General features: G+C 36.2%; 55 protein-coding genes (2 of these 55 cut by a window edge). 12 read left to right on the top strand and 43 right to left on the bottom strand.

Annotated features, from left to right (window positions below):
- The 18 genes from DYE60_RS00515 to artP form a co-directional block, all read right to left on the bottom strand.
- Nucleotides 1-654, bottom strand: partial view of a type I restriction endonuclease subunit R gene (locus DYE60_RS00515; RefSeq protein ID WP_115314666.1) — the beginning only. 2,511 nt of this gene lie to the left of the window's left edge; 654 of the gene's 3,165 nt are visible here — the first part of the coding sequence; it begins with the start codon at nt 652-654; its stop codon lies beyond the left edge, outside the window.
- Between the two features lie 90 nt (nt 655-744).
- The gene (locus DYE60_RS00510; protein ID WP_115314664.1) at nt 745-1,782 is read right to left on the bottom strand and encodes an SIR2 family protein; all 1,038 of its coding nucleotides are present in this window, start codon (nt 1,780-1,782) and stop codon (nt 745-747) included.
- Nucleotides 1,783-3,147 (bottom strand): restriction endonuclease subunit S, encoded by a 1,365-nt coding sequence (locus DYE60_RS00505; protein ID WP_115314662.1) that lies wholly within the window; start codon nt 3,145-3,147, stop codon nt 1,783-1,785.
- Between the two features lie 140 nt (nt 3,148-3,287).
- Complete coding sequence (locus DYE60_RS00500) at nt 3,288-5,096, bottom strand: class I SAM-dependent DNA methyltransferase (protein WP_115314660.1); 1,809 nt, start codon at nt 5,094-5,096, stop codon at nt 3,288-3,290.
- A gap of 167 nt (nt 5,097-5,263) precedes the next feature.
- Nucleotides 5,264-6,322 (bottom strand): ferric ABC transporter ATP-binding protein, encoded by a 1,059-nt coding sequence (gene fbpC / locus DYE60_RS00495; RefSeq protein WP_115314658.1) that lies wholly within the window; start codon nt 6,320-6,322, stop codon nt 5,264-5,266.
- A 16-nt stretch (nt 6,323-6,338) separates the two neighbouring features.
- Nucleotides 6,339-8,420, bottom strand: coding sequence for an ABC transporter permease (locus DYE60_RS00490; protein ID WP_115314656.1), 2,082 nt, complete (start codon nt 8,418-8,420; stop codon nt 6,339-6,341).
- 85 nt (nt 8,421-8,505) lie between these two features.
- Nucleotides 8,506-9,543 (bottom strand): ABC transporter substrate-binding protein, encoded by a 1,038-nt coding sequence (locus DYE60_RS00485; protein ID WP_115314655.1) that lies wholly within the window; start codon nt 9,541-9,543, stop codon nt 8,506-8,508.
- 21 nt (nt 9,544-9,564) lie between these two features.
- Nucleotides 9,565-10,605, bottom strand: coding sequence for an ABC transporter substrate-binding protein (locus DYE60_RS00480; protein WP_115314654.1), 1,041 nt, complete (start codon nt 10,603-10,605; stop codon nt 9,565-9,567).
- A 278-nt stretch (nt 10,606-10,883) separates the two neighbouring features.
- Nucleotides 10,884-12,287 carry a cytochrome c peroxidase gene (locus DYE60_RS00475; RefSeq protein ID WP_115314653.1) on the bottom strand — a complete coding sequence of 468 codons (1,404 nt, stop codon included), beginning with the start codon at nt 12,285-12,287 and terminating at the stop codon, nt 10,884-10,886.
- Nucleotides 12,288-12,487: 200 nt separating this feature from the next.
- Nucleotides 12,488-14,887 carry a glycogen/starch/alpha-glucan family phosphorylase gene (glgP, locus tag DYE60_RS00470; RefSeq protein ID WP_115314652.1) on the bottom strand — a complete coding sequence of 800 codons (2,400 nt, stop codon included), beginning with the start codon at nt 14,885-14,887 and terminating at the stop codon, nt 12,488-12,490.
- Between the two features lie 138 nt (nt 14,888-15,025).
- Entirely contained in the window at nt 15,026-15,742 is a 717-nt protein-coding gene (locus DYE60_RS00465) for a ribonuclease T2 family protein (RefSeq protein WP_115314650.1), read from the bottom strand.
- A 21-nt stretch (nt 15,743-15,763) separates the two neighbouring features.
- Entirely contained in the window at nt 15,764-16,024 is a 261-nt protein-coding gene (locus DYE60_RS00460; RefSeq protein ID WP_115314648.1) for a YfhL family 4Fe-4S dicluster ferredoxin, read from the bottom strand.
- A 28-nt stretch (nt 16,025-16,052) separates the two neighbouring features.
- Nucleotides 16,053-17,420, bottom strand: coding sequence for a CDP-diacylglycerol--serine O-phosphatidyltransferase (gene pssA, locus DYE60_RS00455; protein WP_115314646.1), 1,368 nt, complete (start codon nt 17,418-17,420; stop codon nt 16,053-16,055).
- Between the two features lie 122 nt (nt 17,421-17,542).
- Nucleotides 17,543-20,350: an isoleucine--tRNA ligase gene (gene ileS / locus DYE60_RS00450; RefSeq protein WP_115314644.1), complete on the bottom strand. Its 2,808-nt coding sequence runs from the start codon at nt 20,348-20,350 to the stop codon at nt 17,543-17,545.
- 160 nt (nt 20,351-20,510) lie between these two features.
- Entirely contained in the window at nt 20,511-21,194 is a 684-nt protein-coding gene (gene artM, locus DYE60_RS00445; RefSeq protein WP_115314642.1) for an arginine ABC transporter permease ArtM, read from the bottom strand.
- A complete protein-coding gene (artQ, locus tag DYE60_RS00440; protein ID WP_115314640.1) occupies nt 21,194-21,865 on the bottom strand; it encodes an arginine ABC transporter permease ArtQ in 672 nt (223 codons plus the stop codon). Before artQ ends, artM begins: the two co-directional genes overlap by 1 nt.
- A complete protein-coding gene (locus DYE60_RS00435; RefSeq protein WP_115314638.1) occupies nt 21,865-22,590 on the bottom strand; it encodes a lysine/arginine/ornithine ABC transporter substrate-binding protein in 726 nt (241 codons plus the stop codon). Before DYE60_RS00435 ends, artQ begins: the two co-directional genes overlap by 1 nt.
- A 22-nt stretch (nt 22,591-22,612) precedes the next feature.
- Nucleotides 22,613-23,341, bottom strand: coding sequence for an arginine ABC transporter ATP-binding protein ArtP (gene artP / locus DYE60_RS00430; RefSeq protein ID WP_115314636.1), 729 nt, complete (start codon nt 23,339-23,341; stop codon nt 22,613-22,615).
- Between the two features lie 278 nt (nt 23,342-23,619).
- On the opposite strand from artP, the gene serB reads away from it, so the two are divergent.
- The 9 genes from serB to DYE60_RS00385 all read left to right on the top strand — a co-directional run bounded on the left by serB (nt 23,620) and on the right by DYE60_RS00385 (nt 32,647).
- Nucleotides 23,620-24,492: a phosphoserine phosphatase SerB gene (gene serB, locus DYE60_RS00425; protein WP_115314634.1), complete on the top strand. Its 873-nt coding sequence runs from the start codon at nt 23,620-23,622 to the stop codon at nt 24,490-24,492.
- 88 nt (nt 24,493-24,580) lie between these two features.
- Entirely contained in the window at nt 24,581-25,171 is a 591-nt protein-coding gene (locus tag DYE60_RS00420; RefSeq protein WP_115314632.1) for a hypothetical protein, read from the top strand.
- Nucleotides 25,172-25,645: a transcription elongation factor GreB gene (gene greB, locus DYE60_RS00415; protein ID WP_115314630.1), complete on the top strand. Its 474-nt coding sequence runs from the start codon at nt 25,172-25,174 to the stop codon at nt 25,643-25,645.
- Between the two features lie 44 nt (nt 25,646-25,689).
- Nucleotides 25,690-26,364, top strand: coding sequence for a ribulose-phosphate 3-epimerase (gene rpe, locus DYE60_RS00410; RefSeq protein ID WP_115314628.1), 675 nt, complete (start codon nt 25,690-25,692; stop codon nt 26,362-26,364).
- Nucleotides 26,365-26,502: 138 nt separating this feature from the next.
- Nucleotides 26,503-28,785, top strand: coding sequence for an NADP-dependent malic enzyme (locus tag DYE60_RS00405; RefSeq protein ID WP_115314626.1), 2,283 nt, complete (start codon nt 26,503-26,505; stop codon nt 28,783-28,785).
- Nucleotides 28,786-28,852: 67 nt separating this feature from the next.
- Entirely contained in the window at nt 28,853-29,218 is a 366-nt protein-coding gene (locus DYE60_RS00400; RefSeq protein WP_115314624.1) for a fluoride efflux transporter FluC, read from the top strand.
- A 125-nt stretch (nt 29,219-29,343) separates the two neighbouring features.
- On the top strand, nt 29,344-30,507 hold the full coding sequence (gene pgk, locus DYE60_RS00395; RefSeq protein WP_115314622.1) for a phosphoglycerate kinase: 1,164 nt from the start codon (nt 29,344-29,346) through the stop codon (nt 30,505-30,507).
- Between the two features lie 79 nt (nt 30,508-30,586).
- A complete protein-coding gene (fbaA, locus tag DYE60_RS00390; protein WP_115314620.1) occupies nt 30,587-31,666 on the top strand; it encodes a class II fructose-bisphosphate aldolase in 1,080 nt (359 codons plus the stop codon).
- A 177-nt stretch (nt 31,667-31,843) separates the two neighbouring features.
- A complete protein-coding gene (locus DYE60_RS00385) occupies nt 31,844-32,647 on the top strand; it encodes a peptide ABC transporter ATP-binding protein (RefSeq protein ID WP_115314618.1) in 804 nt (267 codons plus the stop codon).
- Between the two features lie 3 nt (nt 32,648-32,650).
- On the opposite strand, the gene DYE60_RS00380 is transcribed toward DYE60_RS00385, so the two are convergent.
- From DYE60_RS00380 to DYE60_RS00350, 7 genes are all read right to left on the bottom strand, one after another.
- The gene (locus DYE60_RS00380) at nt 32,651-33,142 is read right to left on the bottom strand and encodes a phosphatidylglycerophosphatase A family protein (RefSeq protein ID WP_115314616.1); all 492 of its coding nucleotides are present in this window, start codon (nt 33,140-33,142) and stop codon (nt 32,651-32,653) included.
- A 14-nt stretch (nt 33,143-33,156) separates the two neighbouring features.
- On the bottom strand, nt 33,157-34,113 hold the full coding sequence (gene thiL / locus DYE60_RS00375; protein WP_115314614.1) for a thiamine-phosphate kinase: 957 nt from the start codon (nt 34,111-34,113) through the stop codon (nt 33,157-33,159).
- Nucleotides 34,114-34,122: 9 nt separating this feature from the next.
- A complete protein-coding gene (gene nusB, locus DYE60_RS00370) occupies nt 34,123-34,536 on the bottom strand; it encodes a transcription antitermination factor NusB (RefSeq protein WP_115314612.1) in 414 nt (137 codons plus the stop codon).
- 107 nt (nt 34,537-34,643) lie between these two features.
- A complete protein-coding gene (gene pilQ, locus DYE60_RS00365) occupies nt 34,644-35,711 on the bottom strand; it encodes a type IV pilus secretin PilQ (RefSeq protein ID WP_115314610.1) in 1,068 nt (355 codons plus the stop codon).
- Nucleotides 35,708-36,220, bottom strand: a complete 513-nt coding sequence (locus tag DYE60_RS00360) for a hypothetical protein (protein ID WP_115314608.1) — start codon at nt 36,218-36,220, stop codon at nt 35,708-35,710. Before DYE60_RS00360 ends, pilQ begins: the two co-directional genes overlap by 4 nt.
- Nucleotides 36,213-36,728, bottom strand: a complete 516-nt coding sequence (locus tag DYE60_RS00355) for a hypothetical protein (protein ID WP_115314605.1) — start codon at nt 36,726-36,728, stop codon at nt 36,213-36,215. Before DYE60_RS00355 ends, DYE60_RS00360 begins: the two co-directional genes overlap by 8 nt.
- The gene (locus DYE60_RS00350; protein ID WP_147285442.1) at nt 36,710-37,456 is read right to left on the bottom strand and encodes a type IV pilus biogenesis protein PilM; all 747 of its coding nucleotides are present in this window, start codon (nt 37,454-37,456) and stop codon (nt 36,710-36,712) included. Before DYE60_RS00350 ends, DYE60_RS00355 begins: the two co-directional genes overlap by 19 nt.
- 103 nt (nt 37,457-37,559) lie before the next feature.
- Between DYE60_RS00350 and DYE60_RS00345 the strand changes: the two genes are divergently transcribed.
- A complete protein-coding gene (locus tag DYE60_RS00345; RefSeq protein ID WP_115314601.1) occupies nt 37,560-40,127 on the top strand; it encodes a penicillin-binding protein 1A in 2,568 nt (855 codons plus the stop codon).
- Between the two features lie 61 nt (nt 40,128-40,188).
- Here DYE60_RS00345 and DYE60_RS00340 read toward each other — a convergent pair whose 3' ends face one another.
- Nucleotides 40,189-41,709, bottom strand: coding sequence for a DHA2 family efflux MFS transporter permease subunit (locus DYE60_RS00340; protein ID WP_115314599.1), 1,521 nt, complete (start codon nt 41,707-41,709; stop codon nt 40,189-40,191).
- Nucleotides 41,690-42,859, bottom strand: a complete 1,170-nt coding sequence (locus DYE60_RS00335; RefSeq protein ID WP_425451636.1) for an EmrA/EmrK family multidrug efflux transporter periplasmic adaptor subunit — start codon at nt 42,857-42,859, stop codon at nt 41,690-41,692. The genes DYE60_RS00340 and DYE60_RS00335 overlap by 20 nt, the downstream gene beginning before the upstream one ends.
- Before the next feature lie 392 nt (nt 42,860-43,251).
- Here DYE60_RS00335 and ftnA (DYE60_RS00330) point away from each other — a divergent pair, with 392 nt between their 5' ends.
- Nucleotides 43,252-43,749, top strand: a complete 498-nt coding sequence (gene ftnA, locus DYE60_RS00330; RefSeq protein WP_115314595.1) for a non-heme ferritin — start codon at nt 43,252-43,254, stop codon at nt 43,747-43,749.
- Between the two features lie 23 nt (nt 43,750-43,772).
- Entirely contained in the window at nt 43,773-44,270 is a 498-nt protein-coding gene (gene ftnA / locus DYE60_RS00325) for a non-heme ferritin (protein ID WP_115314593.1), read from the top strand.
- A gap of 55 nt (nt 44,271-44,325) precedes the next feature.
- On the opposite strand, the gene DYE60_RS00320 is transcribed toward ftnA (DYE60_RS00325), so the two are convergent.
- The 16 genes from DYE60_RS00320 to DYE60_RS00245 form a co-directional block, all read right to left on the bottom strand.
- The gene (locus tag DYE60_RS00320; protein WP_115314591.1) at nt 44,326-45,261 is read right to left on the bottom strand and encodes a KpsF/GutQ family sugar-phosphate isomerase; all 936 of its coding nucleotides are present in this window, start codon (nt 45,259-45,261) and stop codon (nt 44,326-44,328) included.
- Between the two features lie 63 nt (nt 45,262-45,324).
- Complete coding sequence (gene pal / locus DYE60_RS00315) at nt 45,325-45,777, bottom strand: peptidoglycan-associated lipoprotein Pal (RefSeq protein WP_115314589.1); 453 nt, start codon at nt 45,775-45,777, stop codon at nt 45,325-45,327.
- A gap of 21 nt (nt 45,778-45,798) precedes the next feature.
- Nucleotides 45,799-47,088, bottom strand: a complete 1,290-nt coding sequence (tolB, locus tag DYE60_RS00310) for a Tol-Pal system beta propeller repeat protein TolB (RefSeq protein ID WP_115314587.1) — start codon at nt 47,086-47,088, stop codon at nt 45,799-45,801.
- 15 nt (nt 47,089-47,103) lie between these two features.
- Nucleotides 47,104-48,420, bottom strand: a complete 1,317-nt coding sequence (gene tolA, locus DYE60_RS00305; protein WP_172460341.1) for a cell envelope integrity protein TolA — start codon at nt 48,418-48,420, stop codon at nt 47,104-47,106.
- A gap of 12 nt (nt 48,421-48,432) precedes the next feature.
- Entirely contained in the window at nt 48,433-48,873 is a 441-nt protein-coding gene (gene tolR / locus DYE60_RS00300; protein ID WP_115314583.1) for a colicin uptake protein TolR, read from the bottom strand.
- Nucleotides 48,874-48,969: 96 nt separating this feature from the next.
- Complete coding sequence (gene tolQ / locus DYE60_RS00295) at nt 48,970-49,650, bottom strand: protein TolQ (RefSeq protein ID WP_115314581.1); 681 nt, start codon at nt 49,648-49,650, stop codon at nt 48,970-48,972.
- A gap of 17 nt (nt 49,651-49,667) precedes the next feature.
- On the bottom strand, nt 49,668-50,054 hold the full coding sequence (gene ybgC / locus DYE60_RS00290) for a tol-pal system-associated acyl-CoA thioesterase (protein WP_115316396.1): 387 nt from the start codon (nt 50,052-50,054) through the stop codon (nt 49,668-49,670).
- Between the two features lie 111 nt (nt 50,055-50,165).
- Nucleotides 50,166-50,453, bottom strand: a complete 288-nt coding sequence (gene ybgE / locus DYE60_RS00285) for a cyd operon protein YbgE (RefSeq protein ID WP_115314579.1) — start codon at nt 50,451-50,453, stop codon at nt 50,166-50,168.
- 1 nt (nt 50,454) lies between these two features.
- Nucleotides 50,455-50,553: a cytochrome bd oxidase small subunit, CydX/CbdX family gene (locus DYE60_RS00280; RefSeq protein ID WP_115314577.1), complete on the bottom strand. Its 99-nt coding sequence runs from the start codon at nt 50,551-50,553 to the stop codon at nt 50,455-50,457.
- A 12-nt stretch (nt 50,554-50,565) separates the two neighbouring features.
- Nucleotides 50,566-51,699, bottom strand: a complete 1,134-nt coding sequence (cydB, locus tag DYE60_RS00275; protein ID WP_115314575.1) for a cytochrome d ubiquinol oxidase subunit II — start codon at nt 51,697-51,699, stop codon at nt 50,566-50,568.
- Nucleotides 51,700-51,713: 14 nt separating this feature from the next.
- On the bottom strand, nt 51,714-53,267 hold the full coding sequence (locus DYE60_RS00270) for a cytochrome ubiquinol oxidase subunit I (protein WP_115314574.1): 1,554 nt from the start codon (nt 53,265-53,267) through the stop codon (nt 51,714-51,716).
- A gap of 396 nt (nt 53,268-53,663) precedes the next feature.
- Nucleotides 53,664-54,467, bottom strand: a complete 804-nt coding sequence (gene xthA / locus DYE60_RS00265) for an exodeoxyribonuclease III (protein WP_115314572.1) — start codon at nt 54,465-54,467, stop codon at nt 53,664-53,666.
- 81 nt (nt 54,468-54,548) lie between these two features.
- Complete coding sequence (gene sppA, locus DYE60_RS00260; protein ID WP_115314570.1) at nt 54,549-56,417, bottom strand: signal peptide peptidase SppA; 1,869 nt, start codon at nt 56,415-56,417, stop codon at nt 54,549-54,551.
- Between the two features lie 17 nt (nt 56,418-56,434).
- Nucleotides 56,435-57,040, bottom strand: coding sequence for a recombination mediator RecR (gene recR, locus DYE60_RS00255; RefSeq protein ID WP_115314569.1), 606 nt, complete (start codon nt 57,038-57,040; stop codon nt 56,435-56,437).
- A 90-nt stretch (nt 57,041-57,130) separates the two neighbouring features.
- A complete protein-coding gene (locus tag DYE60_RS00250; RefSeq protein ID WP_115314567.1) occupies nt 57,131-57,460 on the bottom strand; it encodes a YbaB/EbfC family nucleoid-associated protein in 330 nt (109 codons plus the stop codon).
- Nucleotides 57,461-57,528: 68 nt separating this feature from the next.
- A protein-coding gene (locus tag DYE60_RS00245; RefSeq protein ID WP_245942664.1) for an energy transducer TonB crosses the window boundary here: on the bottom strand, nt 57,529-57,671 show its end. Its footprint extends 667 nt past the window's final position; the window shows 143 of its 810 coding nt (coding positions 668-810); its start codon lies beyond the right edge, outside the window — the gene reads right to left on this strand; the stop codon is at nt 57,529-57,531.

Below are 57,671 nucleotides of genomic sequence, written 5' to 3'. Positions count from 1 at the left end.
ACGCTCAAAATCTGCTGTAACCGATCCTACACGTGCTTGGGTGCTATCAGAGATTACCAGCACTTGATTAAAAATAAACAGATCCGTAATTTCATCTTTATAGGTTTGTAACTGAGAATATGCCTTGCTAATATCCGCTTCTTCGATAAGAGGATTTTTCAACTCAAACACCACAATCGGCAAGCCGTTAATATAAGCGATGACATCAGGACGGCGATTGCCTTTTCGCCCTGCAATAGTTAATTGATTGACCACTAAAAAATCATTATTCGCCACATTTTGAAAATCAATCAAACGCACCAGATCACTGATTTGCTCACCCTCTTTTTGATAACTGACCGCCACGCCATTACGCAACCAGCCATAAGCTGTCTGATTTTGTAATGCCAAATCGCTACTATCGGAAAAGCAAATTTTCTGCACCACTTCGTCAATCACAGACTCAGGAATATCCGAATTTAAACGCACCAACGCTTGCTTCAACAACGGCTTAAACACCACCTGAGAGCCACGAGAACGCCACGCACCGTCAATGGATAACTGCTCATCAATCGGAATATCCTTGCCATATTGATACCCCCAACCGAGCATTTTTAATTGTTTAATTGCTAGTTGCTCAATAAGATCTTCATTTATCGGTGTGTTTAGTTTCATAATCTGTCCTGTTTTTGTAAATTTTTGTTGGGAATTGACCGCTTGTTTGAGCGAGTAGGGAAAATTTTATCGCTCATTATATCGCTCACTTTATCGCTCATTTAATTTTTCTAATAATGCTTCAATACATTCATCGTGATCTCCGTCATACCAAATCGGAAATATATTAGCTTTTGATAATTCTTCCATTCTTTGCTTTCTTTCTTCATCAGTCATATTTTCACACGATAAAAACGCATAATGTTTTGTTAAATTATCAGCTCCTTCTTGTTCAACAAATTTGCTCATTTCTTTGACCATTCTATCGACATTTAAGCTACACCCTATAAATAAGATTGAACGTGAAAACAATGATTTTATGCAATTAGATATAGTATTATTATCGTTATAATGTCGATCATAATCTCTTTTAGTTAAAATTCTCTTACTACTTGTTATATGTGAGCCGTGCAATTTTAAAAGCACTCGTTGGTTTTGAGAAAGTAATTGATTAAATTCAACAGCATATATACCATCTAAATATTCAGCAAAATGCATTTGATTTTCTTCATAAATAGTTTTAATTAAATTATCGTAATTTGTGGTAATAATTGTAGAATTTGGGAAAAAATCAGGTAAACGGCAAATTACACCACAAATCTCATCAATCCTATATGTCTTACCAAATGAGCTGTTTAAGTGATCTTGAAGTAATGCTCTATTACTATCTTCTAAGCACTGAGCTACATTCTCATATTCATAATTAGCTATATACTGATTAAAAATATCAATATCTACGTTAATATCTGTTATAGCATTCTCTAAAAAATCCTTCCATAATGGTAAACCTGTTGGATTAGAAAGACCTGCACCAATAAAAGGAATAACAACCTGTTTCTCTATTAACCCTTTTAATATTTGAAATCTGTTTTTATTATTATGTAATTTTAATAAATCATCAGCTTTTGATAGATTTTCTCTTTGGCGATTGACTTTCCATTCATCAAAAGCAAAATTATAAATAGTGCGATCAAGCTCATATAATATTCGATCTCTTTCAAAAACATAGCCACAAATAATTATTTCATCACCACTATTATTTAATTCTTCAATAAATAATCGCTCTAAATAGCTTACTTTTCTTTCCATTTAAAGCTCTCCATTTAATAATTTGGGTAATAATGTATCTCTTATTTCAATTAAAGAATTGATTTCTATTTGATTATTTTTGATTTGTTCAAATATCGATAATATTTTGTTTTGAAATTCTAATAAAACACCTTGTGGAACATTTAAAATAGGCATTGATTTAATAGTTTTTGAATTAACCGCAGTTGCAATAGATGAAGTGCTTCCTAAATTATTAAAATCAAAACTTTTTAAATAACAATATAAAAACTCACTTGTTAAAATAGATTTTTTATTATTTAGTTTAAAATGTGCTATTGCTTCATTTGTAGTTGTTTCACAAGTAGTAATAACTACTCTACCAACAGTTAATTTAAAGCTTAAAAGAACAGTATTAGTTGGTATTCTTCTAACATTAAATTTATCAACTGCTGTATGTGTTAAATACTCACTACTATTAAAAATAAAAGTTCCTGAATTTCCCATATCTTTAATTGAAATCCATTGAACGTCATTTTTGTTATTACTAAACCATTCTTGTTCTTTTCTTGGTGGTGTTTTTCCAATAGCTATATCAAATAAACTATCCGAAGGCTTCATTTCCCACCCCAACGGCAATCCATTTTCACCAAATTCACTTGGGAAGGCTTGGGCGGTTTGGTGTAGTTGGGCGTATTCGGTGGGGGATTGTTGTGCCATTTCGGTAAGTTCGGTGTCTGTTTTGCCTGATAGGGTCATCATCGCTTTACGGTTGGCGGTTTGGATATCGTCGCCGTTTGCGAGTGCGTTTGCTTTGGTATGTACAGGGTCAAAATCAATAAACCAGCTTTTGAATATCGCTTGTGCGATATTTTCTAGGGTTTGGTTGGTTTTGGTGTTGAGTTGGATTTTTTTGTCTAAAAATCCTAATTTATTTGCAATATCAATTTGAGTTCTTAGAGATGGATAAGTAATTTTTATATTTTTAAATGTTTCTCTTGTAATTGTATCAAACACAGCTCCGTGAGTTTTTTGTTTTAACTCTGCAATACTATTTTTTAAAGAATAATATAAAAATCCATTATCAATTATTCCGTCTTTACCATTCAAACCATAGCAAGATTGATTAAATGCCATTTCCTTTGATAGCTGTGCAATGCAGCCAACAGTCCCACGAGCTGAAATTATAAGTTGCCCTTTTTTTAATAATTTTGTACTACTTTTTACTAATCCTAATTCAGTAATTGTTTCAGCAGATGATGATATAAATCTAGAATTATTATTAAAATCAGCGACAGACAACCAATTTATATTCCCATTCCAATATTCACTATTGCTTCTTTTGGGTGTTCCCCCTCCAATAATATCAATAACATCAAATAAATTTTTTGTTTCCCAATTACTCATAATTTAATTCTCTTATTTTTTGTAAAAATCTAAATATTTTTAACCGCTTATCGTCCTGTTTATTATTCGATAACGGGCGGATATTCCGTTCGCTTTGCTCACTCAATCCGCCCCTACATTTCGATAATATTTCAAAATATTTAAAACCCTAAACTTTTTAAGTTTTGTTCGATTTGTTGTTCTAATTCTTGTCCTTGGGAAAATTGTTTACGCAAGCAAGCGGTCAGATTTTGCATTTTTTCTGCAAAAGGTATGCCGTCATCTTCGATTTCTTCTGCTCCGACATAGCGTCCTGCGGTGAGTACAAAATCATTGTCGGCAATGTCGTTTAATGTGGCAGATTTGCAAAAGCCTGCGATATCTTCATAGTCGGTAGATTGCTGCCATTTGTGATAGGTATCGGCGATTTTTTGGATATCGTCATCAGAAAAATCTCGTAGTACACGGTCTTTCATATAACCGATATTGCGGGCGTCAATAAATAGCACTTCGCCTTTGCGGGTTTTGTTTTTGTTTAAAACCCAGATACAGGCGGGGATCTGGGTATTAGTAAAGAGTTGTCCCGGTAAGGCGACCATACAATCAATCAGATCGGCATTGATGATATTTTTGCGGATTTCCCCTTCGTTGTTGGTTTGGCTACTCATTGAGCCGTTGGCGAGTAGCAGTGCCATTTTGCCTTTTTCGGATAGGTGGTAAATCATATGTTGCAACCACGCAAAGTTAGCGTTGCTTTCTGGCGGTGTGCCAAATTTCCAGCGTGGGTCGTCCGCTAAACTTTCGCTCCACCATTCTTTGATATTAAAAGGTGGATTTGCCATTATGAAATCCATTTTTTTATCAATATGTAACGGATTTTTTAGGGTGTCTTCGTTGCGAGTGCCGAAGTCAAAATCAATGCCACGAATTGCCATATTCATTACCGCTAATTTGCGTGTGGTTGGGTTGGATTCTTGCCCATAAATGGAAATAGCATTGCGGTTGCCCGAGTGGGATTGAATAAATTTATCGGTTGATACAAAAAATCCGCCACTGCCCATTGCTGGGTCGTAAATGCGTCCTTGATAAGGTTCGAGCATTTCAACAATTAAGGTTACGATAGATTTTGGGGTGAAATATTGTCCGCCTTTTTTACCTTCCGCAAGGGCAAATTGTCCTAAAAAATATTCATAAACGTGTCCGAGAATATCTTTGGCGTGTAGGTGGATCGGTTCGCCATTGTGGGTTGGCGTGGTAAAGTTGGTATCTGAAAAGGTATTAACTAAGCCGATCAGCGTGTTCTCTGCCACCCCAAAACTGGCGATACGTTGCAATACCCCTTTGAGTTTGGGATTTTCTTGTTCAATGGCTTCAAAAGCGTCATCAATCAGTAACGCTACCCCTTTAAATTTGCTTCCCCACGGTAATTCATCACCAATATTTGTGTTACACAGGGATTTTATGGTCTCCCAACGGGCTTTTTCAGGCACCCAGAAAATATTATCTTTGGTGTAATATTCACGCTGATTGAGTTCGCTTTGTTGCATTGATTCATCAAAGAATTCAGGATCTAAGTAAAGCTCGTCATCAGGAGCTTGAAATTGCGTTAAAAGTTTGGTTTGGTGGGCGGTAAAGGTGTCGGAGACGTATTTTAAAAAGATAAAACCGAGAACGATATGTTTGTAGTTGGCGGCGTCTAAATTATTGCGAAGTTTATCGGCAGCGTTCCAAAGTGTGCTATCAAGGTTGCTAAGAAAGGCTTGTACAGCTATGCTGTTCTGGTTGCTGGTTGCTGGTTGCTGGTTGCTGGTTGCTGGTTGCTGGTTGCTGGTTGCTGGTTGCTGGTTGCTGGTTGCTGGTTGCTGGTTGCTGGTTGCTGGTTGCTGGTTGCTGGTTGCTGGTTGCTGGTTGCTGGTTGCTGGTTGCTGGTTGCTGGTTGCTGGTTGCTGGTTGCTGGTTGCTGGTTGCATTATAATGTCCTCAAAATAAATGTATAGCAAAATTTTAATCTTTTTAGGGGTAAAAATAAAGCGGTTATTTTTTATTGAAAATTTGCAAAAAAATTCTTTTATATAAAAAAAATCAGCACCTTATAAAGCATTATTAAGGTGCTGATTATAAAACTGAATAGAAAAAACTACTCTCTTGGCAATAAGCATAAACCTGTTTGCGAGAAATGTAGATAAGTTTCAGAAATACTTTCTTCAAAGTCTTCTGGGCTTAAATTGATTAACAATTCTTCGCCGTGCCATAAAGCAACGACTTCCCAGTGATTTCCCATATAAATCGCTGTTTTTATTTGGCATTTTTGTGCTTCTGTGCCTTCTGCTTTTAAAGATACTGCTTCTGGACGTACGCAAACTAAACATTCGCCATCAGGTAGGTTAAATTGAGTAGTGTCATCTAAGGTAATATCATAACCATTTACAGAGACCACATTGCCGTTTAAATAGGCTTTAAACATACTTGATTCGCCCATAAAGTTAGCAAGGAATAATGAATTAGGGCGTAAATATAGCTCTTTGGCTGTGCCTTTTTGCATTATTTTTCCTTTGTGCATTACGATAACTTGATCCGATACCGCAAAAGCTTCCGTTTGGTCGTGGGTAACATATAGTGACGTTATGCCTAAACGTTGTTGTAATTCTCGGATACTTTCACGCATACTACGGCGTAAGTTTGCGTCAAGGTTACTTAATGGTTCATCAAAAAGTAGTACTTTTGGTTTTAATACTAACGCACGAGCCAGTGCAACACGCTGTTGTTGTCCACCTGAAATTTGATCCACATAACGAGGTCCAAATCCTGCAAGATCAACCAGTTCTAATGCTTCTTCAACACGTTGCTGGCGTTCTTCTTTTGGTACGTTTAGCATTTTTAAACCATAGCCCACGTTATCAGCAATAGACATATGTGGGAAAAGTGCGTAAGACTGAAACACGATACAAATATCACGGGTTTGAATTGAGCTTTTTGTTACGTCTTCGCCATCAATAAAAATTTGTCCAGATGTTGGGGTTTCTAGCCCTGCAACTAAACGTAAAATCGTTGTTTTACCACAGCCAGAAGGTCCAAGTAAGGTGGTCATTGTGCCACGTTCAATTTCTAAATTTAGATCATCAATAACGACAGCTTTACCAAAGGCTTTGGTCACATTTTTTAATACTAAAAATTGTTTATCATTTGTTTTATTCATAATTTATTCCTAAATATTATTGTTTTTTCGCCTTAGATTTGGCAATTCGAGTATCGCCCACAATCCAGTCAAAGAATAAGATAATTGACATCATTACTACAATTAACACCGAGCCATACGCAATTGCAACACCGTATTCACCGTCTTCAACACGGTTTAAAATATAAGATGTTGCTACGCGGGTATCTGCCGTTACTAAGAAGATAATTGCGGATACGGTGGTCATTGCACGCACAAAACTGGTTACTAATGAAGAGAGTAACGCAGGTTTTAACAGCGGTAAAACCACATAAAGTAATGTTTTAAATGAGCTACCTTTCAAGGAAAGTGAGGCTTCATCTAAGGATTGATCGAGCTGTCCTAATCCTGCAATTGCGGCACGCATACCGATTGGCATATTACGGGTTACCATTGATAAAATAATGATGATACCCGTTCCCGTAATGTAAATCGGTGCATTGTTAAAGGCGAGGATATATGCCACCCCAGCAACTGTTCCTGGTACAGCAAAACAGAGTAAGGTTAAAAATTCTAAGGTTTTCTTACCTTTAAATTCTCGCCGTACCGTAATGTATGCAAGCAATAAGCCTAAAACAGAGGTAATAGGTGCCGCCACTAATGCAAAGAGTACTGTCTGAATCAATGATGGCCACGCACCACTGTCAAAGCCACTCGCAAATAATAGGACATAGTTTTTCAATGTTAAGGAATAATCCACACCCCAGTTTACAGTGAAACTTCCGTAGAAAATACTACCGTATAACACGGCGTTGAAGAGTGTCCAGAAACCTAAGAAAAAGGTGATCATTGATTTCATTGTTGGTGGTAAATCTTGTACTTCACCACGATAAGATTTTCCTGAAACTGTGACATAAGAGCGGTTACCGATCCACATATATTGAATAATGAAAATCCCTAATGAGAAGATTAACAATAATGTTCCTAAGGTACTTGCTGACGCATAATCTAATTGCGAACCTGCAATATAGAAATAAATTTGTGATGAAATTACATCGAAACTTCCCCCTAACACTAATGGAGTACTAAAATCCGCTAAGGATTGAATAGCAACCACTAAGAATGAGTTAGCGAGTGCAGGTTTTAATAGTGGGAAGATAATATTGAAGAAGGTTTTATAGCGATTTGCTCGCATTGTGTAAGAGGCTTCTTCAATTGAAGGGTGAATTGATTTTAATGCCCCTTCTAAAATCATAAAGGATAATGGGGTTAATGCGAGAGTGTGAGCGATTACGATCCCTGCAAAACCATATAACCAGTTACTGCTAAAACCAAAATATTTAACTAAAAATTCAGTCACATAACCTGAACGTCCGAGCATTAAGGTGATCCCTAATGCCACTACAAAAGGTGGGGTCACGATAGGTAAAATCGAGAATAATTTACCGATAAATGCGGTACGTCTTGCGATACGTGTCGTGTATAACGCAAAGAGTAAACCGAAGAAAGTAGCTAATACCCCAATTGTCGCAGCAACACTCAATGAGTTTGTGATGATGCGTAAAATATATGGCTGTTTTATGGTATCAATCACTTGGCTTGGCACAAATTCCGAGCCGTCATAAAACATTGAAATAAAAATGGAGATGATTGGATAAACGATAAAGAAAAAGATCGTTAAAACAATACAAATCAGAGAGGCTATAATAAATTTATCGCCTTGTAAGACCGATAATTTCGCCAGTGCATTTGTCGCTAATGCAATAAGTGCTAACATTAAAACCAAAATAGAAAAACCTAAGTTGATTTTTGCAACAGTAGCGGAAATAAAGACAAAAGCAAATACACCAAGAACAGCAAATAATTCGCCCCAACCTTGTTTTATCTTTCCTTGTGGTTTCAAATAATATGAAATTAAAGGAACAGAAAAAATGGAAGCAAACCAAAGCCAGCTAATATTAAATCCTATGTCACCTGTTCTGTTCGTCCAGCCCATTGCTTGTAAAACTTCTTCTTGGGTAGAATCCGCAAAGCCATAATCTAAAGCAAAGGTTGGTAAACAAACAAAGGCAACCAAAGTAAGCGCAATCCAAAAAAAGTGATTACTTGTGATTGATGATAAAGTTGATTGTTTTTTCATAATATTATTTTTTTAATTATAAATGGGTTATTTTCACCACCTTATTTAAGGCTTAAATAGGGTGGTGAAATGTTTAAGCGGTCAATTATTTAGCTAATTTTACTTCATTTAACCATTTTTCAATTAAGCGAGCACGTAATTTTTCTGAACCATATTTACTGAAATCATAATCAATTAAATTCAGTTCAGCTGGCGTAAGTGCAAATGGAGAGGCTTTTGCTTTCACATTGGTTAAAATATGATGATCTGCCGTATCTTTCCATAATGACTCTTGCGACTCTTGTGACATCACCCAATCAATAAATAACTTCGCATTGTCTTCATTGCGAGCATTTTTGATTAAACTCACACCACCTAGCTCATATCCAGTTCCTTCACAAGGCACAATCACTTCGATCGGCGCGCCTTTTTCACGTTCAAAAGAATAGTTTTGTAAGAAACCGATACCAATAGTAGTTTCATTACGTGCGATATTTTTTGAAGGTGCGGTACCTGATTTGGTGTATTGCGAGATATTTTTGTGTAACGCTTTCATATAATCAAAGGCTTTATCTTCACCCCAAAGTTGAACGAAAGTTGCCAAAGCCGTATATGCTGTTCCTGAACTTTGTGCGTCCGCCACTTGAATTTCACCTTTTAAACGAGGATCTGTTAAGTCTTTCCAACATTTTGGCATTTCTTTAATACCAAGCTGTTTTAAACGCTCGGTGTTTACGCCAAAACCTAACACGCCCATATAAACCACAGAACTATAATTGCCTTTTAATTTACCGGGATCTTTAAATTTCGGCATTACATCATCTAAATATTTAGATTTATACTGTTTTAATAAGCCTTTCTCCGCTGCTTGTGAATGGGTATCAAATGTGCCGCCATACCAAACATCACCTTGTGGATTTGCTTTTTCTGCTTCTAATTTTGCGAGGGTTGTTCCCGAACTATTACGAATAAAAGCAGTTTTAACGCCAAATTTTTCTTGGAAAGTTTTAACTTGTTGCTCACAGACTGTATTTCTTGCACTGCAATAAACCGTTAAACGCCCAGATGCCATTGCCATATCCGTTACTAATAAACCTGAAATAAGCAATCCAGCTGCCGTCAATTTTGTTTGAAATTTTTTCATCATATTATCCTCTAAGAAAAATTATTTAGCTAATTTTACGTCATTGATCCATTTATCAATTAAACGTTTTCTTTCATCAGAAGAACCATATTTTTCAAAATCATAATTGATCAATTTTAACTCATTAGGATTCGGCGCAGTTGGGTGTTGTTGAGCTGTAGTATTGGTTAAAATCTGTAAAGATTGCCCTTTTTGCCACGCTGATTCTTGCCCTTCTTTAGATAATGCCCAATCAACAAATAATTTTGCATTGTCTAAATTTCTAGCGCCTTTAATAATACTTACACCGCCAAGTTCATAACCCGTTCCTTCACAAGGTACAACTAATTTTAAGTTTGCACCTTTACTTTTTTCTAGCATATAATCGTGCAAGAAGCCGATACCAACTGCTGTTTCACCACGAGCAGCATTGCGAGAAGGGGTTACACCTGATTTTGTATATTGAGAAATATTTGGGTGTAATTGTTTGAAGTATTCAAATGCTTTCTTTTCACCCCATAATTGAACGAATGTTGCAATCGCTGTATAAGCTGTACCTGAACTTTGTGGGTCAGCAACTTGAATTTCTTGTTTAAATTCAGGTTTTAATAAATCATTCCAACATTGTGGTACTTCTTTGATACCGAGTTTTTCAAGGCGATCAAGGTTTACCCCAAAGCCCAAAATTCCCATATAAATTGCAGAGGTATAATGTCCTTTTTTCTTACCTGGATCACGGAAACGCTCTTCAATTTGATCAATATTTTTTGATTTATAAGGTTCTAATAAACCAATTTCCCCCGCTTGGGATTGTGGATCAAATGTTCCGCCATACCATACATCTGCTTGTGGATTACTTTCTTCTGCTTTTACTTTTGCAAAGGTACTTCCTGAACCATTACGAATAAAAGATGTTTTTACATCATATTTTTCACCAAAACTTTTTACGGCATTTTCACACATTGCATTTGTTGCACTACAATAAACCGTCAAACGCCCTTTTGCAGAAGCTGTGTTATAAACAGCTAAACCTAACGCAATCGCAGATACAGTTTTAAGTAATTGAAATTTTGAACTTTTCATTGCAAACCTCTTTCTTTTTTATATAAGAAATCAATTATTTCACTTCAAAAACGAAAATAATTGAGCATAAAAAAACAAAATGTTTTCTATCACTTTACTGACATTTGATTCTAATTTGAACCAGAATTGTGTAAATATGTGACTATCATCACAAAAATAAATCTTAATTTGTGAGCTATTTCAAATTTTAAGTAAACCACATACAACCAAATAATAAAAAAGCATAAAAAAAGACTTAGCCTTTCAGCTAAGTCTTTTATTCTAAAAGAAAAATTAAATTATTTTGTTTCTTTGGTTAAGATTTTTCCTTTGTACTTCCCTGTTAAACTTTCTAGGAAAGAAGTTAAATCAGCAACGTCTTGCTCTGAAAGATCTTTACCAGATTGATAATGTAGCATCACTTTTACCGCTTCTTTCAAATCTTTCACACTACCATCGTGCATATAAGGGGCTGTTAACGCCACATTACGCAAAGTTGGTACTTTGAATTTGTGCATATCTGCAGGATCTTGGGTTTGTGCAAAACGCCCTTTATCTGCATCTGTTAAAGGTGTGCCTCTTGCTGCAAAGTAATCATCATACAAGCCCATATATTCAAAAGATTGTCCCCCCATTGCAACTCCAGTATGGCAAGTATCACATTTATTTTCTTTAAATAATTGATAACCTTTTAACTGTGATGCCGTTAGAGCGTTTTCATCACCTTTCAAATAAAGGTCAAAAGCACTGTCTGGGGTAATTAAAGTTTTCTCAAATTCAGCGATTGCATTCGTAATCGTTTGATCGTTAATTTCAGGATAAACCATTAAGAATTGCTGTTTAAAGGCTTCATCATTTTCTAATTTAGAAACAATTTCTTGCCAATGTTTAGAACCCATTTCAATCGGATTTAGTGGTGGACCACCTGCTTGTGCAGCTAGATCTTTAGCTCGACCATCCCAAAATTGTAAGAAGTTAAACGCGGCGTTATAAACAGTTGGTGCGTTAATTCCACCTTTTTGTCCTTTAATACCTGTTGATGTGGTTAAGCCATCAACCCCGCCATTGCCTAATTGGTGGCAAGTATGACACTGGATTGTACCATCGCCCGATAAACGTCCATCGTGATACAATTTATCCCCTAATGCTACTTTTAGTGGATCAGTTTTTAATGCATTTGGAATAGGTTGTACTAAGCGAGTTGCATCTGTCCCTTCCGTCTCTTTTGGTAAGAAATTTTCTTGGCGAGCTTTATGGATCCAATTTAAAACTGTTGCTTTTTCTCGATCATCAGGACCAGAACCCCAGTGAACATGCTTAAATGCAGTGATGGGCATTTCATTGTTAATTAACACACGTTCTAATTTTGCTAAACTTACTTCTGATAATTTAGATGGATCTTTCATTCCGTCTAAAATATTGTTTAGCATAAATACACGAGTACCATTTTTGACATCATCGCTCATCATTTTCCCCACAACTGGAAGCGATGAATAAAATGGTAATTCTGCATTTGATGTATGGCAATATTGACAGCCGTTATCATAAAAAACTTTCATTACTTGACGAGATTCATCGGATAAATCTGCTTTTGTAATCAATGTTTCTGCTTGTTCTTTGTCAAAAACGTGAACATAGCCCACTGTGCCTAAAAATGTAGCCACCCCAACGGCAATTGCCGAAAAAAATAATTTTGTTTTCATAGGTAATCCTCTGTTTTATTGATAGATTTTTTATTTTAACATTTATATTACAATTCTATGTTTGATCTATGTTAATAAAAAACACCTTTCGTACCTATAAAATAAATAGCTTTTTTCTATCAATTAAAAATAAAAAAGGTAAGTGAATTCTGTATATATAACAAAAATCACTTACCCAAAATAACAACTCACACTAAAAATTATTTTTTCCAAATCTGCGTTTGGTAATCCTTAATTGAACGATCCGAGCTAAATGCCCCCAATCTTGCAGTATTTAAAATCGTGGCTTCGATCCAAGCGGTACGATTTTGATAGAAATTTGCAATTTTTTGTTGAGCTTGACGATAGCTTGCAAAATCCGCCAAAGTACAGAAGCTGTCTTTTGTTAATAGCTCTTTTACTAGCATTTCAAAGGTCGTGGTGTCGCCTTTTGAGAAAGTGCCATTGGCAAGAGAATCAATCGCTTGAGCTAAAACTTTATCCTGTTGATAATATCTCATTGGCTCATAACCTGCTTTTAATTCTTGCTTGATACTCTCAACCGTATGCCCAAAAATAATCACATTTTCATTGCCCACGTAGTCAGCAATTTCCACATTTGCACCGTCTAATGTGCCTAAGGTGATCGCCCCATTTAACGCAAGTTTCATATTCCCTGTGCCTGAGGCTTCTTTCCCCGCAAGAGAAATCTGCTCTGACACATCGGCTGCTGGAATGATGATTTCCGCAAGGCTTACACGATAATCAGGTAAGAAGACAACCTGCAATTTACCTTTCATATCAGGATCATTATTGATCACATCAGCGACACAGTTAATGGCGTGAATAATTTGTTTCGCCATAAAATAACCTGGAGCGGCTTTACCTGCAAAAATAAATACACGTGGCACAACATCTTGATTTGGATTTGCCTTTAATTCTTGATAGGTCGCAATGATATTTAACAGGTTAAGTTGCTGGCGTTTATATTCGTGAAAACGCTTAATTTGCACATCAAAAATTGCTTGTGTATCCACCTCTAAGCCTAATTCTTGCTTGATTTTATCCGCTAAACGTTGTTTATTTGCTTGTTTTATTTGTGCATAAGCGGTCTGAAATTTTTCATTTTTTGCAAATTTTTCAATTTGTTGTAATAAGGATAAATCTTTCGTCCAATCGCCTTTAATATGTTTATCCAGTAACGCACTTAATTGTGGATTTGCTTGACGGATCCAACGACGTGGTGTAATTCCGTTTGTCACATTATAAAAACGATCTTTAAATAAGCGTGCATAAGCAGGGAAAAGATCGCTAACCACAAGATCTGAGTGAATTTTTGCAACACCATTCACTGCAAAAGATCCTACTACACAAAGATTTGCCATTCTGACACGGTAGCCAAAAAGTACCGCTGTTTGTTGCCATATATCTGAAAATTCCTCATCACTAAAATGGGCTTTCACTTGGTGATATAACTCGTTATTGATACGGTCAATAATCATAAAATGACGTGGTAATAAACTCGCCAAGAGATTTTGATCCCACTGTTCCAGTGCTTCTGGTAATAAAGTGTGGTTAGTGTAAGCGAAGGTTTGGCTACAAATTTGCCACGCTTGTTGCCAAGAAAAATCGTAATCATCTAATAGAACACGCATTAACTCTGGGATCGCAATCGCTGGGTGGGTATCGTTAAGTTGGATCACTTCATATTCAGCTAATTGTTCTAATTTACGCCCTTGTGCTAAATGACGCTTGATAATATCCGCCACAGAGCAAGCACAGTGGAAATATTGTTGCATTAAGCGTAATGCCTTACCGTTTTGGTGGTTATCATTTGGGTACAACACTTTGGTAAGTTTTGACGCGTCAATTACTTTTTCTTCCGCAAAGAGATATTCCCCTTCATCAAATTTGCTTAGGTCAAAGCTCGTTTCACTGTATCCTTGCCATAAGCGTAATGGCTGTTGAATCCCTTTATAGCCCACAACAGCTAAATCAAAAGCCTCGCCATTAACGATCCATTCTGGCTTCCACGCATATTTATCATGAGAAATCAGCTTCACTTCTCCGCCAAAGCCCACTTGCTGGGTAAAATCTAAATGGTGCTGTTGTTGCGGATAAAAATCACGCCCCCACGCGTCACCTTGCTCTTTTTGTTTACCTTGCTCAGAAAAAGATTGTTTGAATAAGCCATATTGATAATGTAAACCATAGCCTGTTGCTGGTTGTGCAAGGCTTGCCATTGAATCTAAGTAACAAGCAGCTAAACGTCCTAGCCCGCCATTTCCTAATGCTGGATCGGTTTCTTGTTCTAAAATATCAACGAGTTCAGCACCATATTGTTTTACTTGTTGAGTGATAAAATCATAAACTTCAAGATTTTGTAAATTGTTGCCGAGTAAACGCCCCACCAAAAATTCCATTGATAAATAGTTGACGTGACGAACATCCGTAAGCGGTCTATTTTTTTGTGATTTTTGCAAAATTGCCTGTTGACTAACCTGTGCAATAAATTGATACCACTGTGTTTTTGAAAGTTGTTGTGGTGTGAGATAACGAGTTTGGCAATATTGTGCTAAGGATTGTTCAAATAATGTTTTAAATTCAGTCTGAAAAGACATAATCGTCTCCTAAAAGTCTATAATAAAAATTTTGTGACATTATTTAGGATATTGAGGTAATAAAAATCCCCCCTCTTCAAACTATTTAAGGATGATAAGGGGGGATTATTTTATTCCGACAGGTTTAGGACGTTTTATTTAGTGGTGTTTAGGGCAACTTATTGGCTGCCATTTTTTGTTGTAACAAATATAAAGTTCGTTACGGCTCGCCCCTAAATAGACATATTTTAATTTAGGATTATGCTCTTTCATCCAACGGAATAACGCTTTACGATTTAATTTTTTATTCGGTAATTTTAAATCGTTATATAAAGACTTTTGCATATTAAAATAGTCTTGCGGCTGTTTAAATGCACAAGCACCGTGTTTTTCCCATTCGCCTTGTAGCAAGGATTTACCTGGTGCTTCTTTCATATATTTTTCAATGATACGCTCATCAACAGGCGGTAAATCGCCTTGACAAAAACGTGGGTGCTGATCGATTTGACGAGCCGAACGACTTTGTGGCCATAAGCCGTGAATGACCCAACCAAATTTATGGGGATTAGCACACTGATATTGTAAACCACGAGGTAAATTACCTTGACGTCTTTTAGACTCACAGAAACTTGGCGACCAAGAAAGAGCCAGCATATAATAATCCACAGAGGCATTATGTCGCCCATATTTATCACGACGCATATCGGTGTCGTAATCCACATTTTTATTTGAATACTGACTAGATTGAGTCGTATTCGCCTTTGAACCTGTTTTCTCATAAGACTTCGCTAATAACGAATCCTTATTTGAAAATAACATGACGCCCAATCCAACCACTAGTGTAGCAAGGCTTGAAAGGATCTTTTTGTTCTTCATTTGATTTTCCTTAGATGAAAATTAAATTTCATTAAAATGGTGGATCATCACAAAACGTTCCCACAGTTGCTCTTGGGTTTCTTCATTGTCAGGATCTTTTTTAATGCAATTTGAAATAGGGCAAACCTTTTGACAGGTTGGTTTTTCATAATGCCCTACGCACTCTGTACAAAGTACAGGATCGATCACATAGATCTCATCGCCCATTGAAATTGCCTGGTTGGGGCATTCAGGCTCACACATATCACAGTTCGTACACTTACTTGTTATCAATAATGCCATTTGTAAATTTTTTACCTAATTTGACCGCTTAAAGTAATAATTTAATTACTTTATCTAATTTCACACGACCAAATCTTTTTAACACTTTACGGACATCTTGAGGATAATCCTGATCAATTTCTAAATCTGTGTGTTGTTTTAATATTTGAGTATGCTCTCGAATTTTGTTTAACTCTTGTTCTGCTTTTTCTTTTAATTGTGCGTTTGGATCAGAAACCAACACCGCATTTTCAGCATCTAATCGCCACGCTCTAGGGTTTAAGTTATTACCTGTTAATAATAAATATTGATGATCAATCCACACACCTTTTAAATGGTACGTGTTTTCATAGTCTTTCCATAAACGTACAATCAGCTGTCCATTATCAATATAACGTTGATGACGTTTACAAAACGCACGCAAATTCTTTTCATAAAGATAAGGTAACGCAGAGGCTAAACTGAATTTTTCTTCTGGTTTAGTATAAAAATCATTGGCTGTTTTATCACCCACAATAATCTCAATCTGTTTTCCTGCTTTCAATAACCACGCAATACGATTTCGTAATGTAATAGGAAAATTAAAATAAGGGGTGCAAATTGTCAGTTTTTCTTCCACTAAGCAGAACAGTGCCTCAATGGTTTTATTTAACTGATTTTTTCTGCGTTTCAGCCCAACCAATAGCGACAAACCAAGCTCATCTTGTTGAGCCGTTCCATTAAATGCGTAGCTTTGCTGGCTTAAATGTTTACGGAAGGCTTTAATTTGCGAACGAATTTCAGCAGTTGTGACACGCTCCGCCACATCTAAGCGATTAACCGCTGAATGTGAAAGAATTTGCTGATTGGTAAAATCAACGATCGCATTCGTTAAAGTCTGATTTTTAATTTGATGATAACGGTCACAACGATAGCGATCAAATTGCTGTAAATAAACATTGTTGATACTCGCACCACTGTAAAGCAAGGTGTCATCAAACACAAAACCTTTTAAATGTAATACCCCAAAAATCTCACGCCCATTGATTGGTACACCATAAAAAGGAATGCCACTCTCTTTATCAAAGCCATATTTGCGACGCGTTTCATAATACCAATCGGCATTATTTCCTGCCTCTTTCTCGCCAATACGCCCACGCTGTGCTCTGTGCCAATCTACTAGAACTTTAATATCAAGTTCAGGACGAGCTACTTTTGCTTGATAAAGTGCGTCTAAAATCTCTTGACCTGCTTCATCTTTTTCCCAGTAAAGTGCGGTAATATAAATTCGCTCCTTCGCTTGATGAATCAAATTTAGAATATGCGTTTTAAATTGAGGTGTTTCTAACAGAAACTCAATATTTTCAGCATTTGTAGGTATGTAATCTAAACTGTTTACGTGAGATCTTGCCTTGTTTATTTTCAATGACGTAAGCATTTTTCTCTCCAATAAATCATTATATATTTGCAAATTTTTGATCAAATTTAACCGCTTGTAATAAAATTAAAAATAGATAAAGACAGGGCGTACCCTGCCTTTACAATAACTATCGCTTTTTATTATGCGAAATGACGTTGTTCGCCTGCACCAGCAACATTTTCTACACAACGACCACAGATTGAACTGTGTTGTGCGTGTGAACCGATATCCGTTGAGAAGTGCCAGCAACGTGGACATTTTTCGCCTTCAGCGTGTTCAACTTTCACGGCTAAACCGTCTAACTCGCCTACTTGGACATCAGCGTCTGCAAGTGGTTTCACGATTGCCTGAGAAGTAATCAGAACAAAACGTAATTCATCACTTAATTTCTCTAATGTCGCACCAATTTCATCATTTACATAAAGGGTAACTTTCGCCTCTAACGCACCACCAATCACTTTATCTTTACGTGCTTGCTCTAATACACGGTTTACTTCGGTACGCACCGCCAACACTTGTTGCCAGTAAGCGTTATCCAATTTCTCACTTGAATCTAAGCCAAATAAACCTGTGTAGAATTCTTCGGTAAACACGAATTCTGCACGATCCATTTCAGGTAAACAATTCCAAATTTCGTCCGCAGTGAATGAAAGAATTGGCGCAATCCAACGAACCAATGCTTCTGAAATGTGCCATAACGCTGTTTGACAGCTACGACGTGCGATACTGTCCGCTTTGGTTGTATATTGACGGTCTTTGATAATATCTAAATAGAATGATCCCATTTCAATTGAACAGAAACGCATTAAACGTTGTACAACGGTGTGGAATTGATAATTATCATAAGCTTCAATGATCTCTTTTTGTGCTTCTAATGCACAGCTTACTGCCCAACGGTCAAGGCTGATCATCTCTTCTGGTTTCACACAATCAGTTTTTGGATCAAAGCCGTTTAAGTTTGCTAATAAGAAACGTGAAGTGTTACGAATACGGCGATAAGCATCCGCTGAACGTTTTAAGATTTCATCAGAAACCGTCATTTCGCCAGTGTAGTCTGTTGAGGCTACCCATAAACGTAAAATATCGCCACCAAATTTATCCATTACTTCTTGTGGTGTCACGATATTTCCGATGGATTTAGACATTTTACGTCCTTGACCATCCACCGTGAAACCGTGCGTTAAGACTTGTTTGTACGGTGCTTTATTGTCTGTTGAGCAAGAAAGCATTAACGATGACATAAACCAACCACGATGTTGATCCGAGCCTTCTAAATAAAGATCAATCTCGTTACCATTAAATTCAGCACGATTTTGTACCACAGACGCATAAGTTGATCCTGAGTCAAACCACACATCTAAGGTATCTTTTACCGCACGATAGTTTTGAGCATCGTCTTCGCCTAATAATTCTTTTGGATCTAAATCCCACCACGCTTGAATCCCGTCTTTTTCAACACGTTTTGCCACTTCTTCAATTAACTCAACTGTACGTGGGTGTAATTCTTCGGTTTCATTGTGAATAAATAAAGTAACTGGCACGCCCCAAGTACGCTGACGAGAGATACACCAGTCAGGACGGTTTTCAACCATTTTTTCGATACGAGCTTGCCCCCAATCAGGAATCCAACGCACATTTTTAATTTCACCTAAGGCTAATTTACGCAAGTCCTGTGTTTCCATTCCTACGAACCATTGTGGTGTTGCACGGAAAATAATTGGGGTTTTGTGTCTCCAACAATGTGGGTAGCTATGACGAATTTTTTTCATTTTCATCAATGCACCGGTTTCTTCTAATTTTTCTAAAACTGCACCGTTTGATTCAAATACGCCTAAGCCTGCAAAAAATTCAGTGCTAGGGATAAATTTACCGTCATTACCCACTAAGCCTGCCATTTCAATGTTATATTGACGTGCAATCGTATAGTCGTCTTGACCGTGATCTGGTGCTGTATGCACTAAACCCGTACCGCCGTCAGTAGTAACGTGATCGCCTAAAATAAATGGCACATCAAAAGCATAGAATGGGTGATTAAAGCGTAATAATTCTAACTCTTTACCTTTTGCTGAACCTAGTACTTGATACTCTTCAACACCAACTTCTTTTGCGACTTCTTCAACTAATTCAGCCGCTAAAATTACACGCTCATCGCCAAATTGTACCAATTGATATTCTAACTCTGCACTTAATGCAATCGCACGGTTAGATGGCATTGTCCAAGGGGTTGTTGTCCAGATAACCGCTGAGATTTTTCCTTCACCTTTCGCATTAAATTTTTGTTCGATTTCTTGTTCGTTTACCGCACTGAAACGCACATAAATTGATGGCGATGTTTTATCTTCATATTCAACTTCTGCTTCTGCTAATGATGAACCACAATCTAAACACCAGTGAACCGGTTTTGAACCTTTGTATAAGTGACCATTTGCCACCATTTTTCCGAATGCACGAATAATATTGGCTTCGGTGTCAAAATTCATTGTTAAATAAGGATTATCCCAATCCCCTAACACACCTAAACGAATAAAGTCTTTTTTCTGACCTTCAACTTGTTCAGCTGCATATTTACGACATTCTGCACGGAATTCTGCCGCAGAAATTTTTTGATTTGGTTTGCCAACTAAACCTTCTACTTTTAATTCAATCGGTAAGCCGTGACAATCCCAACCCGGAATATAAGGCGAATCAAAACCTAATGCGGTTTTTGATTTAATAATCATATCTTTTAAAATTTTATTTACGGCGTGTCCGATATGGATATTACCGTTCGCATAAGGAGGGCCATCGTGCAAAATAAAGCTTTTTTTACCTTTCGCTGACTCGCGAATTTTTTGGTATAAACCTTTGTCATACCAATTTTTTAACATTTCAGGTTCACGCTTAGCAAGGTTGCCACGCATTGGAAAGCCTGTTTCAGGCAAATTTAAAGTATTTTTATAATCAGTCATTGTGTTTTCCCGTAGAGATAAAATTTTAAAAGTTAAAATTGATCTGACCATTGTAAAGAAGAATGGAATAAAAATCTATATTTTACAAAAAATTAAAAAAACAAAAAAAGAGGCTAATTTGCATTAGCCTCTCAAATCATAATTGGAAATATTATATCAATTAAGACTTTTCTGCTCCCACGCGTTCAAAAGCAAGAATATATCCTTCTAATCGACGTAATAAGAGTGTCATTATCCCTGTTATAATTAGGTAAATTGCTCCAGCCATTCCATAAATCGCTAACGCATCATATTCCATTCCATATAGCTGACGAGCGTAGCCCATAATATCCATAATAGCGATGGTTGAAGCCAGTGAAGTGCCTTTAAATACCAAAATAATCTCATTGCTATATGAAGGTATTGAACGTTTTAACGCATAAGGAATCAGAATTTTCAATGTTTGAAAACGACTTAAACCTAAAGCAGCACACGTTTCCCATTGCCCTTGTGGAATCGCTTTTACCGCACCGTGAAATAGTAATGTAGAATAAGCCGCACTATTTAATGCTAAAGCTAAAATCGCACAAAACCACGCTTGTGAAAAGAAATACCAAAGTGGGCTATCAATTAGCCATTGAAATTGTCCAGGTCCACTATAAATTAAGAAAAACTGAATCAGCAATGGCGTTCCTGTGAAAGCAGTAATAAACATATTAACGAACGCTTTGATTACTCGATTTTCCATTGAAAGCAAAAAAGTTAGCCCGACAGCAAGAATAAAAGCGATAATCAACGAAATAACCGTCAGCTGTAAACTGGTGCTAATTCCTTGTGAAATAGTAATAAAATAGTCCCACAACATCAGTTATTTCCTCTTTCAAAGCGAGTAAAACGAGTTTCTAATTTTTTAATAAAAAATTGGCTAATCAATGTAATCATCAGATACACTAACGCAGAAATACCATACCAAGTAAAAGGTTTATGGGTTGATGCATTTATTAAATCTGATTGACGCATTAAATCAACAACTCCAATTAAAGAAACCAACGCCGTATCTTTTAATAATACTAACCATTGATTGCCTAATCCAGGTAAAGCGTGTCGCCATACTTGTGGCATTATAATTTTTATAAAAGTTTGTGGACGGCTAAACCCTAATGCTACACCAGACTCCCACTGCCCAAGTGGAATTGCTTTAATCGCACCACGCAATGATTGAGACGCATAAGCAGCAAAAATAATCCCTAATGCAACTGCACCACACCAAAAGGCACTAAATTCCACGAATTCATCTGTAATTAAGAAAAAAAGTTGTGTTAAACCAAAATAAATCAGAAAAACTACCAAAATTTCAGGTAAACCACGCAATAGTGTGACTAAAACATTTGCACTATGACGAATCATTGCAATTTTACTCATTTCAAGCACAACGAATAAAACGGCAAGAATTAAGCCTATTCCAAGACTTGCCACAGCAAGAGTTAGCGTAACCAACGTTGCTGAGGCAAAAGAGTTTAAAATATCTACTGACATTATTTTTTCGTCATCCAAGTTTGATAAATTTTATCCAATGTACCGTTTTCCTTCACAGTTTTTAATGCAGTATTTAATTTTTCTAATAATTCTTTATTCGATTTATTTACCGCAATACCGTAACCAATACCGAAGAAATCTTTATCTTTTACTTTCTCACCAACAAAGGTAACCGATGTTTCAGTTGGTAACCATTCTGCTAACACAGGTGTATCACCAAAGATCATATCAATACGTCCATTTTTAAGATCTAAGATTGCATTTTGTAATGAAGGATACGATTTTAATTGATATTGTGGCATTTTCTTCATTAAATATTCTTGATAAGTCGAACCATTCTGCACACCAATCACTTTCGCTTCTTTCGGCATATCTTTATCTTTTAATGCTAAGAAACTTGCTGAATTTTCAAGATAAGGTTGCGTGAATGACACTTGTTTTTGACGCTTGTCTGTAATATCCATTGCAGAAATAATTGCATCAAATTTTTTGAATTTTAAACTTGGAATTAAGCTATCAAAGGCTGTGTTTTTAAATTCACAGGTTGCATCAAGCTGTTCACAAAGAGCATTCGCTAAATCAACATCGAATCCAACGATTTCGCCTTTGTCTGTAGTACTTTCAAAAGGAGCATATGTTGCTTCCATAGAGAAAGTGATCGTTTCTTTTGCCGCTACTGATAATGCTGTGGTTGCAAATAGTGCTGTTAATAATAATTTTTTCATTGTTGTGTCCTTATTTCTAGTTTTAGTGAGAAAGATAAGCTGCAAATGCTTCGGTTTGAGGCTTATCAAAACAACGAGAATCCCCAAATTCAACCACTTTCCCTTGCTCCATATAAACAACTTTTGTTGCAACTTGTTTTGCAAAAGAAACCTCGTGGGTTACGATCACTTGGGTTATTCCTGTATCTTTTAATTCCTTAATAATATCCATTACTTGTGCGGTAATTTCAGGATCTAATGCTGCTGTTGGCTCATCAAATAACAATACTTCAGGTTGCATCATCAAAGCTCTTGCAATCGCCACACGTTGTTGCTGACCACCTGAAAGCTGTAATGGAAAACGCTCTGCGAGTGCTTCAATACGCAAACGAGCGAGTAAACCTTCTGCTCTAGCAGTTGCTTCTAATTTTGATAGCCCCAACACTTTCATTGGTGCTTCAATTAAATTTTGCATTACACTCAAATGTGGCCATAAATGGTATTGCTGAAACACCATTCCTACTTCTTTACGCAACAATGCAATCTGCTTATTATCAATTTTATTGCTAAGATCAAATTGATGATCTGCGATTTTTAGTGTGCCAGATTTTGGCATTTCAAGTAAATTCAGGGTACGAATTAAGGTACTTTTTCCCGCACCACTTGGCCCTAAAAGTACAACCGTATCCCCTTTTTCAATATTTAAATTGATGTCAAATAAGGCTTGATTTGAGCCGTAAAAAAAATTGACATTGCTGATTTGAATTGCCACGAAATAAAATCCTGTTTCTAAATAATTAACTTATGAATAGATATTAGAATTTATTGAATAATTATGCAAGCTATTTTTAAACTTTTTTTGTTTTTGGCGCAATAAAGAAAAAAATGCTATTTTATTTGCAAATTTTCAAGAAAAAATGACCGCTATTGTAAGCTAATAAGTATAGTAAAAGTGCCGAACCAAACAATGGAAGCAATACGCAAACAAGTTTGCTAATGCTTCCCTACAAAGTTATAGTAAATAAAAATTTACATACCATAAGGAATTTTATGCAAACCACTATTTTTTTATATTCAACAACCCTTACTGATGAAAAACTCACACAATTTGAGCAACAATCTGGTTTAAAAGCATTAAAACAGCAGGATTATCTTGGTTATAAAATTGCATTTTTTAACACAAATATGACCGCTTCATTAAAGCAACTTGCCGCACAATTTGAATGTGATATCAGCAGTTTAGAGATTACAGCGAATTTAGATCAGCAAGGTCTATTAGTAATGGATATGGATTCCACCGCAATAAAAATTGAATGTATTGATGAAATTGCAAAATTAGCAGGCACAGGGGAATTAGTTTCCTCAATCACAGCCAGTGCAATGCGTGGCGAATTAGATTTTGAACAAAGCTTACGCCAAAGAGTCGCAACCTTAGAAAATGCATCCGAAAAAATTTTGCAAAAAGTACGCAAAAACTTACCGCTTATGGACGGTTTTGAAACAATGGTTGCCACCTTAAAACAAACGAATTGGAAAATTGCCATCGCATCTGGGGGATTTGACTATTTTGCTGACTACTTAAAAGAAAAATATCAGTTAGACTCTGCTACATCAAACCAATTAGAAATAAAAAATGGCAAACTCACAGGGCAAGTGCTAGGCAATGTTGTTGATGCACAATGCAAAGCTGATACCTTAAAAAATTTAGCCGAACAGTTTAACATTCCACAAAATCAATGGGTTGCTGTTGGTGATGGTGCAAATGATTTACCTATGTTAAATACCGCCAATCTAGGCATTGCCTTACACGCAAAACCAAAAGTACAAGCACAGGCAAAATTTGTGGTAAACTTCGGCGATCTGACAGCCATCGCATTATTACTAAATGCAAAAAATTTATATAATACGGCTGAAATATTATAAAATGATATCACATTTTGTAGGAGAAAATGGAAATAAGCATTGTGTTTACTCATCACCCCAACAAAATTTGTTATAACAGGATACTACAATGAATAAATATTCACTCACATTGCTACTTTCTACTGTTATCGCTGTAACAGCTTGCAATGAAGAACAAAAAATCACAAAAACTGAACAGCCTAAAATAGAACAAGCAAATGCAGAACAAACTCAGAAAAAGTCACAAATAATACTTGAAAAACAATCGGTTAATTCTGATCAAGAATTTGCAAAAAACGAGGAAGTGACCTCTCTGCCTCAATCGTCATCTGCTTTACCTGAAAAACCAAGTGAATCCGAAACGAATAATAAAGAAAAAGAGTATGACCAAAAAGTAGAAGACGCAAAACAAGCAACGCTTAACGCTGCAAATAAATTAGCAGATGTGATGGGAACGAAAATGGAACAAGTCACTGAGCAATTAGCGGATACGATCAATCAGATTGATGTCAATAAAGCAACGGAACAACTTGCTGATAAAATCAATGGTATTGATATCAATAAAGTTACTGAACCATTAAAAAAACAAATCGACAAATTTGGACAATTTATGGAAAAACTTGAAGAATCAACTGAACAACCACAACAAGAAGATTCAAAACAGCAACCAAAAACTAAATTTGAGGAAGGCTATTTATAAATGGCAAAATCGCATTATATTACTCGTGAAGGCTGGCACGCCTTAGATCAAGAGCTAAAATTTTTGTGGAAAATAGAACGTCCCCAAGTAACTCAAGCGGTATCCGATGCTGCTGCATTAGGGGATCGCAGTGAAAATGCAGAATATATTTACGGTAAGCGTCGCCTACGAGAAATTGATCGTCGAGTACGATTTCTCACAAAACGTTTGGACGTTTTAAAAATTGTAGATTATTCCCCTGCCCAAGAGGGAAAAGTCTTTTTTGGAGCGTGGATTGAGCTTGAAAATGAGCAAGGTGATATAAATCAATATCGTATTGTCGGTTGCGATGAGTTTGATCCAGCAAAACACTGGATTTCAGTAGATTCCCCTGTTGCAAGAGCCTTGATTGGTAAGCAGGTGGACGATGAAGTGAGTGTAGAGACTCCCTCAGGGAAAGTTACCCTTTATATAAATAAAATTTGGTATAAATAATTAGTTTTACTATCAACCCCTTTTAATTACTTTGGAGATAAAAAATGAGCCACAAACCCTTTCTAATTGCCCCATCTATCCTTTCAGCTGATCTTGCTCGCTTAGGCGATGATGTGAAAGAGGTACTGAATGCAGGAGCCGATGTTATCCATTTTGACGTAATGGATAACCACTTTGTACCCAACTTAACCTTTGGGCCTGCAATTTGTAAAGCATTACGAGATTATGGCATTACAGCACCAATTGATGTGCATTTAATGGCAGATCCAGTTGATCGCTTGATCCCTGAATTTGCGAAAGCTGGTGCAGATTACATCACCTTCCATCCCGAAGCTGCTGTGCATATTGATCGTACTTTACAACTAATTAGAGACAATGGCTGTAAAGCAGGCTTGGTTTTTAATCCTGCAACACCATTGAGCTATTTGGATTATGTAATGGATAAAGTTGATGTGATTTTATTGATGTCTGTAAATCCAGGTTTTGGTGGTCAATCATTCATTCCTGCAACGTTGGATAAATTAAAACAAGCTCGCAAAATGATTGATGAAAGTGGCTTTGATATTCGTTTAGAAGTGGATGGTGGCGTAAAAGTAAATAATATCGCTGAAATTGCAGCAGCGGGTGCCGATATGTTTGTGGCTGGCTCTGCTATTTTTGATCAACCAGATTACAAAGCAGTAATCGATGAAATGCGTCAACAACTGGCTAAAATTTAGCCTTTGCATGCCTATAATTTTATTAAATAAAAATATAAAATTTTAGATATTGATCACAAAAAAGGCTCTCTTTTAGTGCTAAAATTACACAATCATTATAAATTCTTTAATTTAAACAGATACTAAGGATAAACAAATATGAATAGTAAATTACGTCAAGCCGCTCTTGATTTTCACGAATTTCCAATTCCAGGAAAAATTGAAGTCACGCCAACTAAATCCCTTGCAACTCAGCGAGATTTAGCCCTTGCTTACTCACCAGGTGTGGCGGAGCCTTGTTTAGAAATTGAAAAAGATCCTTTAACTGCCTATAAATATACGGCTAAGGGAAATTTAGTTGCTGTAATTTCTAATGGTACTGCGGTACTCGGTTTGGGGAATATCGGTGCATTAGCGGGTAAACCGGTAATGGAAGGTAAAGGCGTACTATTCAAAAAATTTGCGGGTATTGATGTGTTCGATATTGAAGTCGCAGAGAAAGATCCTGAAAAATTTGTCGAAATTGTCGCTGCATTAGAGCCAACCTTTGGGGGAATCAACCTTGAAGATATCAAAGCACCTGAATGTTTCTACATTGAACAAAAATTACGTGAGCGTTTGAATATTCCTGTATTCCACGACGATCAACACGGTACAGCAATTATCAGTGCCGCAGCGGTGATCAATGCATTGCGTATTGTGAATAAAAAAATTGATGAAGTGCGTTTAGTGGCATCTGGTGCGGGTGCAGCGTCGATTGCCTGTTTAAACCTGTTAGTTTCACTAGGTATGAAACGTGAAAATATCACTGTTTGTGATTCAAAAGGGGTAATTTATAAAGATCGTGATGATCGTATGGATGAAACCAAAAAATCTTATGCGATTGAAGATAACGGCTGGCGAACACTATCTGACGCAATTCCAAATGCCGACGTATTCTTAGGCTGTTCAGCAGCAGGGGCATTAAAACCTGAAATGGTTAAACAAATGGCGGCACACCCACTCATTTTAGCCCTTGCAAACCCAGATCCTGAAATTACACCACCAGAGGCAAAAGCAGTTCGTCCTGATGCGATTGTGTGTACAGGTCGTTCAGATTATCCAAACCAAGTAAATAATGTGCTTTGTTTCCCATTCATTTTCCGTGGTGCATTAGATGTGGGGGCAACCACCATCAATGAAGAGATGAAACGTGCGGCGGTATATGCGATTGCAGACTTAGCCCTTGCAGAACAAAGTGATGTAGTCGCTTCAGCTTATGGTGATGAAGCGACAACATTTGGGGCGGATTATGTTATTCCTCGTCCATTTGATCCTCGTTTGATTACGCGTATTGCCCCAGCTGTTGCTAAAGCGGCAATGGATTCTGGCGTTGCAACTCGTCCAATTCAAGATTGGGACGTTTATAAAGAGAAATTATCGCAATTTGTCTATAAAACAAATCTCTTTATGAAACCTATTTTCAGCCAAGCAAAAGCTAATAGAAAACGTATTATTTTAGCGGAAGGGGAAGAAAATAAAGCGTTACAAGCTACCCAAGAAATCGTCACTATGGGGCTTGCTTATCCTGTATTACTTGGTCGTCCTGCAATTATTGAAGAGAAAATCAAAAAATTAGGCTTACACTTAGAAATCGGTAAAGATTTTGAGTTGGTCGATAATAGTAATAATCCACATTATGAAGAATGTTGGAAGCATTATTACAGCAAAATGAAACGCAAAGGGATTACCCAAGCGATTGCTCAGCGTGTAATGCAATCAAATACCACCGTAATTGCTTCAACCTTAGTTGATTTAGGTTATGCGGACGGGTTAGTGTGCGGATTATTTGGTTCATACAGCAAACACTTAACCTCAATTAAAGACGTGTTAGGCTTAAAAGAAGGCGTGAAAACCCCTGCAGCATTAAACAGTTTAGTGCTTTCATCAGGTAACGTATTCTTAACCGATACTTATGTAAATCCAAATCCAACAGCAGAAGAAATTGCGGAAATTACGTTAATGGCGGCAGAAGAAGTGTGTCGTTTTGGTATCCAGCCAAAAGTGGCTCTGCTTTCTCACTCTAACTATGGTTCATCAGACCAACTCGGTGCACCAAAAATGCGTCAAGCATTAGAGCTAGTCAATCAAGCAGAACCAAGCTTAATGATCGATGGCGAAATGCACGGCGACTTAGCGTTATCAGAAGAGTTACGTAACGACATTATGCCTGATAGCCCATTAAAAGGATCAGCTAATTTATTAGTAATGCCAAACTTAGAGGCGGCACGTATTAGTTACAACTTATTAAGAGGCACAACAACAGCGATTACCGTTGGTCCAATTTTAATGGGTATCAACAAATCAGCACAGATTTTAAACCCAGTTTCATCAGTACGCCGTATTATCAATATGGTGGCTTATGCGGCGGTTAAATCGAATAACGATGCTTGTAAATGTTAATCGTTTTTTAAGCTAAAATATGCTAAATTAAATGCCATTCTTTCACTAAATAGAATGGCATTTTTTTATGATTTATCAAGCGTTCTTAGTGTCGGTGGGGGCAATGTTTGGTGCATTATCTCGCTGGCAAATCGGTATTTGGTTGCAACCTGTTTTTAACCATTTTCATTTTGGTACATTTATTGCGAATGTTTTAGGCTGTTTTTTAATCGGCATTGCCTTAGGATTAAATTTACACGATTCTCACAAACTTATTTTTATTACAGGATTTTTAGGTAGCTTTACCACTTTTTCCACTTTTTCCGCAGAAATTAGCACAAAAATTTTAGAAGACAAGTGGCTACACGCAATCAATACGCTAGGATTACATTTGGTCTGTGGTATTATTGCCACCGTATTAGGATTATGGTTGAGTAAGACAATAAGCGGTTAAATTTAAGCAAAAATTTACAAATTTACAGAAAATCCTTTAACAATTTGATCTATATTCAGTAAATTTTCTAAGAAAATGCTATAATCCCCAACGTTTTTATTTTTAAATTATTAAGAGGAAATCATATGTCAGTAACTAAAATGACCGATCTAGACCTTGCTGGTAAACGTTTATTTATCCGTGCGGATTTGAATGTGCCAGTTAAAGACGGCAAAGTAACATCAGACGCACGTATCCGTGCAACACTTCCTACATTAAAATTAGCCTTAGAAAAAGGTGCAAAAGTAATGGTAACTTCTCACTTAGGTCGTCCAACAGAAGGGGAATTTGAAGAAAAATTCTCTTTACAACCTGTTGTTGATTACTTAAATGATGTATTAGATGTACCTGTTCGTTTAGAAAAAGATTATTTAAACGGCGTTGATGTGAAAGAAAACGAAATCGTTGTATTAGAGAACGTACGTTTTAACAAAGGCGAAAAGAAAAATGATCCTGAATTAGGTAAAAAATATGCAGCACTTTGTGATGTATTCGTAATGGACGCATTCGGTACAGCACACCGTGCTCAAGGTTCTACTTATGGCGTTGCTGAGTATGCACCCGCTGCTTGTGCAGGTCCATTATTAGCTGCAGAATTAGACGCATTAGGTAAAGCATTAAAAGAGCCAGCTCGCCCAATGGTAGCAATTGTAGGTGGTTCAAAAGTTTCAACTAAATTAGAAGTATTAAATTCACTTTCTCAAATCGCTGACCAAATCATCGTGGGCGGTGGTATCGCAAATACCTTTATTGCGGCAGCAGGCCACAATGTAGGTAAATCACTTTACGAAGAAGATTTAGTACCAGTTGCACAAAAATTAGCAGAAACAACCGATATTCCTGTACCTGTTGATGTACGTGTGGGTACAGAATTCTCTGAAACAGCACCAGCGACTGAAAAATTAGTTACCGAAGTAGCAGATGATGAATCTATCTTTGATATCGGTGATAAATCAGCAGAACAATTAGCTGAAATCATCAAAAATGCAAAAACAATTCTTTGGAATGGTCCAGTGGGCGTATTTGAATTCCCTAACTTCCGTAAAGGAACAGAAATCATTTCAAATGCAATCGCAGACAGCGAAGGTTTCTCTATCGCAGGTGGTGGCGATACTTTAGCGGCTATTGATTTATTTGGAATTAAAGATAAAATTTCATATATCTCAACAGGTGGCGGTGCATTCTTAGAATTCGTTGAAGGTAAAGTGTTACCAGCAGTAGAAATCTTAGAGAAACGTGCAAAAGCATAATCAAACATAGTCCCTACGCATAATGTGTAGGGGCAACAATATTTTTTAAAAATTTTTAAACACAGAGGAAATATAAAAAATGGCTAAATTATTAGACATCGTAAAACCAGGCGTTGTAACAGGCGATGACGTACAAAAAGTTTTTGCATTTGCAAAAGAACACAACTTTGCAATCCCAGCAGTAAACTGTGTAGGTTCTGATTCTGTAAACGTGGTTTTAGAAACAGCTGCTCGTGTAAACTCGCCAGTAATTGTTCAGTTCTCAAACGGTGGTTCATCTTTCTACGCAGGTAAAGGAATCAAACCAACAAGTGGTCAACGCCCAGATGTTTTAGGTGCGATTGCAGGTGCAAAACACGTTCATACCTTAGCTGAAGAGTACGGTGTACCAGTAATTTTACATACAGACCACTGTGCGAAAAAATTACTTCCTTGGATCGACGGTTTATTAGACGCTGGCGAAAAACACTTCGCTGAAACAGGGAAACCATTATTCTCATCTCATATGATCGATCTTTCAGAAGAGCCAATGAATGAAAATATGGCAATCTGTCGTGATTACTTAGCACGTATGGATAAAATGGGTATGACCCTTGAAATCGAAATCGGTATTACAGGTGGAGAAGAAGACGGTGTGGATAATTCAGATGTTGATGAATCAGAATTATATACAAAACCATCAGAAGTACTTTACGTTTACGATCAATTAAGCGAAATCAGTCCACGTTTCACTATCGCGGCGGCATTCGGTAACGTTCACGGTGTTTATAAACCAGGTAATGTTAAATTAAAACCATCTATCTTAGGTGAGTCACAAAAATTCGTTTCAGCTGAGCGTAATCTTCCTGAAAAATCATTAGATTTCGTATTCCACGGTGGTTCAGGTTCATCTCGTGAAGAAATCCGTGAAGCAATCAGCTACGGTGCAATCAAAATGAACATCGATACTGATACACAATGGGCAGCTTGGGATGGTATCTTAGGTTTCTACAAAGCAAACGAAGCTTACCTTCAAGCACAATTAGGTAACCCAGAAGGTCCTGACGCACCAAACAAAAAATACTACGATCCACGTGTTTGGTTACGTAAAATGGAAGAATCTATGTCTAAACGCTTAGAGCAATCTTTCGAAGACTTAAACTGTGTAAACGTTCTATAATTTGCAAATTTTAAGTAAAATTAGACCGCTTATTTAAGCGGTCTTTGTTTATTATATTAAAAATGTAGAGAGGATTAAGAAAGTGAAGTACATACATACTTTCCTATTTAATTCTCCCAACATTTCAGCAATTAAATTGATTATCTATTTCTGTTAAGCCAAAATTAAGAGGTTAAAATGAGTTCATTGCTAGAAGTGAGAAGCCTGAGTAAATGCTTTGTTGAGCATACTGCATTGTTTCGTAACAAAAAAAATTATGTAGTTAATGAAATTTCATTCACTCTTGAAAAAGGCGAAACCTTAACAATTATTGGCGAAAATGGTTCTGGGAAATCTACCTTAGTGAAAATGATCGCAGGGGTAATCAAGCCAACGTCTGGCGAAATCCGATTTTTAGATCACTTACTCACTTTTGGTGATTATAAATTCCGAGCGAAGCATATTCGAATGCTATTTCAGGATCCAAATAATGCATTTGATCCTAATCACAATATCGGACAAATATTAGATTCATCACTCAAACTCGCTACAGATCTTAATGAAGCACAGCGTAATCAAAAAATATTTCAAACATTAGAGCTTGTCGGAATGCACCCTGAACACGCCTTAATGCCAATCAATGAAGCATCAAGTAATCAAAAACAACGAGTTGCCTTCGCTCGTGCCTTGATTTTAGATCCTGACATTATTGTAATCGATGATACCCTAAGTACCCTTGATTTCTCATTACGAATTCAAATTATTAACCTAATGCTTAAATTACAACAAAGAAACGCGATTTCTTATATTTATGTGGGACAACATCTCGGCATTGCTAAGCATATTTCCGATAAAATTTTAGTTATGCAACACGGCAAAATGCTTGAATATGGCAATACCAAAGAAGTTTTGCTGAACCCTCAATCCCCTTTTATGAACCGTTTGATTGACAGCCATTTTGGTAAAAAATTAACGGAAGAATCTTGGGCGAATATTGAATAAAAGCTATATCAGATCAGCTAAATGCAACCCAAAATATAAGAAATAAAGCACAATAATTGCATAAACTGACGCTAGAATATCATCAACCATAATACCCAAACCACCTTTTAGCTTTTTATCAATAAAGCCGATTGGGAAAGGTTTGAGAATATCAAAAATGCGGAATGTGATAAAAGTTAATATATAAAATAAAGTATCGTGTTGTGGTAAAAATGCAAAAATTAAAAAGATCCCAACAATTTCGTCCCAAACAATACGCCCATCATCGTGAACCCCTAGATCTTGGCTCGTTTTTTCACAAATGTAGCAACCAGCGATAAAGGAAATAATAGAAAGCCCTATGAAAAATACTGGTGAAGCGGTCAAATTCCACAATAAAATTGCAAGAATCATTCCAGCAATAGATCCCCACGTACCTGGTGCTGGTTTGATTAAGCCAGATCCAAAGCCAAATGCAAGGAAGTGAATGGGATTTTTAAGATTGATTGGTTTCATAATATTAGATCCTTTTACAATGAAAAATGGTCAAAACCTGCTTGTTTCGGTAATTCTACTTTTTCACCATTTCTTAATAAGGTTAAACCTGATTGGGTAATTCTGCCAATACAACTGCATTTTATATCCAACTGAGTGATTGCTTTCAAAAAAGCCTCTTCCTTTTCAGGGAGGATCGTGAAACAGAGTTCATAATCCTCGCCTCCAGTTAGAGCAAAACGTTCAGCAAGTGTTGAAAATTCTGTTACAAGCGGTGTAGAAAGAGGAAGATTTTGCAAATTTATCTCTGCCCCACACTGGCTGCGTTCTAAAATATGCCCTAAGTCAGCCAATAAACCATCTGAAATATCAATCGCACATTGAGAATAGTGATTAAGCAATGAGCCTAATGCTATTCTTGGTGTTGGTTTTAAATGGCGTTGCAATAAATAGTCTTGATGACTATTTTTAGATGGTGTTTGATTTGCTAGTAATTCTAATCCTGCTTTGCTATCACCAAGTGAACCCGATACAAAAATTAAATCGCCCACTTGTGCTTTATGGCGATACAAACCTTTCCCTTTTTCTAGTACGCCTTGTGCTGTAATAGTAATCGACAGCGTTCCCTTTGTGGTATCGCCACCGATCAATTCAACATTGTATTGTTCTAAAATAGCAAACAATCCATTACTAAAATCCGCCAACCATTGATGATCAATATTCGGCAACGTTAAGGCTAGAGATATCCATTTAGGGGTTGCTCCCATTGCAGCTAAATCACTTAAATTAACGGCTACAGATTTATAGGCTAAATCATAGGAGGAAACATCAGGAAAAAAATGAGTGCCAACAGCTAGCGTATCTGTTGTTATCGCTAACTGCTGCTCTGGTGCTAATTCAATCACAGCACAATCATCGCCAATTGTCAGCACCGAATGTTGCTTCGCTTTTTGGCGATTAAAATAGTGCTGAATAATATCAAATTCGCCCATTGATAATGCTTATTTACGCCCTAATGCAGGTGCAAGTTTATCTAGAATGCCATTTACATATTTATGACTATCGTCTGAACCAAACACTTTTGCTACTTCAATCGCTTCGTTGATCACAACTTTGTAAGGCACATCGTGTTGGAATTTTAATTCATAGGCAGCCACTCGTAGAATTGAACACTCAATAGGATCAACTTCATCTTGGCTACGATCTAAATAAGGCTGAAATGCTGCATCAACAGACACAATATTATCTACTGTACCATTTAATAATTTATGAAAATAAGGAACATCAACTCCTTTCATATCTTGATCTGTCATAAATGAGCTTTCAACTTCATCTACTGAATTTTTAGACACAAACCAAGAATAAAGTGCTTGAACGGCACATTCACGAGCACGACGGCGTGGAGAAACTTTCATATAACCTCTATAAAGTATAATTTTGCAAAATTTGTTAAAGATCTAACCGCTTGCTGTTTAATTTTTAGCAACACGATCAAAAGATGGCAGATTTTATCACAAATTCACTATTGTGGGTTAATTATATGCGGTGTGACAAAAATAACTAATTCTCGTTTTGCGATTTTATCTTTGGTATGACTAAATAAATGCTTTAAAACAGGCAAACTTCCCAAAAGCGGTACACCATCTTTCTCTTTTGAGGTTATTTGTTGAAAAATACCGCCAAGCACAATGGTCTTGCCATTTTTCGCCAAAACCTGCGTTTGAATTTCTTGCTTATCAATAGTAACCCACTGCTGTGAACTGACTGTTGCTGAATTTGGTGCATTTTGAGTCACTAATAAATCTAATAAAATTTGATCGCTTTGCCCGAAATGTGGCGTAACCTCCAACCCTAATACCGCATCTCTAAATTCCACTCGAGTTACATTACCTTTATTATTCCGCTGAGGATAGGCTATTTCCGTCCCTTGCTTAATACTTGCTTTATTTTCATTGGTGGTTATCAAACTCGGACTTGCAATAATTTCAACATTATTTTCTTGCTCTAAGGCTGTCAATTCTAGGTCGAGTAAACGATTATTGATACTCGCAATTTGAACCACGACTGAAGCGGCATTACTTAGCACAGGAAAATTCACATTAAGATTATCCGCAGCAAATCCATTTCCTTCCAACTTTCCTGCAAATTGATGACTTTTTTCTACTCCCCCAAACATCCCCCAACGCACGCCAAGTTCTTGCAAATGTTCACTACTAATCGTTACAATTCTCGCCTCAATAGCCACCTGCTTTATTGGTTTATCTAATTTCTTCACTAACTGAGTTAATTTTTGCAACGTCGCTTGATTGCTTTTTATAATAATTGAATTAGTCTGCTTATCAAAATGTAAATATCCGCCTTCCAAAAGTGACCCACTGCCTTTTGTGAAAGTATCCACAATATCTTTGGCTTGTACATATTTCAAACTAATCGTTTTTAGATATTCATCGTCATCTATTATTTGAAAATCACTTTCTTGCTCTTTATCTTCTTCCATTTGTACTGCTTCATCGCTATTCTCAACATAAAAAGGATTCGCAAAAAGCGAAGGAATAAAACACAGCCCTATATACAACATTATTTTTTTCATTTTTTATTCTCTAAAATAGTTAAATTTACAACGCATTGCACCAAATAATCTTTATTCATTTTTATTAGCGTAATGTGATTAAAAGCGAATGACTTATCACTGTTTAATTGCAAAATCGCTTTTGCCACCTGCTCAAAAGTCTGATTAAAAATAATATCAATACTATTGTTCTCTTTATTCCAGTTCATCTCTTCAATATTGATCTTATTATCAATTAAAATTACTTTGATCCTCTTATTCAGCACCAAAGGATCAACTTTTTGCTCATCTTTTTTGATCCCCAACTGGCTTAATTTTTTAGTGATCAAAACGTTATCATTGAGCAACTTATGATGAATATTTATCGCTATATTTTCCGCCAAAATCGTCGTAACTAATCTATAACTTGGATAACTCAAAATCAAAATAGTGATAAATAGAGCAACAAGCCATTTATAATCTAATAAATAACGAACAAACAGATAAAACGAGCTTGTTGGGTTTAAATAATATTGCTGTAATTTATTCATTTTTTTGTACTTTAATTATAAATTCGAGTTGGTTTTGACTGTCTGTCTTTAACATATCTATAGTGATCTTATGCTTTGCTAAGCGATTTAAATAACTAGATAATTTATCAAAATCGTGCTGATTATGACTCTTTCCTACCAATTCAAAATAATCTGTTTTATGATGCTGAATATCAATTTCTGAGATTATTCCTGTTATAGGTAATTGTTGAATTTCCTTTAATATCAACTTGATATAATGTTCATCAATCACATTCTGTTTACTTTTCTGCTTAAAAATAAAACGTTGTAAAAGACGTTTTTTCTCTGCAATCTGCGTTTTAATTTCGCTATTTTGTTGCTGATAAAATGATTTATTTTTTCCAATTTTATTGGCATAACCATCAATAGCGACGGCAATAAAACACATCACAAGTATAAAAAATACAGAATAAGAACCTAATTTTTTAAGCTGATTGCTCCAATTCTGCTGATGATAATTCGTTAAATTTATACCTTGCCATTCCATAGCGTTGCTCCTAGTGCTGTAAGATATAAATAAGGATCTCGTATCGTTTTCTCGTCTAATGATGGCAATAAGATCAATTCGCACTCTTTTATTTTGGGTATTTTTTGCAAATTTTCAAAAAAATATAACCGCTTACAGTCGCTAATTTGCTCACTATTTTCAATTGCAGTCTGGCAAAATTCTTGTTGTTTGAATTGAATAATTTGATCTTGAAACACATAACCATTTTCAGCTTCATTTAGATTCTCATCTAGTTTAAATAAATGCGTTAAGCCTCTTTTATAACAATATATTTCACTGTCCAAAATAATGGTTTTATCTTTATTTTCAAATTGTTGACAATCTTTTTTTAAAGCATAAAGAATCACTTTTTTTAAATTATTTTCAGGTTGTAACAAAATTTGATAATCAAAATAAATATCCTCTATCGCAATAGGCAGCTCTTGTTTTAAAAGCGTAATCATCTGACGATATAACATTTCAGTTGAATAATTAGCGGGAAAAAAGAGATATTTTCGCCAAATGAAGCGGTCATTTATTGCATAAATTTTGCAAATTTTTTTATTTGCTAGCTCAAGCTGATTGAATATTTCTGATAACCTAAATTGTGATTTGTTATACCATTGCACGTCATACTGCTGATTATTCTTCACAACAGCACAAAAATAATTTTCATTATGACTTATTCCTACTTTTCTATATGTTGATTTTGGTTTAAATAACATCATTTTTTCCTTTTTGTGCCATTTTAAGGTATGATCTCTCTTTGAAGTCGGCACTATTATTGTGCTAAACCTATCCATTCGTCATTTACAAAAAGAGTTTTTTTCGATGAAGATCGCAAAATTTATATTTACAGCTTTATTTAGCCTGATCCTTTTGGGTGCTATTGGAGCTGGGATTTTATATGTTAATTTAAAATCTGAATTACCTGATGTAGCAAGCTTAAAAGAAGTAAAACTACAACTTCCAATGCAAATTTTTACTTCCGATGGTAAATTGATCGGAGAAGTAGGGGAAGAACGTCGCATCCCAGCCAAACTTGCCGATATTCCACAACCTTTGATCGATGCAGTTCTTGCAACGGAAGACAGCCGTTTTTATGATCATCACGGTTTTGATCTTAAAGGGATTGCTCGTGCTACGGTTGCCCTTGTTAAGGGAGGGCGTAAACAAGGGGCAAGTACTATTACTCAGCAGCTAGCTCGTAATTTTTTCTTAACCCCAGAACGTAAACTTATTCGTAAATTGAAAGAGTTAATTCTGGCAACGGAAATCGAACAAGTAATGTCAAAAGATGAGATCTTAGAACTTTATTTGAATAAAATTTATCTTGGTTACCGTTCTTATGGGGTGGCAACTGCTGCTCAAACCTATTTTGGTAAAGAGTTAAATCAGCTTACCCTTTCAGAAATGGCTGTTATTGCTGGCTTGCCAAAAGCCCCTTCAACGATGAATCCTATTTATTCGGTAAAACGTGCTGAGCAACGCCGTAATACAGTCTTATGGCGAATGCTACAAGAAAATAAAATCACCGAAGCACAATATGAACAAGCAAAAGCCGAACCGATTGTGTCAAAATTTCATAAAACAGTGTTAGATTTTAATGCTGATTATGTGACTGAAATGGTGCGTAAAGAAGTAGTTAAGCTATACGGTGAAGAAACCGCTTATACTAAAGGATTTAAAGTTTATGCGACGGTTTTATCAAAAGATCAATTTGCCGCTCAACAAGCATTGCGTGAGAATCTGATCAATTATGATCGTCGTCACGGTTGGCGTGGAGCAACAACACTTTGGAAAAGTGATGAAGAAGCGTGGAATGAAGAAGATATTATTGATCATTTAAGTCAGCTACCAAATTCTGAGCCTTTTGTCCCAGCAGCAGTATTGAAAACAACCAAAAAAGAAGCTCAAATTTTATTGCGTGATGGTGAGACAGCAACGCTAACCTTAAATGGAATGAAGTGGGCGAGAAAATATATTAGCAAAAATTCTCGTGGTCAAACTCCAACTGCGGTTGAGCAAGTCATCAAAACGGGGCAACAAATTTGGGTTCGCAATCAATCTAAAAATGAAAAAAATGATTGGGAATTAGGGCAGATTCCAGAAGTTAATTCTGCGTTAGTATCATTAAATAGTAATAATGGTGCGATTGAAGCGGCTGTGGGTGGTTTTAGTTATGCTCAAAGTAATTTCAACCGTGTGACACAATCAATGGTACAAGTTGGTTCATCAATTAAACCTTTTATTTATACCGCAGCATTAAACAAAGGATTAAGCCTTGCAACCACACTAAATGATACTCCAATTACTATTCGTAAAGCAGGACAAGAACCTTGGCGACCTAAAAATGCTCCAAATATTTACGAAGGTAAATTACGATTACGTGTTGGATTGGGCAAATCTAAAAATGTGATGATGGTGCGTACCGTACGAATGATTGGCATAGATTATATTGCCGAATACCTACAACGCTTTGGCTTTAAGCGTGAACAATATACAGCAACGGAAGCCTTAGCTCTCGGTGCAGCCTCTTTTACACCTCTGGAAATGGCTCGTGGTTACGCTGTATTTGACAATGGTGGATACTTAATTGATCCATTTATTATTGAACGCATTGAAGATGCAAATGGTGAGGAATTATATAAGGCAAATCCTCGTATTGCGTGTATTTCTTGTAATGACATTCCTGTTGCCTATGCAGAACCAAGCTATTTTGACTTTGTTCAAGAAGATGAAAACGAGGAAGTAGAATCCTTAGCAACCGCTGAAGAAGAAACTTTGAGTGATGATTTCCAAATTGAACCAGTAGCGAAAACAGACGATCCAAGTTTAATCGCAACCGCTATCGAAACAGAGCAAAAAGTACGTTATGCCCCTCGTGTAATTAGTGGTGAATTAGCCTTCTTAATGCGAAGTGCATTACATTCTGCAGCCTTTGGTGAAGCAGGACAAAGCTGGGTTGGAACAAGCTGGCGACTTGCCAAAGCTCTCCCTCGTAAAGATGTGGGTGGAAAAACGGGGACTACGAATAACTCAAAAGTAACGTGGTATGCTGGTTTTGGTTCAAATATCGTCACCACAACCTATGTTGCTTATGACGGTAATAAAGAACTTGGCAAAGGCGAAGCCGGTGCGAGAACGGCCTTACCTGCGTGGATTGATTATATGACTGTCGCACTTTCTGATAAACCACAACGTAATGACAAATTACCACCGAATATCATAAGAGTGGGAATTGATGCGAAATATGGATTACTTGGAAATGATTTAAGCGAATATTTTATTAGAGGGACAGAACCTAAAAATAGATATATTATTGAACAAGGTTATCAAATTCCAGTGGCAAATCCTGATCCAACATCAGATATGCCTCAAACCAAAGAGTTGTTCTAATCTTTCATAATGAAAATGGCATAAGGTAATATTACTTTATGCCATTTTTTTATTTTTGAACTCATTCTCTTCTATAACTAAAAGGTGGTTTTGCAAACCAAATTACCAATGTTAAAACGAGAAAAACTAACGCTGAGAACCAAAATACTTCATTCCCAGCCATTATCAAACCTTGCTTTGTTATTTCTCTTTGTAGTTGTCCTGATGTTGCTAAATCACTGAAACCAATGTTTTCCATCTGTTGATAATAAAGCTGTGAATTTAAAGTATAAGGTGTAATAGCCTCAACCAAACGTTCGTGATGTAATGCTTCTCTGTTATACCACATTGTGATATTGATTGATGTCCCCACTGAGCCAGCGAGAGTACGTAAAAAATTAAATAAACTTGAGGCAGAAGCAATTTTATCAGCGGGTAAGCCCGAAAGCGTAATAGTGGTTAATGAAATGAAAAAACAAGCAACCGCAAGCCCTTGCACAAATTGAGGCAAAGCAACATTGCTAAAATCCATTTCAGGCTGAAAGGTTAATGCTCGCCAACCGAAAGTAATTGAATAGACAACAAAACTGAATGTGACTAACCAGCGAATATCCATTTTATAACCAAATTTTCCAATAATTGGTGTGACTAGGATTGGCAATAACCCTATCGGAGCAGCGGCAAGCCCAGCCCAAGTCGCAGTATAACCATATACTGTTTGCAATAAAATAGGCATTAGCACCACTGAACCAATATAAAGCAAGTACGCTAAACAGGTGCTGAGGCAACCAATAGTAAAATTGCGTGAGCGAAACAGCGAAATATCAATCAGAGGATTTTTTTCGGTGAATTCCCAAATTGCAAAAACTGTAAAAAAAATGACCGCTAAAATGCTTAATGTCACTATCAGATGAGAATTGAACCAATCTTGTTCTCTGCCCTGATCAAGCATAAGCTGAAAACAACTTACCCCCAACACTAATAAAACTAGTCCTATCGTATCCAACGGTTGCTGAACAATTTCAGTTTCTCTCTTAGCCAAAATTTTACTTGTCGTTAAAACAACGAAAATACCAATTGGAATGTTGATAAAAAAGATCCAGCCCCAGTGAACATTATCGCTAATCCAACCGCCAAGAATCGGCCCTAATACAGGAGCAATAACCAGAATCATTGACCAAAAAGCCAGTGCCATTGATTTTTTTTCAGGAGGATAGCTATTAAGTAATAAACTTTGTGAAAGAGGGATTAAAGGACCAGAAACCAAACCTTGAAATACTCGACATACAAGCAACATTTCAAGGCTGTTAGAAATACCACATAACCACGAGGCAAGAGTAAAAAGTGAAACTGAGATTAAAAAGAGCTTCACTTCACCAACTCGTTTTGCCAGCCAGCCTGTAATTGGAATAGAAATAGCGTTAGATACGCCAAAAGAGGTTATCAACCACGTACCTTGCGAACTTGATGAACCAAGATCGCCGACAATAGTTGGAATGGCGACATTTGCAATTGTCGAATCGAGTACTTGCATAAAGGTCGCAAAACCTAATGCAAAAGTGAGTAAGATTAACAACCACCCTTTAATTGAATTCTCTGTCATCGCTATTCTGTTCGATTATGTCTAAAATGCGTTGCTCAATGTCTTTTTCATCAAAATTAAGACTATCCGTAGCATAAAGTGGCTCAGTCCGAGAATGCGTTCTCAATGTAACTCCCTCTTGATTTGCTGTATTCACTTTAGCAAAAGCAGATAAGCCTATTCTAAGCGGGTATTTTTGAATATCCTTTGGATCTAACTCGATCCGTACTGGCACACGCTGAATAATTTTAATCCAGTTTCCTGTTGCATTTTGAGCCGGTAATAATGAAAAAGCACTGCCCGTTCCCATTGAAATTCCAGCAATTTTGCCTTCAAATTCGACATCATCACCATAAAGATCCAACTCAATTTTAACAGGTTGTCCAATTCGGATATCTTTTAACTGCGTTTCTTTAAAATTTGCCTCTAACCACATTTGATCTTTGGGTATAATAGCCATTAAAGGGCTATTCGTCGTTACCGTTGCTCCAAGTTGGGTACTGCGTCTTGCCACATAACCTTCTACTGGACTCACAATTTGGGTACGTTTTAAATTCAACCACGCTTGCTTCACAGAAATAATCGCATTTTGAATCGTTGGTTGTTGTAAAAGTGGAGTATTTTTAAGTAATGATTGATTAGCTAATAATTGATTTTTAGCAACCTGTAAATCGGCCTTCGTCAAAGCCATTTTATCTTTGGAATGCTGCAAACTTTCTTTATCAATTGAATGCGTTTTTGCTAATTTCTGACGACGGATGAAATCATCTTTTGCTTGCTCAAAAATAATTTGTTTCGCTTTGACACTTTCTTGTAACTGTTTGATGTTATAACTCAGTTGTTGAACATTGCGTACCGCATTAGCCAAGCTAGTTTCAGCTTGCTTTAACGCGAGTTTTTTATCCTTCTCATCAAGCACAACTAACACATCGCCTTTACGCACCAAATCCATATCTTCTACATTTATTTGCACAACATTACCCGCTACTTTCGGAGTAATCATTATTTGGTTACCACTTACATAAGCATCATCAGTACTTTGATAATCTTTTTGGTAAAAAAACCAATAAATCACACCGCTTATAACGATAAGTAACAATAAAATAGAAAATAAACTCAGGGCTTTTACTCTTGTTTTTTGCAACAATTTAGGATTTTTCTGTGTCATCATTTGCTCAAATAAATTAGATTTTCATTATTCTATCAAAAATAAACAAGTAACTGTATAGGCTATCAAATACTCTTTAGAAGAAAACAGAAACCATACCTCTTCTTTCTCTGTACTTTTTTTATTATGATATAACTATTGTTTCAATAGTTATTGACTATCAAAAAGAACATTTCATACTAGATTAGTATCCTACCAAATACTGATAGAGACAGGGTTCTTTTAACATAAATAGATAGCTAATAATACGAATTGCTATCATTTATTACTAAAAATCAATAAGTTAGATACTAATGGTTCTTATTTGATTCTCAACAACATAGATATTATTGAGAATATAGAGTATCATATATTTGAGGTTAATGCCTATCAAATAAAATAAGGGAGAAACAACAATGTTAAAACAAAAAATTATTGATAAATTAAATGAGCAAATCAATTTAGAATTTGCATCTTCAAACATTTACTTACAAATGAGTTCTTGGTGTGCAAATCACGGTTATGAAGGTGCTGCTGCATTTTTACTTCGTCATGCCGATGAAGAACTTGAACATATGCAAAAACTTTTTGACTATGTAAGTGAAACTGGTGGTTTACCACTATTAGGTGCAATTGAAGCACCACGTCACGAATTTGAATCATTACAACAGATTTTTGAAATTACCCTTGAACACGAAAAACTAGTCACTCGTAAAATCAATGAATTAGTAGAAGTGACTTTTGACAGTAAAGATAACGCGGCTTTTAACTTCTTACAATGGTATGTGGCTGAGCAACACGAAGAAGAAACCTTGTTCAACAGTATTGTAGATAAATTTAATATGATCGGTAACGATAAATTAGGAATTTATTTAATTGACCGTGAATTAGCCACTCTTGGTGCAAACCACTAATCTATTACAAAGAGGAAAAGAATATGTTATCAAATAAAATTATTGCAATGTTAAATGAGCAAGTAAACTTAGAGCTTTATTCATCAAATTTATATCTTCAAATGAGTGCGTGGTGTACCAACAAAGGTTATGATGGTGCAGCAGCATTCTTACGTGAACACGCAACCGAAGAAATGATGCATATGAGAAAATTATTTACTTACTTAAATGAAACAGGGGCATACACTAAAATCGCAGAAATCGAAGCTCCAAAAGCGGATTTTGCCTCATTAAAAGAAGTATTAGATCTTACCTTTGAACATGAAAAATTGATTACAGGTAAAATCAATGAGTTAGTTGAAATCACATTAGCAGAAAAAGACTATTCATCATTCAACTTCTTACAATGGTATGTTGCTGAACAGCATGAAGAGGAAACTTTATTCGGTGGAATTTTAGATAAATTAAACCTACTTGGTCAAGATAGCAAAGGCTTATACTATGTGGATCAAGAATTAGCAAAATTAGTTACTGTAAAATAAATAACTTACCTAAACCAACCTTCTTATACATTAAGAAGGTTGGCTTTTTTATGTTCTAACTAGAAAATTCTAATAAACCTGAAACCTCACCTTTTTCATTCATTGCAATTAACGTATGAATTTTATGCTCTTTCATAAAAGTTTCTGCTTTTGCTAAAAATTCATTTTCAGAAATGACTTTTGGTGAACAAGTCATTAACTCACCTGCTGTTTTAAGCAAGCTATCCGAGCCATATTTAGATAAAGTACGACGAACATCACCATCGGTAATAATGCCTTGTAACTGGTTATTATCCATCACAACCGCAACCCCCATTCGACCTTCATTCATTATTGATAAACAATCAGCGAAAGAAGTATGAACACTTGCAATAGGTAATTTCTTCTGCATTACATCTTTAACTCGGCAAAGTAATTTACGCCCTAAGCTACCACCAGGATGGAAACGAGCAAAATCTTCCGCTTTAAAGTTTCTCGCTTTAATTAAAGCAATCGCTAAAGCATCACCAAGAGCCATTGTAACCAACGTTGAAGTTGTTGGTGCAAGATTATTAGGGCAAGCTTCTTTATCAATACTAATATCTAAGACAAGATCGGAATGCTTCGCTAAAGTAGAATTTTTATTACCTGTAATCGCAATAATTTTATTTCCAAAGCCCTTTAAGCTAGGGATCAGTTTATTCACATCGTCCGTCTCGCCACTATTAGAAATTAAAACAACAATATCGATCGGCTTCAACATACCTAAGTCACCGTGAAAGGCTTCTGTTGGATGTAAGAAAAAACTTGGCGTTCCTGTTGAAGCAAAAGTAGCTACCATTTTTTTCCCAACTAAACCCGATTTTCCAATACCACCAACAACTAAACGTCCTTCACATTTTAAGATCATCTCAACGGCTTTTTCAAAAGTTGGCTCAATATTACTATTTAAGCGTTCAATAGCTTGGATATAAAGTGAAAGGGTTTCATTTGCAATAGATAAATAATTCATAGCTTACCTTAACTAAAAAAAACCCTGACATTATCAGGGTTTAGAATCTATATTTATATGCGATTAGTATGCAAGTACTGCACGACGATTTTTAGCATAATCTGCTTCGGTGTGTCCTAATACAGCTGGTTTTTCTTCACCGTAAGAAACAGTTGAAATTTGAGTACTATTTACACCTTTGGTAACTAAATAACTTTGTACCGCATCAGCACGACGTTGTCCTAGTGCAATATTGTATTCTGGTGTACCACGTTCATCCGTATGACCTTCAACTGCAACTTTTGAATTTGCATTTGCTGTTAAGAATGCAGAATGAGCATCTAATAATTGTTGATATTCACCTTCAACTTGATAACGGTCAAAACCAAAATAAACGGTATTATAACGTTGTTGAAGTTCTTGAGCAGACATTCCGCCGTAAGTTGCTTCGGTCGTTTCTACTTTTGTAGAACTAGAACACGCTGCTAATACAAATGCAGGTGCTGCGATCATTAAAATTTTAGCAAATTTTTTCATTGAGATTTCTCCTCAAAATTATTATTTAGTTAAATATGAAGACCAAGCAGGGAACTTATATTGCCCACCTGATCCTGGCAAATTAGCCTTAAATCGACCATCTGCTGAAACCAATTGTAACACTTTGCTTACGCCTTGTGTAGAACTATAAATTACCATCATTCCGTTCGGCGAAATGCTTGGCGTTTCATCCAAAAACGTCGATGTTAAGACTTCCGTCTCTCCTGTTACTAAGTCTTTCTTTACAATCTTATCATTGGCAATCATAATCAAATATTGCCCATCTGATGAGATCTTGGCATTATAGCTACCCGCATCACCAATTAAAAAAGCCTCTCCGCCAAACGCACTCATTTTATATATCTGTGGCAATCCAGCACGATCAGAAGTAAAGACAATCATACGACCATCTGGTGACCAACTCGGTTCCGTGTTATTCCCTTCATTACGTGTTAATTGCACAGTTTTTCCACTATTCAAATCTTTTACATAAATATTCAACACGCTATCTCGATTTGATGCAAATGCAACTTTTGTTCCATCTGGAGAAAATGCAGCTGCCCCATTATGCCCCTTATAAGAAGCTATCACACGACGCTTATTTGTTTGAATATTATGTAAGACTAACTGTGATTTACGATGCTCAAACGTTGTATAAACCAAATAATTACCATCTGGCGACCACGTTGGTGACATTAACGGCTCGTGACTATTCACAACGGTAAACGCATTATAGCCATCGTAATCCGCGACTCTTAATTGATACGAAGCAACTCCACGTTGTACCACATAAGCAATTTTTGTTCTAAATGCCCCTCGAATTTGAGTTAATTTTTCAAAAATCGCATCACTGATCGTATGAGCACCTAACCGAAGAGCATTTTTAGGCATATCAAACGCCCCCTCTAAAACAACACTTCCCGCTGAGCCTGAAACGCCCAAAGTATCAATCAACTGATAAGCAATAGTATAATGCCCGCCTACGCTTGCTACTTTTCCAATTACAATATTATCAAATCCAAGATCCGACCATACCTGTGAATTCACCTCAGTCGCAGAACTTGGTGTTTCAGGCATTCTACGGCGTGCAAGCGGTGTAAATTTTCCACTATTTCGCAAATCATCAGAAATCACCTGAGCCACATCCGTTGTCACATTTCCATCTGTTTGAAAAGGAATCACCGCGATTGGCTGTGCCATATCTACACCTTCATTGATAGAAATATGTAAATCTTCTTCTGCAATAGCATTAACCGATAACAACATACCTAAAATTGTTATCATATACGCAATACGAGAGATAAATTTCATTAAAAACCTCTTTAATTATTGAACTCTTAAACCAAAATCTAAAATTGGAGAGCGATATTGTTGATAAATAGCTGATGGTGGTTTTGGTAATTTATTCACTGAACGAATCGCCCGAACAGCAGCCTCACAAACATCACTACTACCACCTAAAACTTGATAATTACTTATTCTTCCATCTGGTTCTATATGAATTCGAACGCTACATTCTTTTGAAGCAAAACTAGGATTAGTTCGATAGCGAGATTGAATTAACCGCTTAATTCTCGCACCATAGCGATCTCCCGCTATTGAGCCTTGCCCAGCTCCTTTTCTGCCACCTGAACCTTGTGAGCCACTACTCACACTATTTCCATTAAGTAAATCACTTGCAAGCTTTTTCTGTCTTGCCTGCTCTTCTTGACGTGCTTTTTCTTCCTTACGTTTTTGTTCTTCTCGAGCCTTACGGCGTTCTTCGGCTCTACGTTTTTTTTCTAAACGTTTTTTCTCTTGTTCACGCTTATGTTTTTCTTCTAAGCGTTTTTTCTCCGCTAACTTTTTCTCTTCTTCACGTTTACGCTCTTCTTCTAAACGTTTTTTCTCCGCTAACTTTTTCTCTTCTTCACGTTTACGTTCTTCCTCTAAACGTTTTTTCTCCACTAACTTTTTCTCTTCTTCACGTTTACGTTCTTCTTCTAAACGTTTTTTCTCCGCTAATTTTTTCTCTTCTTCACGTTTACGTTGTTCCTCTAAACGTTTTTGCTCCACTAACTTTTTTTCTTCCGCACGTTTACGCTCTTCTTCTAAACGCTTTTGTTCGGCAAGTTGCTTTAATTGTGCAAGTCGTTGTTGCTCCTGTAAACGCTGTTGCTCCGCTTGTTGGCGTAATTTCTCAATGCGTTGCTCCTCCAAACGTTTCTGCTCTTCTTCAGCTTGACGAAGTCGCTCTTGCTTTTCTTGTTCGAGGCGTTTTTGCTCCGCCAGTTGCTTCTCTTTTTCTAATTGAATTGCTTGCTGACGTTCTTCTTCTAAACGTTGTTGCTCAGCAATCCGTTGCTTTTCTTGCTCAATTTGTTGTTGCTCTTGTTCAATTTTCTGCTGCTCACGTTTTTGCTGTTCTTTTAATTCTTGCTCTTTTTGTAAATTTTTGATCAAATCTAACCGCTTCTTTTCTTCCGAAACTTGTGCAGTATCCACCATTACAGCATCTAAAATATCCTCATCGTCCCCATTTCCACCTTCTGAAGACAAAAATGTTGTCGCCTTAGAAGCCCAAAAAAATCCGCCAATCAGTATAATATGTAGCAATACTGAAATAACAATCCCTATCCCCAATTTATCGTATTGATCTTTCACGTCAATTACCCACTATTTACTTGAAGTCATTAAACCGACTGTTTTTATTCCAGCGTCTTTTAATAAAGAAATACCTTTAATAATTTCCTCATAAGGTACATCTTTACCACCAGCTACCAGAAATAATGTATGTGGATCTTGTTGAAAAGCCTGTGATGAAAATGCAATCACATCTGTTTCTGTAAGTAATTGCTCACCTGATTTTTCAACAAAGTGTCCATCCATTTTTAATTTATATAATGCCACACCTTCAATTTGTAAAATAACGGGCTTTTTACTTTCATTGGTTACGGACTGGCTGTGTTTATCCTCAGGCAAATCCACTTCTACACTTTGGCTAATCACAGGTGCTGTTGCCATAAAAATCAATAACAGCACCAGTAATACATCTAGGAATGGCACAATATTGATTTCAGATTTTATATTATTACGATTACGACGACGGTAAGACATTTTTTCCTCATCAGATATTAAGTAAGCGGTTACTTTTTTATGAAAATTTGCAAAAAGTGATAAAAATTTAACCGCTTCTATTTTTCTTGTTAAATACTATTTTTTAGTAAACACTTGGCGATGTAAAATCGTGGTAAATTCATCAATAAAGTTGATGTAATTTTGTTCTAATTTATTTAATTTTACATTTAAACGGTTATACGCCATTACCGCTGGGATCGCAGCAAATAGGCCTATCGCTGTGGCAATAAGTGCTTCGGCAATACCTGGTGCAACAGATTGTAAGGTTGCTTGTTTTACGGCACTTAATCCCATAAATGAGTGCATAATTCCCCAAACTGTACCAAATAATCCGATATACGGGCTAACAGATCCTACCGTTCCTAAAAATGGAATATAGCTTTCTAATTTTTCTAGTTCTCGGTTTAAAGCTAAATTCATTGCTCTTCCTGTTCCCTGAATCACAGATTCTGGAGAATCTGGATTTGCTTGCTGCAAGCGAGAGAACTCTTTGAATCCCACATAAAAGATCTGCTCAGAACCATTTAATTGATCTCGACGATTTTCTAATCCTTCATGTAAACGTCCAAAATCTTCTCCTGACCAAAAACGATCTTCAAAGCTAAGTGAGTTTTTTCTCGCTTTATTTAAAAGGCGACTGCGACTAAAAATCACTGCCCACGATAACACGGAAAAAAACATTAAAATAATAATAATTGCTTTTACAACAATACTTGCTTCAAGAAAAAGTGAAACAAAATTAAAATCCATCGACATTTATGATAACTCCAAGATTATATTTTAAAAATTTGGCGAATATTTTCAGGTATCGCCACAGGTTTCATTTGATTTAAATTAACACAAGCAACGACAACTGTCGCTTGTGTGATACAACGTTCTTCCTGCCATATGCTCTGTGAAAAGACAATTTTTGCTTTTCCAAGTTCAATCACTTCGGTGATAACATTTAAAAGATCGTCTAATCGTGCAGGACTTTTATAATCAATATCCATTTTTTTAACAACAAAAGCCAGTGATTCTTTTAATAACTGTTGTTGTGAAAAACCCTGTTGACGTAAAAATTCTGTTCTTGCACGCTCTAAAAAGTGTAAATAATTGGCGTGATAAACGACACCTCCGGCATCGGTATCTTCATAATAGACTCGTACTGGAAAATTCATCATATCCTGTATTTCCAAAAAAGAGAAAGAAAACGCCTAAGATTTAGGCGTCGTAATAATTTTATTATTCTAGTAGTGCATAAATAATTGTGCAAGTTTTTTATCTACATATTATTTAAGCAAAATCACGGTGATTGAGCTTAATACAATAAAATATCCTGTTAAAGGTAAAAATATAATTTTCCAAAAAGATGATTTTATTTCAAAGCCAACACCGTGAACCCATAAAATTGCCATTCCATAAAAAGTGAGAAAAGCAAGATATGGAATTCTTCCTCCAAAATGTTGGGCAAATGTCATTGAATTAAATAAAATCAAGCCAAACATCAATGAAGCAAGAATGAAAGAAAGGGCTTTTAAAAAGCCCTTTGCTGTTAAGTTATAGAGTTTATCTACCATTTTAATCGTCTAAATGACCTGATTTCTCAGCTTTTACAGTCATTGCAACTGAAAATAAAATAGCAAGTAAGACACCTAATACCCAAGTTACATAAAACATAATAATTTCTCCTTAGTAAGCTGCCTTGTTTTCTTCGATTTGTTTCGCGTCAAGACGACCAAACATAGCGAAGTAACTCCAAATTGTGTATGCAAGCACTAATGGTACAAAACCACAAGCAACATAGAACATTACAGTTAATGTATTTTCACTTGCTGTTGCATCCCACATTGTTAAGCTCATTTCAGGGTGTGAAATTGAAGGCATTACGAATGGGAACATTGATACGCCAGCTGTTAAAATTACACCCGCAAGCATAATTGATGATGATAAGAAAGCAAAACCATTACGATCAGCTTTTGACGCTAAGATTGTACCTAACGCACCAATTACTGCTAATGCTGGAATAATAAATAATACAGGCATATTAAAGAAGTTGCTAAACCAAGCACCTTGCTCTAATGCAACTGTTTTACTTGTAAATACTGAGGCAGCAAAATGATCCATCTCACTTGTTACAACAAAACCGTCTTTGAAGTATAACCAAGCACCTGCTAATAAGAATGCAATTAAAGTGACTAATGCTGTGATTTGTGCAATATTTCTTGCTCTAGCACGCAAATCGCCCGTTGTTTTCATTTGTAACCAGGTTGCACCTTGCGTGGTTAACATCATTAAACTTACCACACCACAAAGTAATGCAAATGGGTTTAATAATCCAAAGAACGAACCAGTATATTGGATTTGGTTAATGTTGTTAAACTCAAATGGAACACCTTGTAATAAGTTACCAAATGCAACACCGAAGATAAGTGATGGTACAAAACCACCTACAAATAATCCCCAATCCCAAGCACTTCTCCATTTTGGTGAATCAATTTTAGCACGGTATTCAAAACCAACTGGACGGAAGAATAATGCCGCTAGCACAACAATCATTGCAAGATAGAATCCTGAGAATGATGTTGCATATACGGTTGGCCACGCTGCAAAAATTGCACCACCACCCGTTAATAACCAAACTTGGTTACCATCCCAGTGCGGAGCAACAGTATTGATCATTATACGGCGTTCAATATTGCTTTTACCCATTACTGGTAGCAATGTTAAAACACCCATATCAAAACCATCGGTAATCGCAAAACCGATCAATAAAACACCGACTAAAATCCACCAAATAAAACGTAGAATTTCATAATCTAACATATTTTTTCTCCTACTTATTTCGCAGATTGTTCAAAATGATAGCGACCTGTTTTTAATGAACTCGGACCTAAGCGAGCATATTTAAACATTAAATACATTTCTGCTACCAAGAAAATGGTGTATAAACCACATAACAATCCGATTGAAATCCACAGATCTAAGGTTGTTAATGATGAGTTCGCCACTCCTGTTGGTAATACATTATAGATTGCCCAAGGTTGACGACCATATTCTGCTAAGAACCAACCACTTTCAATTGCAATCCAAGGTAATGGAATACCAAATAATAATGCTTTTAATAGTAATGGGCGGCTACCTACAGTACCTTTGAAGTTTTGGAAGAAAGCTAATGCAATAAGAAGAAGCATTAAACCACCCGATGCCATCATCATACGGAATGACCAGAATGTTGGTCCTACGTTAGGTACGGTTGAATCTGCTGCTTTTTGAATTTGTTCTTCAGTCGCATCAATCACATTATCAGTATAAGGTTTTAATAATAAACCAAAACCTAAATCTTTTTGATACGTATTTTGAAATGCTTCTTTCTCTTCTGCTGTATAGTTACCAGAACGTAATTTTTCTAATAATCCATAAGCAACAATACCATTACGCACACGTTGTTCATTTTCTTTACGAATATCGTGAACACCTGGGAATTGTTTATCTAACGAACGAGTTACAATCAAACCAGCCATATAAGGAATTTTAATTTCAAAATCATTTTTTCCTTCTTCTGAGTTAGGAATTACAAACGCATTCCAATCCGCTGGTGCTTTTTGAGTATGCCATTCCCCTTCCATTGTTGCCAATTTCATTGGTTGAGCTTGACCGATTTCATAACCAGACTCATCACCCATAACAAGTACAGAAAGGATTGCAACTAAGCCAAACGTTGCTCCCACAGAGAATGAACGTCTTGCAAAGCTTAAATCACGACCTTTCAAAATGTAGTATGAACTAATACCTAAAACAAAAATAGCACCACAAGTATAGCCAGCAGTTACTGTATGTAAGAATTTAGATTGAGCAACTGGATTTAAAACTAAATCAGCAAAACTTGCCATTTCCATTCGCATTGTTTCAAAATTGAATTGCGAACCTTCTGGATTTTGCATCCAGCCGTTTGCAACCAAAATCCATAACGCAGAAAAATTCGAACCAAAGGCTACACAATATGTTGTAACCAAATGCTTCGCTTTTGATAGACGATCCCAACCGAAAAAGAAAAGACCTACGAATGTAGATTCTAAGAAGAATGCCATTAAGCCTTCAATCGCTAATGGAGCTCCAAAAACATCACCTACATAATGAGAATAATATGACCAGTTAGTACCAAATTGGAATTCCATGGTAATCCCTGTTGTTACTCCAAGAGCAAAGTTAATACCAAACAACTTACCCCAGAACTTAGTCATATCTTTATACACTTCTTTACCTGTCGTCACATAAAGCGTTTCCATCACTACAAGAATGAAAGAAAGCCCTAAAGTCAATGGTACAAATAAGAAGTGGTATAATGCAGTTAACGCAAACTGCAATCGAGAAAGTTCAACAACGTCCAACATCTCAAACCTCTTTGTTGTAATATAACGAGAAAAATGAATTATTATTAGACTAATATCTAAAAATAACTACCCAAGCTGATTTTTCTGTAGACTCTTTTTATAAAATAAAAATATTCAAAGAGAAAAACCTAACGCTATTTTACCTATAAAGCCAATAATAACAAACATTAAAAATGTTACATTTGTCACAAATTTTAACAAAACCTTCGTTACCGTATAAAAAAATAAATTTTAATTGATATAAATCAATTTTATCAGCTCAAAAAACAGTAATTTATCAATTGACAATATATTGAAAAATAAATGAAATATTACCATTATTTAACAATCATTCTCATTTAAATCTTTGTATCTATATCTAGATACAAAACCTTAACATTGATAACATTCAATATCTTATTCAAATGTTGCCCAAATTGGTGCATGATCTGATGGTTTTTCCATCGCTCTGATTTCTAAATCAATCCCAGTATCTACACATCGTTCCGCTAACATTTTTGTCGCCATCACTAAATCAATACGCAAACCACGATTATCATTAAAACCTTTTGAGCGATAATCAAACCACGAATATTGATCATCCGCTTCTGGATTCATCATTCTGAATGTATCCACAAAACCATAATCTAATAATTTAGCAAACCACTCTCTTTCTTCTGGTAAGAATGAACATTTACCCGTTTGCAACCAACGTTTACGGTTCGGTTCACCAATCCCAATATCTAAATCAGTTGGGCTAATGTTAATGTCCCCCATAACCACAATTGGATTTTCAGGCGAATGTTCTGTTTCTAAATAATGTTGAAGATCTGCATAAAATTTTTCTTTAGCTGGGAATTTTGTTTCGTGTTTACGATTTTCGCCCTGTGGAAAATAACCATTCAGCACTGTAAGCGTCCCAAAAGGTGTCTCAAGATCCGCCATAATCATACGTTTTTGTGCATCTTCACCATCTGTTGCAAAACCTTTGCGTACCGCCAATGGCTTTTGTTTAGTTAATAATGCCACACCATAATGTCCTTTTTGCCCGTGATGAAACACGTGATAGCCTAAATGCTCTACTAATTGATGTGGAAAATCTTCATCAGATACTTTGATTTCTTGTAAACCAATAACATCAGGTTGATGTTTTTCAATAATCGCTTCTAGCTGGTGTGGTCTTGCTCTTAATCCATTGATATTAAAAGAGATAAATTTCATTTTAGTTCCTATAAAGTTATCGACCGCTTAGAGGAATACCTATAAGCGGTCATTTTTTTGTTAAATTTTACAAATTTTTTATTACTGCACCGTTCCACAATTTAAACAATACAAATAACTCATTTTTGGATCGTTTAATCTTGGCATAATAGGTGCTTTTTGTTGTAGCTGCTCCATAAAAGGAATATCTAACCACTGCGTTAATTTCAGTTGAATATTCATTTTAAAATTCCTTGCAAATTCACCTAAGAATCCACTGTCTTCTTGCAAGCTCCATACGGCAGGTAAATTATCCAGTTTATCTTTCCCTTTTGCTACCCTTTTCTCGTTGATCAATAGCATTAGTTCATCATAAGCTGTCTCAAAATCGCCCAACTTATCTACCAGTCCATTTTTAAGGGCTTCTTCCCCTAACCAAACTTGACCTTGTGCAATATGATCGACTTGCTCTTTTGACATCTTACGTCCTTTGCTTACTAATTCAAGAAAATGATCATAACCATTTTCAATGCTCAATTGAATTAACTTGCCTTGTTCCTTATTCAAGGTTTTAAATGGACTTTGTCTCGCCAGTTGTGAAGTAGCAATACCATCTTCTGTGACACCAATATGTTTTGCTGTTTTTTCAAAACTCATTGATAAACCAAAGATTCCAATAGACCCAGTCAAAGTATTAGGACTTGCAATAATTTTATCGGTAGTCGATGAAATCCAATACCCACCTGATGCTGCCATTCCGCCCATTGAAGTGACAACTGGTTTACCAGCTTGCTGAATCGCTTCAATTTCTTGACGAATCAATTCTGATGCTAAAGCACTACCACCTGGACTGTTGACGCGTAAAATAACACCTCGTACATTTTTGGAAATTCTTGCTTTGCGTAGTTGAGCCACAACAGTGTCACTACCCGCACTGCTATCATCACTCTCACCCATCACAATGCCACCTTCAACGTTAATCACCGCAATATTATTCTTAATTGCTTTGTTCTCAAAACGAGAAGGTAAATAATTGACATAATCAAAATAGTCAATGTGCTGATAATCTTGATCATCCGTGCCAAACTGTTCTTGTAGAAGTCTTAACATTTGAGGCTCGGTAACTAATTTGGTCACTAGTTTTTGATTTAATGCAAAAATGGCTTGGTCACCTTTCGCTTGTTTAAACTTATCCAAATAATCCTCAAACGGTGGTAATACATTTTCCGATTTAATCTGACGATTCTCTGCTATTTTTGCTTGAATATTTGACCATAATCCATTTAGCCATAAAGTTGCATTCTGTTTTGCCTCTTCTGACATATCATCACGTATGAAAGGTTCAACCGCAGATTTGTAAGTACCTACCCTAAAAATATGTGGCTGAGCTTCTATTTTATCTAGCAATGATTTGAAATAAAGGTTTGCATAACTTAGCCCATGAATATCAACCGAACCTGCCTTATTAAGATAAATTTTATCGGCAAAGCTTGCTAAATAATATTGCTTTTGAGAATAATATTGTCCAATTGCAATCACAGGCTTATTACTTTTTGCTTTAAACTCTTTCAGCATTTGCCCTACATATTCAAGCGATGGATAATCACCGCCAGAAAAAGCCTGTAAATCTAAAACAATACCTGTAATTTTTTTATCATTAGTTGCTTTTTTTATTGCACGAACCACATCAAAAGTAGAAATTTTAAATGGTTGTTCTTTTGAACCTAATTCAGATTGCAATAGGCGACGAAACTTCCCTAATTCATCTGCGTTATCAGCTAAATAACCATCTAGATGTAAGGTTAATGCTCCTGAATTAAATTCTTGTGGTGTATCTGGTGTTGCCATTTCACTAGAAATCAATGAAAAAAGAGCCAAACAAAAAATAACAAACAGGATAAAGAAAAAATTTATCACCATTTCTCTTATACAACGAAAAATTTGATACAGTTTTTTGAAAAATGTTTTCATTCACTATTTCTCCTAAATTAAAGATTGAGATCTCGCCGTCCAACAAAAGAGTGAGAAAGCGTTGTACCATCAACCATCTCTAGCTCTCCGCCAACTGGAATGCCGTGCGCAATACGTGTCACTTTGATATTATAAGGTAAACACATCTCCGCAATATAGTTCGCTGTTGCATCACCTTCAATGGTCGGATTAGTTGCTAGAATAATTTCATAAAAAGACTCAGATTCTAAACGTTGTTGTAAAACATCAAGCCCGATTTCACGAGGTCCAATGCCATCAAGAGGCGACAAATGTCCCATCAATACAAAATAACGCCCAGAAAACTGCCCTGTTTGTTCCACTGCTTGAATATCCGCAGGTGTTTCAACTACACAAAGTTGCCCATTTGCTTGGCGGCGTGGATTTTTACAAATATTACATACCTTTTCTTCGGTAAATGTACGACATAATTCACAATGATCGATATGAGTCATCGCTTCTTCTACCGCTTTTGCAAGATTTATCCCGCCAGCACGATTACGCTGCAATAAATGATACGCCATACGCTGAGCAGATTTTGGTCCTACACCTGGTAGCACTCTTAGGGATTCGATTAAATTTTCAAGTAACGGACTAATTTGCATAATAATTTTAGATTCTTCAAATAAATAAAAGACGAGCAACGCAAGTTTACCCGTCCTAATAAAATAATTCCACAGAATAAAGCGATGAAATTAGAATGGCATTTTCATACCCGGAGGAATAGGCATTCCCGCTGTTACGCTTGCCATTTTCTCTTTTTGTAACTCTTCGGCACGACGGATCGCATCATTAAATGCAGCTGCCATTAAGTCTTCTAGCATCTCTTTATCATCTTCCATTAAAGACGGATCAATCTCAATACGGCGACAATTATGTGCCCCATTTAATGTTACTTTTACTAAGCCTGCACCAGATTCGCCCGTTACTTCTAATTTCGCAATCTCTTCTTGTGCTTTTTGCATTTTTGCTTGCATTTGTTGAGCTTGCTTCATTAAACCGCCTAAGCCACCTTTTCCTAACATTCGATATTCCTCTTAAATTGTAATAAAAAACGGCATTCATTTTACTGAACACCGTTAATTAAGGCAAGCTATTGCTGTAATGAAAATTTGATTGTCACAGCAGTGATATCTAAGCGACCATTTGGTGGTGATGAATCCATTTTGGTTCTATTCGCCGCTTTAACCGCTGCTTTATCAAAATTATTATTACCTGATGATTTCACCACTCGCA

It is taken from the genome of Phocoenobacter uteri, assembly GCF_900454895.1.
Classification (GTDB): domain Bacteria; phylum Pseudomonadota; class Gammaproteobacteria; order Enterobacterales; family Pasteurellaceae; genus Phocoenobacter; species Phocoenobacter uteri.
The sequence above is the reverse complement of the archived record's forward strand: the minus strand, read 5'-3'. Positions and strand labels throughout refer to the sequence as shown.

Coding starts and splice junctions, on each gene's coding strand:
- DYE60_RS00405 (WP_115314626.1), top strand. CDS start 26,503: ATGAATAGTAAATTACGTCAAGCCGCTCTTGATTTTCACGAATTTCCA.
- DYE60_RS00280 (WP_115314577.1), bottom strand. CDS start 50,553: ATGTTTTATGTAACTTGGGTATTAGGTGTCTTACTTGCTATTTTATTT.
- pgk (WP_115314622.1), top strand. CDS start 29,344: ATGTCAGTAACTAAAATGACCGATCTAGACCTTGCTGGTAAACGTTTA.
- greB (WP_115314630.1), top strand. CDS start 25,172: ATGGCAAAATCGCATTATATTACTCGTGAAGGCTGGCACGCCTTAGAT.
- tolQ (WP_115314581.1), bottom strand. CDS start 49,650: ATGTCGATGGATTTTAATTTTGTTTCACTTTTTCTTGAAGCAAGTATT.
- DYE60_RS00345 (WP_115314601.1), top strand. CDS start 37,560: ATGAAGATCGCAAAATTTATATTTACAGCTTTATTTAGCCTGATCCTT.
- DYE60_RS00510 (WP_115314664.1), bottom strand. CDS start 1,782: ATGGAAAGAAAAGTAAGCTATTTAGAGCGATTATTTATTGAAGAATTA.
- ileS (WP_115314644.1), bottom strand. CDS start 20,350: ATGACTGATTATAAAAATACTTTAAATTTGCCTGAAACAGGCTTTCCA.
- DYE60_RS00380 (WP_115314616.1), bottom strand. CDS start 33,142: ATGAAACCAATCAATCTTAAAAATCCCATTCACTTCCTTGCATTTGGC.
- fbpC (WP_115314658.1), bottom strand. CDS start 6,322: ATGAATAAAACAAATGATAAACAATTTTTAGTATTAAAAAATGTGACC.
- DYE60_RS00420 (WP_115314632.1), top strand. CDS start 24,581: ATGAATAAATATTCACTCACATTGCTACTTTCTACTGTTATCGCTGTA.
- DYE60_RS00460 (WP_115314648.1), bottom strand. CDS start 16,024: ATGGCATTATTGATAACAAGTAAGTGTACGAACTGTGATATGTGTGAG.
- DYE60_RS00480 (WP_115314654.1), bottom strand. CDS start 10,605: ATGAAAAGTTCAAAATTTCAATTACTTAAAACTGTATCTGCGATTGCG.
- fbaA (WP_115314620.1), top strand. CDS start 30,587: ATGGCTAAATTATTAGACATCGTAAAACCAGGCGTTGTAACAGGCGAT.
- ftnA (WP_115314595.1), top strand. CDS start 43,252: ATGTTAAAACAAAAAATTATTGATAAATTAAATGAGCAAATCAATTTA.
- DYE60_RS00270 (WP_115314574.1), bottom strand. CDS start 53,267: ATGTTGGACGTTGTTGAACTTTCTCGATTGCAGTTTGCGTTAACTGCA.
- xthA (WP_115314572.1), bottom strand. CDS start 54,467: ATGAAATTTATCTCTTTTAATATCAATGGATTAAGAGCAAGACCACAC.
- DYE60_RS00360 (WP_115314608.1), bottom strand. CDS start 36,220: ATGAATAAATTACAGCAATATTATTTAAACCCAACAAGCTCGTTTTAT.
- recR (WP_115314569.1), bottom strand. CDS start 57,040: ATGCAAATTAGTCCGTTACTTGAAAATTTAATCGAATCCCTAAGAGTG.
- artQ (WP_115314640.1), bottom strand. CDS start 21,865: ATGTCAGTAGATATTTTAAACTCTTTTGCCTCAGCAACGTTGGTTACG.
- glgP (WP_115314652.1), bottom strand. CDS start 14,887: ATGTCTTTTCAGACTGAATTTAAAACATTATTTGAACAATCCTTAGCA.
- serB (WP_115314634.1), top strand. CDS start 23,620: ATGCAAACCACTATTTTTTTATATTCAACAACCCTTACTGATGAAAAA.
- DYE60_RS00400 (WP_115314624.1), top strand. CDS start 28,853: ATGATTTATCAAGCGTTCTTAGTGTCGGTGGGGGCAATGTTTGGTGCA.
- DYE60_RS00385 (WP_115314618.1), top strand. CDS start 31,844: ATGAGTTCATTGCTAGAAGTGAGAAGCCTGAGTAAATGCTTTGTTGAG.
- DYE60_RS00465 (WP_115314650.1), bottom strand. CDS start 15,742: ATGAAGAACAAAAAGATCCTTTCAAGCCTTGCTACACTAGTGGTTGGA.
- ybgE (WP_115314579.1), bottom strand. CDS start 50,453: ATGGTAGATAAACTCTATAACTTAACAGCAAAGGGCTTTTTAAAAGCC.
- DYE60_RS00335 (WP_425451636.1), bottom strand. CDS start 42,859: ATGATGACACAGAAAAATCCTAAATTGTTGCAAAAAACAAGAGTAAAA.
- pilQ (WP_115314610.1), bottom strand. CDS start 35,711: ATGAAAAAAATAATGTTGTATATAGGGCTGTGTTTTATTCCTTCGCTT.
- DYE60_RS00435 (WP_115314638.1), bottom strand. CDS start 22,590: ATGAAAAAATTATTATTAACAGCACTATTTGCAACCACAGCATTATCA.
- thiL (WP_115314614.1), bottom strand. CDS start 34,113: ATGGGCGAATTTGATATTATTCAGCACTATTTTAATCGCCAAAAAGCG.
- pal (WP_115314589.1), bottom strand. CDS start 45,777: ATGAAAAAATTTGCTAAAATTTTAATGATCGCAGCACCTGCATTTGTA.
- DYE60_RS00355 (WP_115314605.1), bottom strand. CDS start 36,728: ATGGAATGGCAAGGTATAAATTTAACGAATTATCATCAGCAGAATTGG.
- cydB (WP_115314575.1), bottom strand. CDS start 51,699: ATGTTAGATTATGAAATTCTACGTTTTATTTGGTGGATTTTAGTCGGT.
- DYE60_RS00350 (WP_147285442.1), bottom strand. CDS start 37,456: ATGATGTTATTTAAACCAAAATCAACATATAGAAAAGTAGGAATAAGT.
- DYE60_RS00500 (WP_115314660.1), bottom strand. CDS start 5,096: ATGCAACCAGCAACCAGCAACCAGCAACCAGCAACCAGCAACCAGCAA.
- tolR (WP_115314583.1), bottom strand. CDS start 48,873: ATGTCTTACCGTCGTCGTAATCGTAATAATATAAAATCTGAAATCAAT.
- DYE60_RS00490 (WP_115314656.1), bottom strand. CDS start 8,420: ATGAAAAAACAATCAACTTTATCATCAATCACAAGTAATCACTTTTTT.
- DYE60_RS00505 (WP_115314662.1), bottom strand. CDS start 3,147: ATGAGTAATTGGGAAACAAAAAATTTATTTGATGTTATTGATATTATT.
- DYE60_RS00320 (WP_115314591.1), bottom strand. CDS start 45,261: ATGAATTATTTATCTATTGCAAATGAAACCCTTTCACTTTATATCCAA.
- ybgC (WP_115316396.1), bottom strand. CDS start 50,054: ATGAATTTTCCAGTACGAGTCTATTATGAAGATACCGATGCCGGAGGT.
- tolB (WP_115314587.1), bottom strand. CDS start 47,088: ATGAAATTTATCTCTCGTATTGCGTATATGATAACAATTTTAGGTATG.
- DYE60_RS00250 (WP_115314567.1), bottom strand. CDS start 57,460: ATGTTAGGAAAAGGTGGCTTAGGCGGTTTAATGAAGCAAGCTCAACAA.
- DYE60_RS00485 (WP_115314655.1), bottom strand. CDS start 9,543: ATGAAAAAATTTCAAACAAAATTGACGGCAGCTGGATTGCTTATTTCA.
- pssA (WP_115314646.1), bottom strand. CDS start 17,420: ATGCTTACGTCATTGAAAATAAACAAGGCAAGATCTCACGTAAACAGT.
- rpe (WP_115314628.1), top strand. CDS start 25,690: ATGAGCCACAAACCCTTTCTAATTGCCCCATCTATCCTTTCAGCTGAT.
- sppA (WP_115314570.1), bottom strand. CDS start 56,417: ATGAAAACATTTTTCAAAAAACTGTATCAAATTTTTCGTTGTATAAGA.
- DYE60_RS00475 (WP_115314653.1), bottom strand. CDS start 12,287: ATGAAAACAAAATTATTTTTTTCGGCAATTGCCGTTGGGGTGGCTACA.
- nusB (WP_115314612.1), bottom strand. CDS start 34,536: ATGAAAGTTTCTCCACGCCGTCGTGCTCGTGAATGTGCCGTTCAAGCA.
- ftnA (WP_115314593.1), top strand. CDS start 43,773: ATGTTATCAAATAAAATTATTGCAATGTTAAATGAGCAAGTAAACTTA.
- DYE60_RS00340 (WP_115314599.1), bottom strand. CDS start 41,709: ATGACAGAGAATTCAATTAAAGGGTGGTTGTTAATCTTACTCACTTTT.
- artM (WP_115314642.1), bottom strand. CDS start 21,194: ATGTTGTGGGACTATTTTATTACTATTTCACAAGGAATTAGCACCAGT.